General features: G+C 44.6%; 54 protein-coding genes and 1 riboswitch (1 of these 55 only partly in view). Of the genes, 43 read left to right on the top strand and 11 right to left on the bottom strand.

Annotated features, from left to right (window positions below; genetic code table 11):
- From QVP94_RS12025 to QVP94_RS11980, 11 genes are all read left to right on the top strand, one after another.
- Positions 1–223, top strand: the 3' portion of a protein-coding gene (locus QVP94_RS12025; RefSeq protein ID WP_022192685.1) for an HU family DNA-binding protein. 263 nt of this gene lie to the left of the window's left edge; only the last 223 of its 486 coding nucleotides appear in the window; its start codon lies beyond the left edge, outside the window; its stop codon occupies positions 221–223.
- A gap of 90 nt (positions 224–313) precedes the next feature.
- On the top strand, positions 314–811 hold the full coding sequence (locus QVP94_RS12020) for a L,D-transpeptidase (RefSeq protein ID WP_009275138.1): 498 nt from the start codon (positions 314–316) through the stop codon (positions 809–811).
- A gap of 20 nt (positions 812–831) precedes the next feature.
- The gene (locus QVP94_RS12015; RefSeq protein WP_005857120.1) at positions 832–1,557 is read left to right on the top strand and encodes a DUF4412 domain-containing protein; all 726 of its coding nucleotides are present in this window, start codon (positions 832–834) and stop codon (positions 1,555–1,557) included.
- A 33-nt stretch (positions 1,558–1,590) separates the two neighbouring features.
- On the top strand, positions 1,591–2,268 hold the full coding sequence (locus tag QVP94_RS12010) for a TapB family protein (protein ID WP_005857118.1): 678 nt from the start codon (positions 1,591–1,593) through the stop codon (positions 2,266–2,268).
- A gap of 21 nt (positions 2,269–2,289) precedes the next feature.
- Positions 2,290–2,640 (top strand): hypothetical protein, encoded by a 351-nt coding sequence (locus tag QVP94_RS12005; RefSeq protein ID WP_005857116.1) that lies wholly within the window; start codon positions 2,290–2,292, stop codon positions 2,638–2,640.
- 6 nt (positions 2,641–2,646) lie between these two features.
- Positions 2,647–2,943, top strand: coding sequence for a hypothetical protein (locus QVP94_RS12000; RefSeq protein WP_005857114.1), 297 nt, complete (start codon positions 2,647–2,649; stop codon positions 2,941–2,943).
- A complete protein-coding gene (locus QVP94_RS19330; RefSeq protein WP_080598096.1) occupies positions 2,846–3,121 on the top strand; it encodes a zinc-ribbon domain-containing protein in 276 nt (91 codons plus the stop codon). The genes QVP94_RS12000 and QVP94_RS19330 overlap by 98 nt, the downstream gene beginning before the upstream one ends.
- Positions 3,122–3,154: 33 nt before the next feature.
- Positions 3,155–3,670, top strand: a complete 516-nt coding sequence (locus QVP94_RS11995; RefSeq protein WP_005857112.1) for a zinc-ribbon domain-containing protein — start codon at positions 3,155–3,157, stop codon at positions 3,668–3,670.
- A 31-nt stretch (positions 3,671–3,701) separates the two neighbouring features.
- Positions 3,702–4,289 (top strand): DUF4870 domain-containing protein, encoded by a 588-nt coding sequence (locus QVP94_RS11990; protein WP_022192684.1) that lies wholly within the window; start codon positions 3,702–3,704, stop codon positions 4,287–4,289.
- Positions 4,290–4,315: 26 nt separating this feature from the next.
- The gene (locus QVP94_RS11985) at positions 4,316–5,371 is read left to right on the top strand and encodes a zinc-ribbon domain-containing protein (protein WP_005857108.1); all 1,056 of its coding nucleotides are present in this window, start codon (positions 4,316–4,318) and stop codon (positions 5,369–5,371) included.
- A 31-nt stretch (positions 5,372–5,402) separates the two neighbouring features.
- Positions 5,403–6,323, top strand: coding sequence for a T9SS type A sorting domain-containing protein (locus QVP94_RS11980; RefSeq protein ID WP_005857106.1), 921 nt, complete (start codon positions 5,403–5,405; stop codon positions 6,321–6,323).
- 69 nt (positions 6,324–6,392) lie between these two features.
- On the opposite strand, the gene QVP94_RS11975 is transcribed toward QVP94_RS11980, so the two are convergent.
- On the bottom strand, positions 6,393–8,060 hold the full coding sequence (locus QVP94_RS11975; protein ID WP_005857104.1) for a formate--tetrahydrofolate ligase: 1,668 nt from the start codon (positions 8,058–8,060) through the stop codon (positions 6,393–6,395).
- 393 nt (positions 8,061–8,453) lie between these two features.
- Here QVP94_RS11975 and QVP94_RS11970 point away from each other — a divergent pair, with 393 nt between their 5' ends.
- Positions 8,454–8,966 (top strand): hypothetical protein, encoded by a 513-nt coding sequence (locus QVP94_RS11970; RefSeq protein WP_005857102.1) that lies wholly within the window; start codon positions 8,454–8,456, stop codon positions 8,964–8,966.
- 48 nt (positions 8,967–9,014) lie between these two features.
- On the opposite strand, the gene QVP94_RS11965 is transcribed toward QVP94_RS11970, so the two are convergent.
- The gene (locus tag QVP94_RS11965) at positions 9,015–9,719 is read right to left on the bottom strand and encodes a precorrin-2 C(20)-methyltransferase (protein ID WP_005857099.1); all 705 of its coding nucleotides are present in this window, start codon (positions 9,717–9,719) and stop codon (positions 9,015–9,017) included.
- Between the two features lie 66 nt (positions 9,720–9,785).
- Positions 9,786–9,984, top strand: a riboswitch (cobalamin riboswitch).
- 63 nt (positions 9,985–10,047) lie between these two features.
- Between QVP94_RS11965 and QVP94_RS11960 the strand changes: the two genes are divergently transcribed.
- The 4 genes from QVP94_RS11960 (at position 10,048) to QVP94_RS11945 (ending at position 14,664) form a co-directional block, all read left to right on the top strand.
- Positions 10,048–11,211, top strand: a complete 1,164-nt coding sequence (locus tag QVP94_RS11960) for an ABC transporter substrate-binding protein (RefSeq protein WP_005857097.1) — start codon at positions 10,048–10,050, stop codon at positions 11,209–11,211.
- A gap of 9 nt (positions 11,212–11,220) precedes the next feature.
- Positions 11,221–12,258, top strand: a complete 1,038-nt coding sequence (locus QVP94_RS11955; protein ID WP_005857096.1) for an iron chelate uptake ABC transporter family permease subunit — start codon at positions 11,221–11,223, stop codon at positions 12,256–12,258.
- A 1-nt stretch (position 12,259) separates the two neighbouring features.
- Entirely contained in the window at positions 12,260–13,273 is a 1,014-nt protein-coding gene (locus QVP94_RS11950; RefSeq protein ID WP_005857094.1) for an ABC transporter ATP-binding protein, read from the top strand.
- A 488-nt stretch (positions 13,274–13,761) separates the two neighbouring features.
- Positions 13,762–14,664 carry a helix-turn-helix domain-containing protein gene (locus tag QVP94_RS11945; RefSeq protein ID WP_005857092.1) on the top strand — a complete coding sequence of 301 codons (903 nt, stop codon included), beginning with the start codon at positions 13,762–13,764 and terminating at the stop codon, positions 14,662–14,664.
- A 747-nt stretch (positions 14,665–15,411) separates the two neighbouring features.
- Here the strand turns inward: QVP94_RS11945 and QVP94_RS11940 are convergent.
- The 3 genes from QVP94_RS11940 to QVP94_RS11930 form a co-directional block, all read right to left on the bottom strand.
- Positions 15,412–16,380, bottom strand: coding sequence for a tyrosine-type recombinase/integrase (locus tag QVP94_RS11940; RefSeq protein WP_005857088.1), 969 nt, complete (start codon positions 16,378–16,380; stop codon positions 15,412–15,414).
- A 105-nt stretch (positions 16,381–16,485) separates the two neighbouring features.
- On the bottom strand, positions 16,486–19,722 hold the full coding sequence (locus QVP94_RS11935; protein WP_022192683.1) for an FAD-dependent oxidoreductase: 3,237 nt from the start codon (positions 19,720–19,722) through the stop codon (positions 16,486–16,488).
- Between the two features lie 102 nt (positions 19,723–19,824).
- Entirely contained in the window at positions 19,825–19,962 is a 138-nt protein-coding gene (locus QVP94_RS11930; protein WP_008772202.1) for a hypothetical protein, read from the bottom strand.
- A gap of 926 nt (positions 19,963–20,888) precedes the next feature.
- On the opposite strand from QVP94_RS11930, the gene QVP94_RS11925 reads away from it, so the two are divergent.
- A complete protein-coding gene (locus QVP94_RS11925) occupies positions 20,889–21,368 on the top strand; it encodes a DUF2975 domain-containing protein (RefSeq protein WP_057326559.1) in 480 nt (159 codons plus the stop codon).
- Between the two features lie 2 nt (positions 21,369–21,370).
- Positions 21,371–21,592: a helix-turn-helix domain-containing protein gene (locus QVP94_RS11920; RefSeq protein WP_005862373.1), complete on the top strand. Its 222-nt coding sequence runs from the start codon at positions 21,371–21,373 to the stop codon at positions 21,590–21,592.
- A gap of 356 nt (positions 21,593–21,948) precedes the next feature.
- Here the strand turns inward: QVP94_RS11920 and QVP94_RS11915 are convergent, their stop codons facing one another.
- Complete coding sequence (locus tag QVP94_RS11915; protein ID WP_008772200.1) at positions 21,949–22,299, bottom strand: DUF1622 domain-containing protein; 351 nt, start codon at positions 22,297–22,299, stop codon at positions 21,949–21,951.
- Positions 22,300–22,797: 498 nt separating this feature from the next.
- Between QVP94_RS11915 and QVP94_RS11910 the strand changes: the two genes are divergently transcribed.
- Positions 22,798–23,061 (top strand): hypothetical protein, encoded by a 264-nt coding sequence (locus QVP94_RS11910; RefSeq protein ID WP_005862371.1) that lies wholly within the window; start codon positions 22,798–22,800, stop codon positions 23,059–23,061.
- Positions 23,062–23,154: 93 nt separating this feature from the next.
- Here the strand turns inward: QVP94_RS11910 and QVP94_RS11905 are convergent, their stop codons facing one another.
- On the bottom strand, positions 23,155–23,388 hold the full coding sequence (locus tag QVP94_RS11905; RefSeq protein WP_005862370.1) for a YecH family metal-binding protein: 234 nt from the start codon (positions 23,386–23,388) through the stop codon (positions 23,155–23,157).
- Positions 23,389–23,553: 165 nt separating this feature from the next.
- Between QVP94_RS11905 and QVP94_RS11900 the strand changes: the two genes are divergently transcribed.
- Complete coding sequence (locus tag QVP94_RS11900; protein WP_008772198.1) at positions 23,554–24,435, top strand: DUF3078 domain-containing protein; 882 nt, start codon at positions 23,554–23,556, stop codon at positions 24,433–24,435.
- 68 nt (positions 24,436–24,503) lie between these two features.
- On the opposite strand, the gene QVP94_RS11895 is transcribed toward QVP94_RS11900, so the two are convergent.
- Both QVP94_RS11895 and rlmD read right to left on the bottom strand, forming a co-directional pair.
- The gene (locus QVP94_RS11895) at positions 24,504–25,889 is read right to left on the bottom strand and encodes an MltF family protein (protein ID WP_008772197.1); all 1,386 of its coding nucleotides are present in this window, start codon (positions 25,887–25,889) and stop codon (positions 24,504–24,506) included.
- Between the two features lie 12 nt (positions 25,890–25,901).
- Positions 25,902–27,314, bottom strand: coding sequence for a 23S rRNA (uracil(1939)-C(5))-methyltransferase RlmD (rlmD, locus tag QVP94_RS11890; RefSeq protein ID WP_005857064.1), 1,413 nt, complete (start codon positions 27,312–27,314; stop codon positions 25,902–25,904).
- Between the two features lie 603 nt (positions 27,315–27,917).
- Between rlmD and ppdK the strand changes: the two genes are divergently transcribed.
- The 15 genes from ppdK to QVP94_RS11815 all read left to right on the top strand — a co-directional run bounded on the left by ppdK (position 27,918) and on the right by QVP94_RS11815 (position 45,433).
- The gene (gene ppdK / locus QVP94_RS11885; RefSeq protein ID WP_022192679.1) at positions 27,918–30,638 is read left to right on the top strand and encodes a pyruvate, phosphate dikinase; all 2,721 of its coding nucleotides are present in this window, start codon (positions 27,918–27,920) and stop codon (positions 30,636–30,638) included.
- A 380-nt stretch (positions 30,639–31,018) separates the two neighbouring features.
- A complete protein-coding gene (locus QVP94_RS11880) occupies positions 31,019–32,113 on the top strand; it encodes a PAS domain-containing sensor histidine kinase (protein WP_022192678.1) in 1,095 nt (364 codons plus the stop codon).
- 58 nt (positions 32,114–32,171) lie between these two features.
- Positions 32,172–32,561 (top strand): LytTR family DNA-binding domain-containing protein, encoded by a 390-nt coding sequence (locus QVP94_RS11875; protein ID WP_005857058.1) that lies wholly within the window; start codon positions 32,172–32,174, stop codon positions 32,559–32,561.
- Positions 32,562–32,565: 4 nt separating this feature from the next.
- Positions 32,566–33,219 carry an FHA domain-containing protein gene (locus QVP94_RS11870; RefSeq protein ID WP_005857056.1) on the top strand — a complete coding sequence of 218 codons (654 nt, stop codon included), beginning with the start codon at positions 32,566–32,568 and terminating at the stop codon, positions 33,217–33,219.
- A 142-nt stretch (positions 33,220–33,361) separates the two neighbouring features.
- Positions 33,362–33,616 carry a hypothetical protein gene (locus QVP94_RS11865; RefSeq protein WP_005857054.1) on the top strand — a complete coding sequence of 85 codons (255 nt, stop codon included), beginning with the start codon at positions 33,362–33,364 and terminating at the stop codon, positions 33,614–33,616.
- Entirely contained in the window at positions 33,613–34,128 is a 516-nt protein-coding gene (locus QVP94_RS11860; RefSeq protein ID WP_009275920.1) for an FHA domain-containing protein, read from the top strand. Before QVP94_RS11865 ends, QVP94_RS11860 begins: the two co-directional genes overlap by 4 nt.
- 12 nt (positions 34,129–34,140) lie before the next feature.
- Positions 34,141–34,944 (top strand): PP2C family protein-serine/threonine phosphatase, encoded by an 804-nt coding sequence (locus QVP94_RS11855; protein WP_022192677.1) that lies wholly within the window; start codon positions 34,141–34,143, stop codon positions 34,942–34,944.
- 41 nt (positions 34,945–34,985) lie between these two features.
- The gene (locus QVP94_RS11850; protein WP_172606887.1) at positions 34,986–36,779 is read left to right on the top strand and encodes a serine/threonine-protein kinase; all 1,794 of its coding nucleotides are present in this window, start codon (positions 34,986–34,988) and stop codon (positions 36,777–36,779) included.
- 41 nt (positions 36,780–36,820) lie between these two features.
- Entirely contained in the window at positions 36,821–37,777 is a 957-nt protein-coding gene (locus QVP94_RS11845) for a hypothetical protein (RefSeq protein WP_036629346.1), read from the top strand.
- 12 nt (positions 37,778–37,789) lie between these two features.
- A complete protein-coding gene (locus QVP94_RS11840; protein ID WP_022192674.1) occupies positions 37,790–39,952 on the top strand; it encodes a Kelch repeat-containing protein in 2,163 nt (720 codons plus the stop codon).
- Between the two features lie 2 nt (positions 39,953–39,954).
- Positions 39,955–40,851 (top strand): serine O-acetyltransferase, encoded by an 897-nt coding sequence (locus QVP94_RS11835; protein ID WP_005857041.1) that lies wholly within the window; start codon positions 39,955–39,957, stop codon positions 40,849–40,851.
- 74 nt (positions 40,852–40,925) lie between these two features.
- Complete coding sequence (locus QVP94_RS11830) at positions 40,926–41,324, top strand: (2Fe-2S) ferredoxin domain-containing protein (RefSeq protein ID WP_005857039.1); 399 nt, start codon at positions 40,926–40,928, stop codon at positions 41,322–41,324.
- A 21-nt stretch (positions 41,325–41,345) separates the two neighbouring features.
- Positions 41,346–43,136 carry an NADH-ubiquinone oxidoreductase-F iron-sulfur binding region domain-containing protein gene (locus tag QVP94_RS11825; RefSeq protein ID WP_022192673.1) on the top strand — a complete coding sequence of 597 codons (1,791 nt, stop codon included), beginning with the start codon at positions 41,346–41,348 and terminating at the stop codon, positions 43,134–43,136.
- Between the two features lie 14 nt (positions 43,137–43,150).
- Positions 43,151–44,941, top strand: a complete 1,791-nt coding sequence (locus tag QVP94_RS11820) for an NADH-dependent [FeFe] hydrogenase, group A6 (protein ID WP_005857035.1) — start codon at positions 43,151–43,153, stop codon at positions 44,939–44,941.
- Positions 44,942–44,944: 3 nt separating this feature from the next.
- Entirely contained in the window at positions 44,945–45,433 is a 489-nt protein-coding gene (locus QVP94_RS11815) for an NADH-quinone oxidoreductase subunit NuoE family protein (RefSeq protein ID WP_005857033.1), read from the top strand.
- 73 nt (positions 45,434–45,506) lie between these two features.
- Here the strand turns inward: QVP94_RS11815 and QVP94_RS11810 are convergent, their stop codons facing one another.
- Both QVP94_RS11810 and QVP94_RS11805 read right to left on the bottom strand, forming a co-directional pair.
- Positions 45,507–46,478: a TPM domain-containing protein gene (locus QVP94_RS11810; protein ID WP_022192672.1), complete on the bottom strand. Its 972-nt coding sequence runs from the start codon at positions 46,476–46,478 to the stop codon at positions 45,507–45,509.
- A 14-nt stretch (positions 46,479–46,492) separates the two neighbouring features.
- Positions 46,493–47,080 (bottom strand): LemA family protein, encoded by a 588-nt coding sequence (locus QVP94_RS11805; RefSeq protein ID WP_005857030.1) that lies wholly within the window; start codon positions 47,078–47,080, stop codon positions 46,493–46,495.
- Positions 47,081–47,408: 328 nt separating this feature from the next.
- On the opposite strand from QVP94_RS11805, the gene QVP94_RS11800 reads away from it, so the two are divergent.
- From QVP94_RS11800 to QVP94_RS11765, 8 genes are all read left to right on the top strand, one after another.
- Positions 47,409–48,788: a cytochrome c peroxidase gene (locus QVP94_RS11800; RefSeq protein ID WP_009017426.1), complete on the top strand. Its 1,380-nt coding sequence runs from the start codon at positions 47,409–47,411 to the stop codon at positions 48,786–48,788.
- A gap of 18 nt (positions 48,789–48,806) precedes the next feature.
- Positions 48,807–49,268 carry a septal ring lytic transglycosylase RlpA family protein gene (locus QVP94_RS11795; protein WP_005857026.1) on the top strand — a complete coding sequence of 154 codons (462 nt, stop codon included), beginning with the start codon at positions 48,807–48,809 and terminating at the stop codon, positions 49,266–49,268.
- Positions 49,269–49,278: 10 nt separating this feature from the next.
- Positions 49,279–50,211 carry a UDP-glucuronic acid decarboxylase family protein gene (locus QVP94_RS11790; RefSeq protein WP_008779858.1) on the top strand — a complete coding sequence of 311 codons (933 nt, stop codon included), beginning with the start codon at positions 49,279–49,281 and terminating at the stop codon, positions 50,209–50,211.
- 90 nt (positions 50,212–50,301) lie between these two features.
- Positions 50,302–51,561: a TolC family protein gene (locus QVP94_RS11785; protein ID WP_009275923.1), complete on the top strand. Its 1,260-nt coding sequence runs from the start codon at positions 50,302–50,304 to the stop codon at positions 51,559–51,561.
- 16 nt (positions 51,562–51,577) lie between these two features.
- Positions 51,578–52,663 carry an efflux RND transporter periplasmic adaptor subunit gene (locus QVP94_RS11780; RefSeq protein ID WP_022192671.1) on the top strand — a complete coding sequence of 362 codons (1,086 nt, stop codon included), beginning with the start codon at positions 51,578–51,580 and terminating at the stop codon, positions 52,661–52,663.
- A 9-nt stretch (positions 52,664–52,672) separates the two neighbouring features.
- A complete protein-coding gene (locus tag QVP94_RS11775) occupies positions 52,673–55,798 on the top strand; it encodes an efflux RND transporter permease subunit (RefSeq protein WP_009017428.1) in 3,126 nt (1,041 codons plus the stop codon).
- 230 nt (positions 55,799–56,028) lie between these two features.
- A complete protein-coding gene (locus tag QVP94_RS11770; RefSeq protein ID WP_005857016.1) occupies positions 56,029–56,706 on the top strand; it encodes a response regulator transcription factor in 678 nt (225 codons plus the stop codon).
- Positions 56,703–57,671, top strand: a 969-nt coding sequence (locus QVP94_RS11765; protein WP_288213260.1) for a sensor histidine kinase, incomplete at its 3' end; no start/stop codon positions are given. The genes QVP94_RS11770 and QVP94_RS11765, both read left to right, overlap by 4 nt.

Here is a 57,671-nt window from a genome sequence, read left to right as displayed (position 1 = left end):
CGTGGAAGATATTAACAGTTTCCGGGCGAACAGCATGATCAAGAACGTCCGGATCGTATTCACTCCCTCGAAAGAATTGCGGGAGAGCGTGCTCAGCGGCCTTACGTTCGAGGACGGCGGCGTACTGGAGGACGACATCAGCTACGCTTCTATAGCCGATTACCGTTTGCCCAAAGGTGTCCCGGAGGGCGGCGGAGACTCGGAAAGCCCGGGTGAGATTTAAGGTAACCATTAAAACAGGAACAGGATGAACATTTTCTCTTGCCATATACGCCGGATCGTGTTGTTGCTATTGGCACTCCTCTGAGTGCCGATGGCGACGCTACGGGCGCAGGAAGAAAAAGCGGACGGCACGAACCGGGTGATAGTATCCAAACAGGATATGCGGATAACCGTTCTTTGTCCGCAAGGCGATACGCTCGCCGTTTTTCCCATCGCTTGCGGACGCAATTACGGCGACAAGCAGCAGGAATGGGATTTCCGGACACCGGAAGGGCATTTCGTGATAGAGTCCGTGGAAGATACCTCCCTTTGGCCGCGAGACTCGACGAGGCAAGAAACTCCCGGCGAGATATACGGCCCCCGCTTCTTCCGCTTGAAAACACCCGGCTTCACGGGCATCGGCATACACGGGACCGCCAACCCCCAAGTGATACCCGGACGGATAACGATGGGCTGCATACGCCTCAGCAATGAGGACCTGAAAGCCTTCTCCCGGCTGGTGGACGTAGATACAAGGGTGGATATCCTGCCCGACAAAGGGAGAGAACGCGGCTCGCTTTCCAAGCTAGCCCGGGACGATGATTACTAACAACACTAAAAGGAATGGACATGAAAAGGTTAATCTTATTATTGATATGCGCGCTGTACGTAACGACGGCGGCGCAGGCGCAAATTTCTTTCTATGGTGAGTGGTGCCGGAAAGGGAGTGGCGAAAAGACCATCATGATCTTCGATATGAAGGAAAAGAAAGCCTACGTGATGAACGAGGCCCGGAAGACCTGCATGGTGATGGAGGAGATCGACAAGTTATCCACCAATAAGCTGGTGGGTTACGACTGGGAAGTGTCTCACTCTACCTCCCGAGAGTTTTTGGGCATGGAGGAGATAGACGGTAAGGAGTGTGCCCACTACTATGTCAAGAGCGAATCGATCTACAAGGATGGCGGCAAGGATGGCGCCGGCTATCACGAATGGATTTACTCGCCCATGAAGGTATCGAACTACAACGGCTGCATCGCCCACGACAATACGGTGTATGTGATGGACAGGACCATCGTGCTTCGCCGCGTCAAGATGGGGCCGCAACCGGCGCACCTCTTCCAAGTGCCCGAAGGGTATCAAATGACTGTGATGCCTGCCGGCGGCCTGCTGGAGATGATGACGGGGAAATCGTGCGAGGAGAACACCCAAAAAGTGGACGAGACACGCGATGCCATCCAAAAATCCAATGAGCAGATCAAGGAGCAACTGAAAGAGGTCAACGACAAGAGCAAGAGCGACGAGGAACGGATGAAGGCCTTGCTCGAGATGCTGGGCGGACAGAAGAAGAAATAGAGAAAAATTATTCACTTTAAAATAACAACGATTATGAAAACGAACATTAGATTTCTAGTTATGATCGCCGTTTCCTTGCTGACGGTATTGGGAATGAGCGCGCAAGAACCTTTCTTCCTACATAAGGAAGGCGTGAAACTGACTTACGCCGACAAGGACAAGAAAGGAAAGATCAACAGTTACACGGAGACTACCGCTACAAAGGTGACGGGAGACGCGGACAACTGCACCGTTACCTACTCGATGATGGTGATGGACAATAAAAAGAACCCGGTGCTCAAGCAACCGATGACACAGACATTCGAGGTGAAGAATGGCACGGTGACCTACGATCCCAAGTCGTTGGTAGGACAGATCATGGAGGGCATGCAAGTAACCGTGACCGGAACACCCTTCCAACTTCCCTCCAATGTCAAGGTAGGCGATACCTTCGGCGACTATACCATCACCTTGAACTTGGCCGGCATCAAGACCAATACGGAGGTGACGGGCGTGAAGGCCGTGGCCGAGGAAACCCTCGACGTGAACGGGACGAGTATCGACTGCGTCGTGATTGAGAACACTACCGTATCGAAAGTGATCGGTATCAAGCAGACCGCTATCCAGAAGATCTGGTATGGCCACGGCATTGGCCCTGTGAAGACAAACATGTATAACAAGAAGGGAAAACTGATGACAAGCCAAGAGCTAGTTTCAATAGAAGGATTGTAAACCATTAAAAACATACGTATCATGAAACAGACATTATTTACATTCATGTTCATCATAAGCCTCGTGCTTATGACGGCATGCGGAGGTTCGCCGGTAGATAAAGCCTTGGCAAAACTGGATGATGCCATTGAAAAGCTGGAGAAAAAAGGAGATAAGATGACCAAGGACGAGATGGATGCCATCATGAAAGACTTGGAGGAACCCGTTAGCGTATTGAACAAAACGATAGAAGACAACGAGGTGGGAGGTGTCACCAAGATCAAGATAATCGCCAAGGTGACGAAACTGACGGCGCTGGCCACGAAGGTCGGGATAAAGAATCTGGATATGGGAGATTTCTCGGATAAGGCGAAAGGAACTAAGAAAGAGTAAGGTGGTATGGGAGATATTTTAACAGGAATCGTAAAAGGCTTGTCCGGATTCATGCTGCAGGATGATCCCGACGTGAAGATATTCAATGCCCAGACCGAGATGAAAGAGTTCTCGGAAAGGGAGGGAAAGATCTATGCCCGTCTCGGACGGCAAGTATATGAGACGGATGGCGGCGAGAACTATCCGGAGATAAGGGCAGAGCTAGATTTACTCGCAGCCAACAAGCAGGCGGCGGAAAGCCGCCCTCGAACGTGCCGAGGCCGAGGAACGTGCCCGCCGGGAAGCCGAGGAGCAGGAGCATAGCTGCCCCAATTGCGGGGCCTATAATCCGGAGGGAACCAACTTTTGCCAAGAGTGTGGAACCCGTTTGACGCAACCCGTGCAACAAGCGCCTGCGGCGAAACGTTTCTGCCCGAACTGCGGCACGGAAGTTATCGCCGGGCATCGTTTCTGCAGCGGTTGCGGAACAAAAATGGAATGATGTATAACAGTTACTTTAAAGAAAGGAGAAATCATGGCTTTTTGTACAAACTGCGGGACAAATGTCCCGGATGGCATAAAATTCTGTACCTCATGTGGTACGCCGATGTCGGTACAGGCACAACCGCAAGCCCCGCCACCGCCCCAGCAAACCTATGTGCAGCCGCAACCTGCGCCTCAGCCACTACCGCAGCAGGCTTATGCCCCGCCATCGCAACCGGCTTACGCACAACCTCAACCGGGATACGTGGCTCCGGCGGGCGATCCGAACGCTCCGCTTCCCCCGGGAAGCAAGTATGAACCGATCACGACGGGTGGGTATATCGGTATCTTCCTGTTGATGCTTCTTCCGTTGATCAATCTCATCCTACTCATTATCTGGGCCTGCGGAGGCTGCCAGAAGGTGAACAAGGCGAACTTCGCCCGTGCGATGCTGATCATGATGATAATCGGTTCGGTCTTGTCGTTGCTGATGTTCTTCGCCGTACGGATGCTGTTCGGTAGCGAGATAGACAGCTTGATGGAAGCTTTCGGAGATCTACTCAAATAATAACAATACTAAAATTAGGAGGAAACAAATTATGGCATTCTGTGGAAAATGTGGACAACAAGTGAATGAAGGCGTGAGATTTTGCCCGGCCTGCGGATCACCTATGCAAATAGTTGCCGCCGAACCGAACAGGCAACAGACACCTCCGCCGGTACAACCGACCGATGCGGAATCAATGGCTAAGGCTACCCCCACGGCCGATGCCTTGAGCGACAAATTAAGTGGTATGAACAAGACCGCGGACCTGACCGACCAGTTCGATAAAGCCGATGTAGAGCAAAATAAGGTAATGGCTATCCTTGCTTATTTCGGGATTCTGGTATTGATCCCGATCCTTGCGGCCAAGGACTCGAAATTCGCCCGGTTCCATGCCAACCAAGGCTTGCTTTTATGCATCGCCATGTTTGGCTGGATCATAGCGGACTCCGTTCTGACCGCCCTCTTGCGGGCGATCCTATGGAGGGGATTGGGCTTATGGAGCATCTACTCTCTTTGCGGTACGGTATTGAACCTCGTTTACATCGTGTTTACGGTACTGGCAGTCATCGGTATCATTAACGCGCTGAACGGGCGAGCTAAGGAATTACCTATCATCGGTAAATACCGTCTGTTGAAATAGCATAATAACCCATAAATGTATACTTTATGACAGCAAAAGAGATTTTCTTCAAGACCCTGCAATTCGGTTGGATAAAACTAGGATTAGGATTGCTGAATATATTGATAGCCGTGCTGCTCTTCGCTATCTTGATGGGCATATCGGTCCTGTTCAATAGCGACGGAGTGGTAGCGATCATGTTTTTCATCTGGTTGGGACTTATAGGGGTAGTGAATTTCTTCTTGAATCACTACATCGGTTATCTCGTAAAAGCCGGGCATGTGGCCGTGATCGCGATGGCGTATCAAACCGGCTATGTACCTGCCAAACCCTTCGAGATGGGAAAGACGATGGTAAAGGAACGTTTCGGTACATCCAACGTGTATTTTGCCTTGGATAAACTTGTGGCGGGTTCCATTAAACAGTTACAACGTACGTTGGGACGTGTTACGGACAGTTTGCTCGGGGCGCTCCCCGGAGCTGACGGGATAAAGAGCCTCACCAACATGTTTCTCGATATCTCGTTGGGGTATGTGGACGAGTGCTGCTTAGGTTACACCTTTTACCATCCGGCTCAAAACCCTTATAAATCGGCGGCAGATGGTGTCATTATCTATTTTCAGAACTGGAAGACGTTGCTCAAGGATGCGGCGAAGACAACGGGGATGGTCATCTTATCGTTCGTGGTGGTTACGTTGATTGCGTTTATCCTCTTCGGTGGATTGTTCCGCTTGTTCGGCTGGAGCGGTTTCATGGCTTTCATTATTTCATTGTTGTTCGCCTATACAGTAAAGTATGCCTTTATTGATAGCTGGATCTTGGTGAAAATGATGAGCAGCTATATGCAAGTAGCTCCCGCCACGCAAGTTACTTTCGATCTGTATGGTAAGTTGAGCGGCTTGTCCGGTAAGTTCAAGGAGCTTTTCAAGAAAGGTAACGAGATGCCGCAACCGAATCCCACCGCTACTTCCGCAGCACAAGATCCTTTGCGACCGCAGATACCGGGACAGGTCTCAACGCCGGAAAGCCGCTTTTGCCCTCAATGCGGAATGCAATTAGCTCCGACCGCTACATTTTGCGGGAATTGCGGAGAAAGGTTATAGTTTTTAAGTTTAATCGTAAAAAATCAAGAATATGAAACGAGTATTATTTACATTGGTAGCCTGTTTAGTAGGTATTTCTTCATTGATGGCGCAATCATTCTCTCTTCCGGGGTATTTGTTTGGAAGATGTCCGGACTATAGTATTACCTATGACAAGAACGATGCGCAGGAACAGAAAGATGTTTATATATGCGATGGTAATAAAAGCGTGGTTCGTATAGACAGTTATAAATGGAACTCAAGTTCGTCTGATTGGGTATATGATGGCAAGACCGTGATGGAGAATGATAACCAAGGACGCACTTTGGTCGCTATCTCTTATTCGGCAGCCGACGTGGCAGGCGAGAAAACAGAATACACTTATACCGGAAATGGCTATGAGAAGTTCTCCGTCACTTCCTCCAGCTTTGAGGGAGGCGCATGGAAAGCCGAGGCGAAAGTGGATATAGAAGCCACTTTCAACAAAGATAAATATCCGGTCTCGATACTCATGACAGGTACGGCTGAGGGAGAGACGTTCAAGATGAAAATGGAGTGGTCTTACGATAAGAATGTCACGAAAACCTCGTCTTCCATTGATTTCGGTGGTAGTTGGATGCTTATGTCAGAAAGCAAGACGGAGATCGTGGACGCGGGAAACCCGATGATTTCGAAAAATTATCAGAAAATGTATTTCCCCGCTGAGACAAGCTGGGAATATTCAGGAAAGACACATGACTATTTCAATGGAACAACCTCTATCGCTCCTGTAGTAGAGGAGAACGAACTGAAACTTCATATTTATGGAGATGTGTTGGAAGTACAAGGAACGGAAAGCGGGATTTCTATTTATGCGATAACTGGAGGGAAAATGGCAGAGAGTAAGTCGAATCGTATTGACATCTCTCGCTTGCCAGCAGGAATCTATTTGCTAAATACAGCTAGAGGTTCTATAAAGTTTATTCATAAATAAGCAAAAGTAAGGTGCGCCTTACTGAATGTGTGAGGCGCACCTTTTTTATTTGAATCGTTTTACTGTCTATTAACTCAATCCCTCAATCATGCCATCCACGATATCGATCTTTCGGGCTTGCGGCTCTTTCGGGAGTCCCGGCATACGCATGATCTCGCCCATGACGACAACGATCATCTCGGCTCCGTTATTGATGATTACATCTCGTACTTTTAGTTCGAAATCTTTGGCGACCCCATAAGCTTTCGGATCGGAAGAGAATGAATATTGAGTCTTGGCGATACAGATCGGATAATGGGAAATACCCAAGCTTTCGATCTGACGCAATTTTTTATCGGCCAAAGTCGTATAAACAATCGAAGAAGCTCCGTATATCTTCTGGGCCACTTTTTGTACCTTCGTACGGATCGGATCATTCAGATCATATGTATATTGTAAAGGAGCGGAAGGATGATTTTCGATCGTATCAACCACTAAGCGGGCAAGCTCCGTACCCCCTTCACCGCCTTCGGCGAAAACGTTATTCATGGCGAATCCAACCCCTTTCTCCTCGCAATGCTCAGCCACTAACGCAATCTCCTCGTCCGTATCGGTAGCGAAACGGTTGAAAGTAACGATTACTTGCTGGCCGAAGCTCTTCATATTCTCAATGTGTTTATCTAAGTTAGCGAATCCGTTCTTTAATCCTTCGATATTCGGTTCCTTGATTTCTTTCTCCGGAACGCCACCATGAAGTTTCAAGCTCTGGGCAGTCGCTACGATGACTGTCAGTTTCGGTGAAAGCCCCGCTTTTCTACATTTGATATTAAAGAATTTCTCCGCGCCCAGATCAGCGCCGAAACCAGCCTCCGTAATCACATAATCTCCATAAGTAAGAGCCATTTGGGTGGCCGATATGGAATTACATCCATGGGCGATATTAGCGAAAGGACCTCCATGTACAAATGCGGGAGTATTCTCCGTTGTTTGTACAAGGTTCGGCAGTAATGCGTCTTTTAGCAATACGGTAATAGCTCCGGCTATGCCAAGATCATTTACCGTGAAAGGCTTATCTTCGTTTGTATAACCCAATAAAATATTTCCGACACGTCGTTTCAAATCCTCTATATCCGTAGCCAAGCAAAGGATCGCCATGATCTCTGAAGCGGGAGTGATGTCAAATCCGGTCTCGGTAGGGACACCGTTCGCCGAGCCGCCTAGACCCGATACGATGTTACGTAAGCTACGGTCGTTTACGTCAAGAACCCGTTTCCATTTGATCTCCTTCAATCCCTCGCAGGTGTTGCGGGTCTGATAAATATAGTTATCCAATAAAGCGGTAATCATATTGTGGGCGGAAGTAACCGCATGAAAATCCCCTGTAAAATGCAAGTTGATGTTTTCCATGGGAAGCACTTGGGCATATCCACCTCCGGCAGCACCACCTTTCATGCCGAAACACGGGCCAAGAGACGGCTCACGTAAAGCGACCACCGCTTTCTTCCCTATTTTATTCAGCCCTAAAGCCAGACCGATCGAAACCGTAGTCTTTCCGATTCCCGCTTTAGTGGGAGTGATAGCGGTCACTAAAATTAAATTATGCTGGTCCATTTGCTTTTTATCGATCAAATGGATAGGAACCTTGGCAATATACCTGCCATAATTTTGTACTTCCTCACGAGGGATACCTAACGTTGTCGCAACTTCCTTAATTTTACGCAAGTCTGTTTCTCTTGCTATCTCAATGTCCGATTTCATGTGCTTTATGTAAGTTTATATAGTTTGAACAAAGTAAATCTAATTTATTATAATAACAAAATGATACGGAACAAGGTTTTCCCCCTTTATGGAATAATAAGATTGTGTTATTTTGATATTTTTGTGCGAAGATGGCGAGGATCTTGCTTTTTGTGATAGCTGTCAGGCTTGAAATTAAACTTTTTGTAAAGTGAGCTTTGCAAAAATCATACGTTTTGCTTGTTGTACTTTTAAAGAATTATAAAATAGTCTTTAAAATTATTCATCTGTAATAATTTGATTAATTTTGTGATGTCACAACGATAAAAAGAAACCTAAAATGGTTTGAGTGTGATAAATTGAAACAGATAAGAGACTAATAACATTAGCAATATAATATGTAAATTTAAGGTTATGTCAACAGTAAGATTTAGTCAGGTTACATTTGCTACTAAATCGTGGGTAGCAGAAGCATGGGAAAAGATGGTAGTGGAATTGTTTAGCGGTCGTGTCGTAGCGGAAGTCAAACAATTGGATGAAGTATGTGAATCAAAGTGGGAAGTAGAATTGAAGAAGCTTCAAAACGAGGTTCATTCTTTATGTCATCATGCGATCCATCAATTGCTCCCGATAGCCGGCTCTTATCAACAGGCGTTACTGGATGACGTTGCCCAAGCCTATACGGTATACGCTCCGGAAGAAGCAGAGTCTATCTTCAACCGGGGAAACCAAGCGATCGAGGATATCAAAGGACATGTATCGGGTATTCGCTACAACGCTTGTAAAATGCGTGAGGCGAACCGTAAAGTAAGCGAGTTGGAAGATATGCACGCAAAAGCGGTCATGTACCATAATTCAGTGAAACCTTATATGGATACACTTCGTTTCCATATCGATCAGCTTAAGCATATATTGCATGTAGCGTAATAAGATGGGCTGTCCGGGTTTGGTTACTCTCCGGGCAGCCTTCTTCTTTTAGCGAGGTTGGATAATCAGTAGGGAGAAATAGGGGAAATCCTTGGAATGTATAGTGGCGATATCAGTAGTATAATATTCTTTTCTTGTTCCTACATTCTCGAAATAATGAAAAACCGCCTTATCCGCATACTGCCGGATACAAGTATGAATAGCCTCTTGGCAACCCGGTAATTTCATGATGACGATGATCATTCCATTTTCTATTTTTGCCGAAAGTTCATCGAACGACGCAGTCCCGGGGATTACGTTAATTTGCTCCTCTTGTTTTACGATATGTATCCCGGCCAAGGCACCTGCCGCTATAAATGCCGGAATTCCTGCGATTCGATCTACCGGGATTCCTGTTTCCTCGAATTTATCGTATACATATTGTATAGATGAATAAAAACCAGCGTCTCCCTCGGCGACGATCACGATTTGTTTCCCTTTCAAATATTCAGCTTGGGCATCCAGAAACAATTCGTTATAAGCGTTTAACGCATCTGTCCGTTCCTTACTCATTGGCAAAATAAACGGATGGATCAAGGATTCGTCTACCTCAATAGCTTTCAATATATCCGTCGCCCGAGATATGATTCCATGCTTGCCTTGTGTAGCAGGACAATAGATAATATCAGCCTTTTGTAATGTTTTAAGCCCTTTCAGCGTAATTAATTCCGGATCACCGGGACCTAATGAGACGAAGTGAATAGGATGATTCATGTGTATCTGTTTTTATTTGAAACGCAAAAGTCCTTAAAATTGTGGATGTATACAAATATTCTTACTACTTTTGTCACTGTAACAGGCTCCGCTTATCTCTTTTTCCGGGAGGCGGATTAAAAGGGAACCGGGTGAGAATCCCGGACAGACCACGCTGCTGTGAACTTTTAAACATTCGGACAATACCTTGGCCACTGGTTTTGTAATCGGGAAGGCGTCCTGAATGGAAGTAAGTCAGAAGACCTGCCGGTTCATAAATAAATGTTGCTGTCCCGTGGAGCAGGACGAGAGTAACTGTCAATGATCAACTGTCAATTAAACAAGGATTATGAATAAGTTTATAGCGGGTGGATGCTTGCTTTTATCGGTATTGACTTTATCATGTACTTCAGGTATCCGTGAAAAAGGAGAAATAGGGAAGACGGCTTCCGTAGAGCAATCTGCGTTCTCGCAAGAGCAGGTTAAGCCTTTATACGCCCAAGGATTCAAGCTTACCTATGCGGATCAATATCTCTTGGCTGATATCCAAGATCCTCAAAATGAGGAAAGCACCACGTTTCATTATGCGTTCGTGAAAAGAGGTGCGAAACCCACGGGGATTCCCGCTGATTATACGGTGATAGAGCTTCCTATCCGAAGCGTTATCTGTATGACTTCCCTGCAATTATCGAACTTTATTAAATTGGGTGCCTTGGATAGGGTCGTTGGGATTACCAGTACACGGCATTTGTTCAATAAAGAGATGAACGAACGCCTGAAAGAAGGTAAAACCGCTAAGATCGGTATCGAGGGGAATTTCGATAACGAGGTTATCATGAGCATGAATCCTGATTTGATCCTTGTATCGCCATTCAAGCGGGGAGGCTATGAGACGCTGAAAGACGTGGGTATTCCCTTGATTCCCCATTTGGGTTATAAGGAGACTACGCCATTGGGACAGGCCGAGTGGATCAAGTTCGTAGGCTTGCTGTTGGGGATAGAGAAAGATGGCAATGAGCGTTTCGCCACCATCGAGAAGAGGTATAATGAATTAAAGGAACTTACGGCGGATGGTAAGGTTAAAAAACGTCCGATCGTTTTTAGTGGCGAGTTACGGGGTGGAAACTGGTATGCCGTAGGAGGAAAGAGCTTCTTAGCGCAACTTTTCAAGGATGCCGGCGCTGATTATTTCTTGAAAGATGATGAGCGATCCGGTGGTGTTACATTAGACTTCGAGACGGTCTATAACCAAGCGGACGACGCTGATTATTGGCGTATCGTGAATAGTTTCCCGGGAACGTTCAGCTATGAGGCATTGAAAGAGCAAGATCCTCGTTATGAGGATTTCCGTGCGTTCCGGGAGAAAGGAATTATCTATTGTAATATGAAGAACACGCCGTTTTATGAGAGTATGCCGACAGAACCGGAGATCGTCCTAGCGGATTTGCTTCATATCTTTCATCCGGATTTATTACCGGATCATGAGTCGGTCTATTATTCTCGACTTAAATAAGGAACACTGATGAGACATTCAAATACCCTATGGATGCTGGCGATTGTCACGGCTATTTTTGTTCTAATCTTTTTGAATTTGGTGTTGGGGTCAGTCTCTATTCCTCTTCAATCGGTTTGGCATATTATCTGGAATTTAGGAAATGAGCCTATTACATGGCAGAATATTATCTGGAAATCCCGACTACCACAGGCATTGACAGCGTTGGTAGCGGGAGCTGGCTTATCCATCAGCGGCTTACAGATGCAAACCGTTTTCCGTAATCCATTGGCCGGACCTTCGGTCTTAGGTATCAGTTCGGGAGCGAGCATGGGTGTCGCTTTCGTGGTGTTGTTAAGCGGTAGTTTAGGGGGCGTTGCCTTGAGTAAACTTGGTTTTATGGGGGAGATCGCCTTATCGATAGCGGCCGTGATCGGTTCCTTATCCGTGATGGCGCTGATCGTGTATGTTTCCCAAAAGGTAAAAGGAAATGTCACGTTGTTGATTATCGGTGTGATGATCGGTTACGTGGCAAACGCCGTGATCGGTGTACTTAAATTCTTTAGCGTCGAGGAGGATATCCGTGCATACGTGATTTGGGGATTGGGTAGTTTCGCCCGTGTTTCCGGTAATCAGATGACGTTGTTCGTGATTCTTATGACAATCTTGATCCCTCTCTCGTTCCTGCTTATCAAGACCATGAACTTGATGCTTCTTGGGGATAGCTACGCACGCAATTTGGGACTTAATATCAAGCGGGCCCGTTTGTTGGTTATCACCTCGGCTGGGGTCCTTACGGCGATTGTCACTGCTTATTGCGGACCTATTATCTTCTTGGGGCTAGCCGTTCCGCATTTATGCCGGGCCATATTTCAAACTTCCGACCATCGGATTTTAATGCCTGCGGTCTTATTCGCCGGTGCGGCGTTGGCGTTGATCTGTAATTTGATCGCCCGTATGCCGGGGTTCGAGGGAGCGTTACCTGTCAACTCGGTAACCGCTTTAGTAGGTGCTCCAGTAGTGGCCTCAGTATTATTTAGAAAACGTAAGAATGAATTGAACGAGTAAGATGAAACAAGATACGATTCATATTAACGGACTTTCGATCGGTTACCATTCTAAGAGTAGTACAAAGCTGGTAGCTAAAGGTATACACTCTACGATCTATAGTGGTGAATTAACCTGTTTGCTGGGTGCTAACGGGGTGGGGAAGTCTACTTTATTGCGCACGTTATCGGCTTTCCAACCTAAATTAGATGGGGAAATATTGGTCCTAGGAAAAGATATAGATACTTATTCCGATAAGGAATTGAGCACCACGATCGGTGTCGTGCTGACCGATAAATGTGAGATCCGGAATATGTTGGTACGGGAATTGGTCGGGATGGGACGTAGCCCGTATACCGGCTTCTGGGGTAAGTTGAGCAAGGATGATAAGCGGATCGTGGAAGAATCCATCGCCCTTGTCCGCATTGAGGAACTAGCATCCCGCATGGTCCATACCTTATCGGATGGAGAACGCCAGAAAGTGATGATCGCTAAGGCGCTCGCTCAGGAGACTCCGGTTATTTACTTGGATGAACCTACAGCATTCCTTGATTTCCCCAGCAAGGTAGAGATTATGCAATTACTCCATCATCTAACCCGGAAAACGAATAAGACGATATTTATGTCCACTCACGATTTGGAGCTGGCTCTTCAGATATCGGATAAGATCTGGTTAATGGACAAAGCGAATGGTATCTCTACCGGTACTCCCGAGGATTTGGCATTGAGTGGTCATCTAAGCAACTTTTTCGCCCGGAAAGGGATTGTTTTCGATAAGGATACCGGATTATTCCGTATAGATAATCAATTCTCTCGACAGATTCGCCTCGTTGGACATGGACAGAAATACGCTATGGTGCGTAAAGGGCTCCAGCGAAACGGAATTTTGGCGAATCGGGAAGTGGAATCGAATATTTGGATTGAGACTGGCGATTTAAAGACCACCCACTTTATCATCCATGAGACTTCCGGCGGTACCTATATCACCCAAACGATAGAAGAATTACTTGCCTATTTTGATACTGAAAAATCATAACTATGAAATTTTCAATTCATAACTATGTTTTTCTTCATTCATTGTTATGAATTTTTTCCATTTACATCCATTGTTTTAAAGTAAGCTAGCTTCGTCGACTTTCCTGTAATTGCTTGAAAGATACATACAACTTTAATTCCACCATTCCTGTCACTCCTACGGCTGTGTGGAGTACAGGTGTTGTATATACCAACACATCTTCTCGCTTTTCAATTTCAGTTTGATCAAATGGTCCGGGAACAGCCACCCCTAATACTTGTCTGCCTTTCGTAGGGAATGGCTACAGACAAGAAGAATAAGCTTCCCATACAGATAATTTTTCTTGTTCCCATATAATTATTATTTAAAAGTTTTTAGTTACAAAAATAGCGGTTATTTGGGGTGTAGACTGTATCAATTCCACAGATATAATAACCAATTTCATCGGACGGTGAGAAACGTATGAAAGAAAAGGTTATCTTTGCAATCGAAGCCAAATACAATTGAAGATGAATGAGATAAAGAGAATAGACACTGTGCAGCAATACAACGATTATTTCGGTATGGAAACGTTGCATCCGCTGGTTACGGTCATCGATGCGCGAGAGGCTAATCCGGTACATTTCTGTCCGAAACTCTATAATTTGTATGCTATCTTGATGAAAGACCCGGACTGTGGTACTCTCAAATATGGTCGTAGCATCTATGACTATCAGCAAGGCACGATGCTTTTTCTCGCTCCGGGGCAGGTCATGGGGTCTGACGATGACGGTCAGTTGCATCAACCCGGTGGATGGCTGCTCGCTTTTCATCCCGAACTGGTACGTAACACTCCGTTAGCCCAATTCATCAAAAACTATAGTTTCTTCTCCTATTCCGCCAATGAAGCACTCCACTTGTCTGAACAGGAAAGGCGAACCATTATTGACTGCATGTGCAAAATCAGAGAAGAATTGCTCCATCCCATAGACAAGCATACGAAATCACTGATTACAGACAATATAAAACTCCTACTTGATTATTGTGAGCGGTTCTATGACCGTCAATTCGAAACGCGGGAGAATGTGAATCTTGACATCTTAGCCCGATTTGAGCAAACGCTGGATGATTATCTTGCGTCCAATCTTCCCATAAGTAAAGGTACGCCCACCGTGCAGTATTGTGCCGACAAGCTTTGCCTGTCGGCTAACTATCTAAGCGACCTTCTGAAAAAGGAAACCGGTGTTTCTGCGTTGAAACATATCCAGCAGAAGATGCTCGATATAGCGAAAGAGCGTGTATTCGATGTCACCAAATCCATCAGCGAGATATCCTACGAATTGGGATTTCCATATCCGCAACATTTCAGCCGTTGGTTCAAGAAAATGGTTGGGGTTACACCTAATGAATATAGACAAAATCGAAACAATTAGACATTTAAACCACGGATCGTAATATTGCGATCACGGTTTAGTCAATCATAAAGGCACGGACATAACGGCAAGATGTCTGCGCCTTCGTATTTCCTAGTCCTTATCAATTCAACGTCATGTAACAATATGAAGTTTGCATGTATGGATCTTTACACGGTTCCCCCGTCGGGAATCGTGCTACCTCGTGCGTGCCGTTTCGGACAGTAAGTCCTAAATGTTAAATGAGTAGTGAGATGTAAAGAGACAAACGGTAAAATAAACGATAATGTAAAATGAATCGAAAAACAGAAGTGATTGAGAATAAAGAAGTATGGAGAAAAAAAATGTCTCTTTCTTACGCAGAAAGAGACAACTCTCAGAATGACGGATAAATAGTATAAATTCTATCTTGGGGTGACTTGGTGACCGATTACAATATCTATCAAGATTATCATTATAAGCTGACGGTGAATATCGCCGGCCCTAATAGTGCCGACCTCCGTATAACGATAACAAACGGCAATGTGGCTGCCTTTGATGATGTGGACAATGTCGAGAATACCGTTAATTTTAGTGAAGAGAAATAGTATCCATTCTAAGGGCTGTGCAGGAATGTCTTGACGAATCTACCCTTTGGCATTCCTGCATGAACTAACGAATCTACCCTTTTGCATTCCTGCATGAACTATCTTAAATAAATGAGAATAACTTAGAGGCAATCGAGGAAATGAGCTTCTTGCATTTCTTGCCGATTGTCTCTTAAAGCCATCACCTTATTTTTTTACTTCTTTGTCGGGTGGAAGAGCTGCGAACCAAATTGTTCAACATATTATCGGAGGCCCTGTCTATTTTAGATACTGATATCCGGCCAAGATAGATCTCGGTAGTCCGTAGGGACATATGTCCTAAGGATTGACTGATAATGCCGATTTCCGAATTCGCCTCCAGCATCATGGAAGCCCAGCTATGCCGCATCACATAGGTAGTGAATGGCTGTTCGAAGTGTAATTGCTCTCCCATTTTCTTTAAGTGGCGGTTCACTCTCCGAAGCGCGGACTGAGCCGTGACTTCTCCCTCTCCGCTGATTTTCTCGTGTAAGAAAGGGAATATCCACGGGTTATTGAAACGCCGATAAGAGAATATGATGTTCTTTATCTCGGGGGTGATCTTTACTTGCATCGCTACGCCAGTCTTGCTACGTACGTAGTGGATATAATCATCGTTTATATTGCTGTGTCGCAAATTAAAGACATCCACGAAGCACATACCTCTAGCGTAAAATAAGAAAAGAGCCAAGTGAAGGGCCGTACAGGCGTGTGGGTTTTTGGGCCGCTCAAGAGTCGCCAGATTTTGTAGGTCGAGGCTTGGCAAAGCCCTTTTCCGGGTGGGTGGGACCTTTATCTGCAGGCCGGAGAACGGGCTTTCTCTCGGAACATCCATTTGTTTATCTTGGGCGATCTTGTTGTACATTGTCTTTAGATTACGAATGTAGAAGTCCAAACTACCCGGTTTCAAGGGAGCCTGTTTCCCGTCTTCCCCTTGCATCAACCATAAAAGATAGTGATGAAGAAAATCGGTCGTTAAGTCGGCAAATGTAAACTCCATTACCCTCGGACCTAAAAAGGTGGATAATTTATTCCCAGCGTTTCTTCCTTTCCCCTCATCGATTTTACTATTGATCAATTCTTCTATACATTCCTGTAGCAAAGGGGAGTTGTCTGTTGTTTCTATATTCATATGATTACTATTTATGGATATAGAATAACAAAAATAGAAAAGATTGGTTTTATCAAAACCTCCCCTTACCAATTGTGGTAGAGGAGGTTTTGTTTTATTTATAGTTTATTTGAAAGCTTTCTCACTAATTCCGTCTCCATCGAGCCTCAATCGCTCCATATAATCCGGAACGGTACGGCCTAACGCTTTATCTACGTATAGTTTAGCCAAGTATTGAGCGAGCATGAAGCCGTGACCTTGCAAACCGACGAATAGTCCGTTATCCGGATCGATAATGTAGCGAGGCTCTACATAATAACCGGACCATGTGGCTTGTACGGGTACTGTGGCTAACGATGGAATCCAATCGCAGAACACCTCGGAGATGATCTCCATGAAACGACGGGTATTAAACTTCAACTCATCAAAGTTGCTGATCTCCGCTTTAGCGTCGACAGCGGGGGAGGCGCAAGCGATAATCTGTCCGGTCTCGGCGAATTGCTGACCGTAGACAGCGGAGAAGTCGTTACGTTTCCGGCGGTCTATCAACATATCGAGGATATCCCCGTTTTTACCCAGATTCGGTAGGCGATGGGTAATCAACGCTTGGTGCTTGACCGGATAGAGGCCGGTGTAAAGACCTAGCATGCGGGCGAAACGCTCGGCGCTATAACCGAGGGCGTTCACGAAATGATCGCATTCGTATTCGATGTATCGCTTATCATGCGTATATAATAAGACGTGATATTTTCCACCGTTTTTGTGTACTTCCACTAGGTGTGTGTCTTCCCAAACCTCACCTTGCCGCTCTTTGCCTTTGTTTCGTATAAAGTCTATCACACGCCCCGGGGTAGCTTGCCAACAATGCTGGGAGATTTGTGCGGCGAAATAGGTGTTTTGATTCGTGTTGAAGTAGGGGGACACCTCTTTCTGGAAGTCTTTCTTGTCGATCAAATAAGCGTTGGACCAACCGCAGGAACGTTCCAGATCATTGTAGGTAGCCTCGTCGTGGGCGAACGTGATATAGCGTATCTCACAGTAATGGATATCGTATTCTTTTTGTGTCTCCTCAAATATCGTTTGGTTATTACGGGCGATCTCCGCTAATTCGGGGATCGAGAACGCTGGACGGCCACCACCGATATTGCGCCATGATGATCCTCGATCCGCATTAATAAGCACGGTCTTTTTACCGGCTTCCGCAAAATAACGGAACAATGCGCTACCACCTATACCTCCGCCGGCGATTAAGACTTCCGTCTTACGAACCTGCTTTCCAGAATCTACTTTATAGGTATCCGCTATCTGACGCTGTGGATACATTTCCCCTAGGACGAAGCGGGTAGATAGGGGAGCACGGGGGGTAGCGTCGCCTACCAGTTCGATACCTTTTTCCCTTAGTTTCATGCGTAGGCGGGGTATGCAGCGTTTTCCACGGCATGGCCCCATTCCTAGGCGGGTGATATGTTTTACCTCGTCGACGGAGATATATTTACGATCCCCAATGGCGGAAAGTAGCTCGTCCAAAGATACGTCCTCGCAATGGCAAACATAGGTCTCCGACTCACACTCCGGTTCTTGCTTGAAGTCGATCTCCTCCGGATAGTTTTCTTTTACGATGAATCCTGTGATATTCAATAAGGCATCGTTTTCCATTCCTGCCGCTTTCACACGGGCCACGTTTGTTTTTGTCGGCATCTTTAATACTTTCTCAATGATACCTTCGCCTTGTTTCTTCCCGTTATCATCGACGAGCCACACCTCGGCACCTACTTCCACCTCGTATTCTACCGGTAAGAATAAGTTTTGCTTCCGGGTATCGTAGCCGAAAATAGCCAGCCCCGGACAATGGGATACGCATTGCATACAGCCGGTACATTTTTCGTAATTGATCTCGGGCGTTACGCTGGTGGAGCTTTTGGTGATCGCCTTTTGAGGACAAGCGAAAGAGCAAGGGTTACAAGCGAAACCGTATAGGCAATCCAAGCGAACGAAAGGGCGTTGGGCTTGACGCTCGGGAGTGGGCCTTGGGGACTCTTCCTTGATGCGGATCGGATGTTGCTGGGAGTCGATGTATTCCTTAGATATTTGTAAGTAATCGTTGTAGTTGAAACGTACGCCTAGCTCTTGGGCGATCTCATAAGCGGCTTGCTTTCCTCTTAGTACGGCGGTAGTACCTTCTCCGATTCGTACGGCATCACCTACGCCGGCACAACGTTTTCCAAATGTATATTGGCCTTTGGTTAGCAATTGGTTGTCGGGAATCAATCCTGTACATATATTAATAACATCAATACCATCAATCACTTTCTCTGTTCCCGGGATTGGCTTGAAGTTCTCGCATTCGCAGACAACCGCGCCGGTGATACCTGTCCGATCCTGGTTTGGAATGGCTTTCAAAAGCATATGAGAGGTATAAATAGGTATGCCAAGGCGGCGAATTCGATTCGCTTGTACCGGAAATCCACCTTCATGGGGCATCGCCTCTAAAATAGCCTTGACTTTCGCTCCGGCTTGCATCAATTGGTAAGACGTTAGGTAACCTATATTACCGGCGCCTACTGTCAATATGTTTTTGCCGAGTAACGTGAATTCAGCGTTCATCATTTTCTGTACGACTGCCGCTGTATAAACTCCGGGCACATCATCATTCTCGAAGGTCGGCATAAAAGGAACCGCACCAGTAGCGACTATCAAGGCTTGAGCTTCTACATAGAAATTTTTATGGTTAAGCATGTCTTTTACGGCAATACGCTTATTTTGTAGGATATCCCAGACCGTAGAATGTAAGAAAATACCAGAGTGGTCGTCTCCGGCTAAAGTTTTCGCTATATCGAAACCACGCATACCGCCAAAGCGCCGCTCTTTCTCGAAAAAGAAAAATGCATGGGTTTGCATCAAGAATTGACCGCCAATCTTATCATTGCTATCGATTACGATGCTGTTCAAGCCTAGCTCTTTTAAGGTTTCCCTACAAGCTAATCCAGCGGGGCCGGCACCAATGATGGCCACATCGGTTCGATAGATCTCTACCGGTTCTTCTCTGGGTTCTATTTGGGAATCTGTCGTATAATTCTGTACTGTTATTTCCGATACTTCCTTTACATTGTCTACTTTCGTAATACAGATACGCTTTACTTCTCCGTCTACCAGCATTTCGCAGGCGCCACATTTACCGATACCGCAATTCAACGAACGGTTGCGGCCATTTACGCTATGACTGTGTACTGGATAGCCGGCCTGATGTAAGGCGGCGGCGATGGTAAAACCCTTCATTCCCGTTACGGGTTTGCCATTGAATAAAAAAGTGTGTTCTCCCTCTTGTGGAATTGTTAAAATAGGATGATTAACGATTCTTTCCATAATTGCTATTGATTTAATTGGGCTAAAATTACGGATATAATTGGATAAATGTCCTAATTTTACTTGAAATCTATTCATAAAAAAGCGATTATCCCTAAATATTTAGGAGTAATCGCCGTGTTTTACTTGAAATTTGTCGTTTTGGGTAACCGCTCCACCAACCATAGCGTCGGAAGCGCTTTCATTTAATGTTAATCCTAGTGCGCTAACGATAGGAACCGTTAGAAAAGTGTTCCTCATCCGCTTCCGCATTCATCCGGAAGGCAAAGAGCATTATCATAAACAATAATATAGAAAGTAACTTCTTAATCATGCCTCAAACCGATCAATCATCATTTTTATCTTTGTTTGTAAAACAATTTGCAGCTTGAAATGTTTTATATTCAAACAGTCGATAAAAAGAAAAGCTCTCAGCCTAAAAGAAATTACTGGTGAACCTTTTCAAACAATCTTCTGTTATACTATAAAATGACTCAGAAGTCATCTTGATAGTAGTCATCGTATAATAATTTGTTAGTAGTATTTGTTTTTTCATATAAGTAGAGTTTGTTATTTGTTTGGTCCGCATGTAGCTGTGAAGCTGGATGCGGATTTTTATTTGTTTCCGCATGGAATCCATATGTTAATGCTAAAATATAAGATGTTGTGTGTCATGATTATCTGTAGATAGGCGAAATTCGGCATATCCGTTGTTCTATATCTATTGATTACGTTAATATGAATAGATTGTTTAATTAAAAATCTTATCCGGATTCAGCGATCCAAGAGGTATATGTTGCGGAAAAGACTGAAGGTAAACTCTTTAAAGTGATTTTGGTAATCGAAGGCAAGGAGGCTATCGCTATCTTTAATGAAAAGGGAGAAGAGATGAAGTAGTTATTAATGAATAGGATAATCCAAGATAGAAATAAACTCTATATTTGTCCCAATAACCGTATGCAATGAGCGTCTACCACTTTTCAGGTAGGCGTTCTTTTTTTCTTCTATTCCCATTCTCCCTTCCAAATGGGAGATCATTGTACTTCGACACTACACTGGCGATTCAAGTCCAGATTTTTTAATTAGCTTGAGAAAGAGACTGTTTTTTGAATTTCGCTATTCATTTATTGTTTATCAATAAATATTTATTACATTTGCAACGTCGTTTAAAATTAACATCATACGTCATGAAAAGAATTTCAACAGCATTTCTTCAAACAGTTATTGTTCTTATCGGTATTGTGGCACTTATTATTTTGATTTGGTTTCCCTTAACTGAGGGACGAGCCACACACCTAGATTTATTTAGTACTTACGCTGATCCATTTATCTTATATGGATATGGAGCGTCAATCGCTTTTTTTGTTGCGTTGTACAATGCTTTTAGGTTGCTCGGTTATATTGGGCAAAATAAAGTGTTTTCAACAAACTCTGTAAAGACTTTGAAGAACATAAAGCATTGTGCGATCTTACTAAGTATTTTAATCGTGGTGGCAGGACTATTTATAAGGTTGACCCATAATACAGAAGATGACCCCGCAGGTTTTCTTGCCATTTGTATCGTAACTACTTTTGTCGCTATCGTAGTTGCGACAGCCGTGGCTGTATTTGAAAAATTATTGCAAAATGCGATAGATATGAAATCAGAGAATGACTTAACAGTTTAATTATGCCTATTATTGTAAACTTAGATGTAATGATGGCAAAGCGGAAGATTTCTTTGAACGAACTTTCTGAAAGAGTTGGTTTGACATTATCTAACCTTTCTATCTTAAAAACGGGAAAGGCGAAAGCAATTCGTTTTAGTACCCTAGAGGCAATTTGTAGAGCATTAGACTGTCAGCCAAGCGACATTTTGGAATATGTAAATGATGAGAAAAAAACAACATAAGGAATCAACACTTTGATGCGGTTCAGTCTGCTTATTAGTATAATACAACTTTATGTAGTGCCTAACTCTTGTAAGAGTTTGTTATTTTTGATCCGCATGTAGCAGTGACGCTGGATGCGGATTTTTATTTTCTGTTTTATTTTGGCTATTGAAATTCATCAAAAGCATAAACATTATGATCTTTAATCTGGTTGTAATAATATAAGGTATTAGTTTAAGGCAATATATCCACTTCCGCTTCACCTGTGAAGGCCGAGCGGTTTGGTTTTCTAACTTTACTTCATGGCGTTTAAATTCTGTTCATGCAAGACTTAAGCGCCATTTTTCTGTACTTTCCCTTGAAAACTTTATGGGATCTACTCGGTATCTTTATTTTCAGTCTCTAGTTCCTTGATCTCTTTATTCAGAAAGACAGACAGAACTGTTCTCAGCACGACTATTCCACCTAAAATGGCCAATTCATTAAGTGTTGGTTCCAATACTGTTTTTAAGATATCTGACGCTATCAAAAATTCTAGTCCGAGAAGTAAGTATGTACCGAATGCAGCTCTTAGTTTTCTTATGTTAGTAATGGAATAATTACCAGTAAGTCGCTTAAGTTCATTTCTGAAAAATGAGATGACTCCGATTAATGCACCATAGGTGACAATCAGAAGGCTTGTCACACTTATTATAGTCGCTAAGGTATTTAAAAAACCAGTAAGCATAAATAGACCATTTTACAACCATAACATAAAAGGCCTATAGAATGTTTGTTGGAAGGCTCGCAGGTATGGTAGGTTTTCGGACTCACACTTTTACACGTATAGGATCAATCATGGATAAAAAACAATCCGGTAGTACAAAACTTGCCGGGTTGCTGTCTGTGTTATTCCAGAACGTCAAAAAATCCCCAATATTTTCACTTGCAACAAAATGCGCATCAAACATAATCTTTATTATTTGAATATCAAAACAAATCTATTAAATATTTTTCTTTTAAGCCTATTTTTATTGTTGCAGGATCATCTGATTTCTTTTTAAGGAAACTACTTCCTATCTAATGGCAATGAACTTCAATGATCTCATTTAGATTAGTGGTATATAATTTAGAGATGTGTTCATTTCCCATTTTTGCTATTTTATGTAAAAGAATTAAAGATGAAAATCTGTCTATATGATTTGTTTATTTGATTAAATATATTATATTTGTAGTAATAAAGATTATGGAAGACCTTGAATTAATATCATTGTTGAATGAGTGTAATAAGATGAGTGTTCTTGAAGTGAGTAATTATCTTTTAGGAAAAATGGATTATTTGTCACGTATAAAAAGTGATAAGTCAAATAAGATACTAAAGTATATAGAGTCTTTTGTCTGGATGATAAATCACGCAGGTAACCGTAGGCCAAGTTATGTCTCTGATAAAGATTATGAATTGATGCAAAAATCATTTGCGATTATTTATAGGAATAGTATTATCCATTGAGTAGAATCGAAAGTCTTTTTTAACTTTAGGCAAATGACTCTAGGCTAAATTCTTTTGATTTAGCCTAGAGTCATTGATAGTGTCGTAGAATCTTTAATGATTACAAACCTTTGTAATATCTACCGTGAAACCATTTTCGACAGGCATGAATTTCCCCTTTTGTTTCAGAAATACGATTAACTCATCCGCATCCATATTTTCCGCCGAACAAGTATAGAAACGCTGATCCTCACCAAAAGTCTTAACGATCGCTTCTTTTAAAGAAGCTTCTGAATAACTATTACCCTCCATCATATGAAGGACTTCGTGTGCATGTAACTGTTCCATAAATCAAATTACTTAATTATCGGATACAAAAATAAGGGGTTTATCCGTATAAAGGTGTAACAAATGTGACACCCTTTCAACTTCAGGCTTTTCTAAACAAAAATTAATCAAACCTGTTTAAATGATAGGACGTCTTATTTTTTAATAACTAAAATATATCACAATATGAAACGTATATTCTTCATGACATTGTTTGTCGCATTAACGACAATCACATATAGTCAAACGGATGATAAAGGATATGAGGAAGGCAAATGGGTACTGAAAGGTGTGACAGGTTTGAACTTGTCGCAAACGGCGATGTCGAATTGGTCGGCTGGCGGTGAGAACTCTGTTGCCGGAAATGCGTATCTGAATGGGGCATTAACACATAAAAGCGGTGACTGGTTATGGGTAACCAATCTCGCTCTCGATTACGGATTATCAAAGACTAAATCGCAGGGAATGAGGAAAAGTACCGATAATATAACCCTGTCTACCCAATTAGGATATTCCACCAATAATGTATGGTATTATACGTTGATGGGAGATTTAAACACCCAGTTTGCCAAAGGATATAATTATCCGGATAAGACACATTATATATCGAACTTCTTTGCGCCAGCGTATTCGAATATCTCCGTAGGTATGGAATATCGTCCCAAAAGCAATTATTCGGTTTATCTTTCTCCGGCTTCCACGAAGATGACTTTCGTGGAGGATGATTACCTTTCCGAGTTAGGAGCTTTCGGGGTCGATCCGGGAGATCGCTTCAGAATGGAATGGGGAGCTTACCTGAAAGCTCGTGCGGAATTAATCGTGATGGAAAACGTGAACTTGATTACTACAGCTGACTTTTTTACTCCTTATAGCGATCAATTCGGAAATATCGATGTCAATTGGGATGTATTGATAAGCATGAAGATTAATAAATTCCTGTCCGCTACACTCAATACGACGCTTAAATATGATAACGACGTGAAAACTTTTGAGGATAATGGAGAGAAACGGGGGGCGAAGGTCCAGTTCAAGGAAATATTAGGCATAGGTGTCGCCTATAATTTTTAAGTGGCATTTACTTGCAGAAAATTCATAGTTATGACTACTTTCACTCATAGCTATGAATTTTTTTATAACTATGACTTTTTCTTGTAGTAATGATAACGCTCCAACACTTCCCGCACGTAATTATATGTTTCTGAGCCACGCAAGTATCCATGCTTGCAAACAGGATCGTTATAATACTCGGGATCATTTTTCAAACGAATATATTCCGCTACATTATTATCCCATTTATTGGGATCTTTTCCATATTTTCGGGCCAATCGCTGCGCATCGTAAATATGTCCGATCCCAGCGTTGTAAGCCGCTAGGGTAAACTTGACTTTTTCTTCAGGATCCGTAATCTCAGAAAAACCTTGACGGAAGCGCCGTAAACAATCTACTCCCGTACGGATTCCCGTATCCGGATCTTTCAATTCATGCGGGGTGACACCTAATGCCTTCGCCGTATTTGGCATGATTCCCATAAGCCCCTCGGCACCGGCCCACGATACAACCGTAGGATTGAAATGAGACTCTTGATAGGAAATAGACGCCAGCAGCTGCCAATCCCATCCGATGTTTTTCGCATGTTTCTTGAATAAAGGGTCATACGGGGAAATATGTCCATTCTTTACCTCCGGAATATCTGCGGTAAAAGGTCGCTTGCTTAATTCAAAGTACCGCTTAGTAACTGCCTTGAAAGAATGTTTACCCGTTTTATCGGAAGCCCATTCATCGATGGCCTTCGCCAAGTCCGGACTACTTTTCCTTACCACCCATGAAGAGCGTTGGGGAAAACTAACCTTTAGGTCGACATTGATATTCCAATAATAAGTCTTGTTTAGGCGGGCGGTGTTATCATCGCTGATCGTATAGGGAATTTCGCCCAAGGAGACCATCTCGATAAGATCTTCGGTAGCAATGGAGTCATTTTCCACTTTTTGGATATGGATTCCTCCGCCGAGTTCCTCATCCAAGTTCTTCAGTCGTTCGGAGTATTTGGTGTTAGGCTTTACGTAAACATTCTTATCGATTAATTGAGTGACATCGGTAAGAAGCTTATCGCCTTTATTGGCCCGTTGTATCAATACTTGACTGGAGATATCCTCCCGGCCGCAATAAATGACCTCTTGTTTCAGCTTGTTATTGATTGGGATAGGGTAGGCTACAACATCGGCCTCGCCGGCTTCTAGCATCTCGATCAGGCGGGCAGGATTCTCGGCGACCTTGATGTTTAATTTCAAACCTTGGCTCTTGGCAAAATCGTTTATCAGATCGTATTCGTAACCCATGGGTTGCATCTTATATTGGAAGTAGGAGGTAGAACTGTATAAAGTCACCGCCGTGATCTCGCCTTCCGCTTTCAGTTGCGGTAAATCCACGAAAACGGAAACGTCCTCTTTCTCCTCTTGTTTGTTACCGTTGCAACCATACAAGAAGAACAAAAAGAGCAGAAAGGGGACGTATTTCCTATACATTATATTATATGTTTATTTTTTCTCAAGCAAAACCACGTTCTCCACATGATGTGTATGAGGAAACATATCGACCGGACGGACTTTCTTGACGGAGTATTTCACGCTCAACAAACTCAAATCGCGGGCTTGCGTAGCAGGATTGCAGCTAACGTAAACGATACGTTCCGGCTCGGCGAAGAGAATAGTGTTGATCACATCATCATGCATACCGGCACGTGGTGGATCGGTAATAATAACATCCGGACGTCCGTGTTGGTTTATGAAATCCTGCGTAAGGATATCTTTCATATCACCGGCATAAAAAAGCGTGTTCTCTATATGGTTCAAGGCGGAATTCACTTTTGCGTCCTCGATAGCCTCCGGTACGTATTCGATGCCGATAACCTTCTTTGCTTGACGAGAGACGAAATTTGCGATCGTACCCGTCCCGGTATATAAATCGTACACCATCTCATTTCCGGTAAGACCCGCAAATTCTCTAGCCACTTTATATAGATTATAAGCCTGTTCACTGTTTGTCTGATAGAAAGACTTAGGACCTACCTTGAATTGAAGCCCCTCCATCTCCTCGATGATATGATCTTTTCCCTTGAATACGAGAACTTCTTGGTCGGTGATCGTGTCATTACATTTGCCGTTGATGACGTACATCAAGGACGTGATTTCCGGGAATCGTTCCGCCAGATGAGATAATAACGCTTCCCTGCGCTCTACATCCTCATGGAAGAAAACCAATACGACCATCAAATCACCAGTGGATGCCGTACGGATCATCAACGTACGAACGAATCCCTCTTGGTTCCGTAAATCGAAGAAAGGATATCCCTCATGAGATAGGCAATATTCCTTGACGCAAAGACGGATCTTGTTCGATATATCATCTTGCAACCAACATTTATGGATGTCCAATACCTTATCGAACATCCCCGGTATATGAAACCCGACACCATTCATGCAATCGAAAGAAGCACCGGACTGGATCTCTTCCTCCGTAAGCCATTTCTTGTTTGAGAAAGTAAACTCAAGCTTGTTCCGGTAGAAAGTCGTGCGCTCGGAACCTAAGATCGGAAGTTTCTCTTCCATCTCGACTTTCCCGATGCGGGTAAGATTATCGTAGACCTGTTTTTGCTTATAGTAAAGTTGTTCCTCATAGGGAAGATGTTGCCACTTGCAACCTCCACAGACACCGAAGTGCTCACAAAACGGCTCCGCACGTTTGGCCGAGTACTCATGGAAATATACAGGTTTCCCCTCCGCATAACTATTCTTCTTACGGGTCAGTTGAATATCAACCACGTCTCCCGGAGCGACGAAGGGTACAAATACCACCATATCGTTCACTCTTGCGATAGCCTTGCCCTCGGCGGCTACGTCCGTAATGGTTACCTTTTCTAATATAGGCAACTGTTTCTTCTTTCTTGCCAATGTCGTTAAGTTTTAAATTCGCTTCGCGAAAATACTTACAATTCCGCTAAGAACAAAGAGCTTCGTTCTATATACTTAAATGAGTCCGGCAAACAGTTCTCGTTATTCTATCAAGATTGATGAAGATATGATTATGGACAGAAAGGGATGTATAGTATGTGTTTATAAATCAATATATTGCAGTTTCTTAAAATTTCTTATAAGGAAAACTTTTGTTTTGCTATAGAAAAACTTTAGTTCCACTAGGGAGAAACTTTAGTTTCATGCTGTAGAAACTAAAGTTTCTTCAGCAAAAAACTCCTGAGTCTTCCTATTGGAAATAAATAGACAAATAAAAGAAAAAGATCATATATTATATGTAAGGGGCAAAGAGATAGGCGGGAAATCCGATGGGAAATGGAAGCGTCAACAAACTTCCGCACGCAAATGTAAGCATTTGCTGGATATAAATGGTAAAGAATAGTTGTAAAACATGTAAAAATCTTTAACGCTATTCGTGCTTGCAAAGTAGAAATAGCATATATTTGCAGCATTGCAAAGTTGAGATAGCAATATAACAGTTGAAATCAACAAAACTAGAATCTAAATTCAATACTGTCGAATATGGAAAGAAAAAGAGTTTACACGTTCGGAAATGGAAAAGCCGAAGGTAAGGCAGATATGAGAAATCTGCTGGGTGGTAAAGGCGCTAACCTTGCCGAGATGAATCTGATTGGTGTACCGGTTCCTCCGGGATTCACGATTACAACAGAAGTTTGTATAGAGTATTACGAGTTAGGCAAAGATAAAGTCGTAGAGTTGCTGAAAGCGGATGTTGAGAAGGCGATCGCTAATATCGAAACGTTAATGAACTCTAAGTTCGGTGATGTTGCCAATCCTCTGTTAGTTTCAGTTCGCTCCGGTGCCCGTGCGTCCATGCCGGGTATGATGGATACGATATTGAACCTTGGCTTGAACGACGAGGTAGTGGAAGGATTGTCTCGTAAGACGGGCAACGCTCGTTTCGCTTGGGACTCCTACCGTCGTTTCGTTCAAATGTACGGAGATGTCGTATTAGGTATGAAACCGACAAGCAAAGAGGATATCGATCCGTTTGAGGCGATCATCGAGGAAGTAAAGAAAGCGAAAGGCGTTAAGTTAGATAACGAGCTTGACGTTGAAGATTTGAAAACATTGGTCTCTAAATTTAAGGCAGCCGTTAAGGCCCAGACCGGACAGGATTTCCCGACTTGCGCTTATGAGCAATTGTGGGGCGCTATCTGTGCCGTGTTCAATAGCTGGATGAATGAGCGTGCTATCCTGTATCGTAAGATGGAAGGTATTCCAGACGAGTGGGGAACGGCGGTTAGCGTACAAGCCATGGTATTCGGTAATATGGGCGATACTTCCGCTACAGGCGTTTGTTTCTCTCGTGACGCGGGTAATGGTGAGGACTTGTTCAATGGCGAGTACTTGATTAACGCTCAAGGTGAGGATGTTGTAGCAGGTATCCGTACCCCGCAACAGATTACGAAGATCGGTTCACAACGTTGGGCTGAACGTGCCGGAATCTCAGAAGAAGAACGTATCGCTAAATATCCGTCCATGGAAGAAGCCATGCCGGAAATCTATAAGCAATTAGACGCTATCCAAGAGAATTTGGAAGATCATTATCGGGATATGCAAGATATGGAATTTACCGTACAAGAGGGTAAACTTTGGTTCTTGCAAACCCGTAACGGTAAACGTACCGGTGCCGCTATGGTGAAAATCGCTATCGACTTATTGCATCAAGGTATGATCGATGAGAAAACAGCGTTGAACCGTATCGAGCCGAATAAATTAGATGAGTTGCTTCACCCTGTATTCGATAAAAAAGCCGAGAAACTGGCGAAAGTGTGGGTAAAAGGTTTGCCGGCTTCACCGGGTGCCGCTACCGGACAGATCGTATTCTTCGCTGATGATGCCGCTAAATGGCATGCCGATGGCAAAAAGGTTGTCATGGTCCGTATCGAGACTTCTCCGGAAGACTTGGCCGGTATGGCTGTCGCCGAAGGTATCCTTACCGCTCGTGGAGGTATGACATCTCATGCCGCTGTTGTAGCTCGTGGTATGGGGAAGTGCTGCGTATCCGGTGCTGGTGCCTTGAACATCGATTATAAGAATAAGACTGTAGACGTTGATGGCGTGACTTTGAAAGAAGGTGATTATATCTCTATCAATGGTACGACCGGAGAAGTCTATGTCGGGCAGGTTGAGACAAAAGCCGCTGAGTTATCGGGTGATTTCGAGGAGTTAATGGCTTTAGCCGATAAATATACAAAATTGCAAGTTCGTACAAACGCTGATACGCCTCACGACGCTTCGATCGCTCGTAGCTTCGGTGCCGTTGGTATTGGCCTTTGCCGTACGGAGCATATGTTCTTCGAGGGTGAGAAGATCAAAGCTATGCGTGAGATGATCTTGGCCGAGGACGCTGAAGGCCGTAAGAAAGCGTTGGCGAAGATCCTTCCTTATCAGAAAGAGGACTTTAAGGGTATCTTCAAGGCTATGGCCGGATGTCCTGTTACCGTTCGTTTGCTCGATCCTCCTTTGCATGAGTTCGTTCCTCACGATTTGAAAGGTCAAGAGGAAATGGCTGAGACTATGGGCGTGTCCGTTAAGGAGATCCAAAAACGTGTGGAATCTCTTTGCGAGCATAACCCGATGTTGGGTCACCGTGGTTGCCGTCTAGGTAATACATATCCGGAAATTACGGAAATGCAGACTCGGGCCATTTTAGGTGCCGCTTTGGATTTGAAGAAAGAAGGTATTGAGGCTAAACCGGAAATCATGGTACCATTAACAGGAATCTTATATGAATTCAAGGAACAAGAGAAGGTGATCCGTACCGCGGCCGAAGAGCTATTCAAGGAAGTTGGCGATCGTATCGAATTCAAGGTAGGTACGATGATCGAGATTCCTCGTGCGGCATTGACAGCGGATCGTATCGCTTCCAGCGCCGAATTCTTCTCATTCGGAACGAATGATTTGACTCAGATGACATTTGGTTACTCTCGTGACGATATCGCTTCCTTCTTACCGGTTTACTTAGAGAAGAAGATTTTGAAGGTCGATCCGTTCCAAGTACTAGACCAAAATGGTGTAGGACAGCTGGTTCGTATGGCAACTGAGAAAGGTCGTGCCATCCGTCCGGATTTGAAATGTGGTATTTGCGGCGAGCATGGTGGTGAGCCTTCTTCCGTTAAGTTCTGCCATAAAGTTGGCTTGAATTACGTATCATGTTCACCTTTTAGAGTGCCCATCGCTCGTATCGCGGCGGCGCAAGCGGCTCTAGAAGACTAATCAAGGGGTTGATTTTTAATAGTTTAAGCACACGATAGGCAGGAGGGTGGATTGAGTGATCAATCTACCCTCTATTTTTTTATAGTCATATGGTATAATCTTATATATCAGGATATTGAAGTGGAGGGGAAGGCAACAAAACGACTAGTTTAATCGTTCGTTTTAATTAGTCGTTTGCAAATATCGCAAAAAACATTTACTTATGAAAGTCAAAAAGACTTTAGAATATAATTTTGATGCGGTTTTTGGGGTATTTTACTAAACCTATATGTTCCCTATAAAATAATCGATATAAACGACTAATTAAAACGAACGATTAATTCATTCGTTTTTTATGGTTAAACCCTCTTTTTGCATAAATATAATGAGAACGGATATATATGAAAACGACATTAGGCATAGAGTTCGAGCCTTTTTTTCCTCAGATAAGTCATCGTGCCAAGATCGGCTGCGCAAAGTATGATTTGTCCACTGGGGAAGGAGTGGCAATGGAACAATGGTATCTGAATATGGGTGAAGTTCCGGGAACTCCATTGAGCCAGATAGTAGGCATATATTCCAATGTCAAGCCAGAAGACCGTGAATGCTTGAAAACTTCCTTGAGCCGACTTGTCCACGGAGAAACTGATCATGATCAAGGGGAAGTCCGGGTCAGGGATGGCGAGGGATGGAAATGGGTTCGTCTGGATATAATGGAGGCGGGTCTGGAGAAATCAAGCCCCATCCTATTACTGATGAATTATGATATATCTGAACTGAAAGCGATGGAAGAACGAATGCTGAAGGCCGAGAAATCAGAGCGTTTGAAATCCTCCTTTTTGGCAAACATCAGCCATGAGATCCGCATGCCATTAAACGCTATTGTCGGATTCTCTTCTCTTTTAGGGGATGAAGAGGATGGTGAGCTAAGACAAGAGTATATTAATCTTATTCAGACCAATAATGAGTTATTATTGGGTATCGTTAATGATGTATTGGATCTGGCTAAGCTCGAGTCTGGTACCATGACCTTTGATTTCATGGAATTTGATCTAAGACAACTTATTGTAGAAACGGTAGCTTCTTTCCAGATCAAAGTACCGAGAGGGGTAGCTTTGACCTATCCGGCATCTTTGGATTCCTTTTTATTACGCTCCGACCGTATCCGTTTGAAACAAGTTCTTGGCAATTTTATAACAAACGCAATTAAGTACACCTCTATAGGTAGCATCATCTTGTCATATCAAGCCATGGAGAACGAGGTTCTGTTATCCGTGACCGATACGGGGGAAGGAATGTCGGAGGAAATAAAACTTCATGTGTTCGATCGTTTTTATAAAGGACGAAACCAAAAGCAAGGCATAGGGCTTGGACTTTCTATCTGCCAAAATATAATTGAAAGGCTGGGAGGGCGTATCGGTGTCTCTTCTGAGCAGGGAAAAGGCTCTTGTTTTTGGTGCACTTTACCAATCTTTCCCCCAAAAGATACCTATTAAATAAAGAAAATACCGTATATTTGTTTTTGAAAGAGAAACGAAAAAACAATTTCTACGTATGGAGCGGTATTTAATTATAAAAACAAGGGATGAGTTGTTGCGCATTAAGATTGGTCAGATCCTTTATTTTGAAGCAGACAGGAACTATACGAAACTATTGTTGTCAAATGGCATCCAATTTACCTTCGCTATAAATATCGGAAAAATAGAAGAGATCTTAGAGAAGCAGGTCGCTGGTTGTAACAAGATATTAATGCGTGTCGGAAAAAGTCATATCATAAATAAAAATCATATCTTACAAATAAATCTCCCTAAGCAGCGTTTATTATTATTGACGGAAGAGGGTAAGCCTAAAGAGTTGGTAATATCCAAGGATCCGTTGAAAGTGCTGAAAGATAATCTTGAGAAGGAGATGGGAAAGCCTCAAGAGGAAGAGGAAAAGGAATAAGATTATGATTATAAAGATAGGAAAAGCAAAAGACAACGATTTTATTGCAAACGATCCTCATGTAAGCCGCCATCATGCCCGTCTGATACGTGAGGATGGTGGCAACTTATTATTGGAGGATACGGGATCTACTAACGGTACGTTCGTGAATGGTGCCCAGATCGTAAAGAAACGTGTTACTCCTACGGATCATATTCGCTTGGGGGATAGCTATGTATTAAATCTTTCCGAGGTGCTTAAATACAATAATGATTATAGCGATGAATTTGCCGCATTGAAAAAAGTCTACGATGATTATATTCAAGCAAAAGTTAAGATTCAATCCTCTAATCAGTTTAAGACCAGATTATTTCAATCCTTACCATTTGCTTTGCCCGGAATAGTGGGGGTCGTGATAGGCTTCTTAGGGAAAGGTAGCCCGGAGCTATTCGGCATCAGCCTCCTGATAACGATTTGTGCCCCTACGGTAGGAATCTATCTAGGAGCCAAGCAGTCGGCCAAGATTCCCCAGCAATTGCAGGATATCGCCAATCAATTTAAGATAGACTATGTTTGCCCGAAATGTGGGACATTCTTGGGTGAGATCCCTTGGGAATCATTGAAAAACCGAAAGCAATGCCCAGTTTCTTCCTGTAAGGCCAAATGGGTGAGAGAATGAGCCTTTTCTTTTCGTATAGTAAAACAGCCTCTTTTGTACATGAAACCCAAATGTTTGATTATAAGAGAGAATAACAAGTTTATTAATCCATTGCTTTTTGTACTTTTGTTTTCGGAATATTAATATATTAGGAACAAAGGTTATGCAAGAAGAGGAATATACATTCGTAACTTTAGACGGCAATGACGTCATGCCAGCGGATGCTGTCATAATAGACGTGGAAGGAGGAGGTGTCGACCTAGGCGACGCCATAGTTATAGACGATAGTAGCATCGAGTCTTTCGATCATTCAGACTTTATAACATTGGCGGACGATACGGTTATGCTTTCCGATACAGATATGATGGATCTGTACTCTACGGATATGGATGGCGCAGATATTTCGTTTATCGTATGATCGCAGTTAAATGTCCACATTGCCATGTAGGATTAAAGGTAGCCGAGGGGAAGATTCCCCTCGGCATTACCTCCTTTAAGTGTCCGAAATGCAAAGAGCCTATTCCTTTGTCCTTATTATCCGAGAAAAGTAATCATCAGGAAGTCGATTCCGATACGATTTTAGTGACACCTGTCAAGACTGGAATCGGCAGACTGACGGTTCTTCCAGACGCCGATACACCTGAACAAGCGTTTCCTCTTCACGAAGGGAAGGTTGTCATTGGCCGGAAGTCGAACGCCTCACAAGCTACGATGCCAATTATCACGTCTGATCGCACGATGAGTCGCGAGCATATTTGCATTGAGGTGAAAAAAGATTCAAAAGGTGGATATAAACATTTCCTTACTGACAATAATAGTAAAAACCATACGTTATATAATAACAGTTACCTAGAGAATGGCGAGGTGGTCGTGCTCAATGATAATGACGAGATTATTATTGGTCGCACCGTCTTACGTTTTAATGAATAAAACTCATTTGTTATGATTATAACGATCGGTAAGCCATGTGCTATTACGGAAAAAGGAGGCAGATCGAATAACGAGGATTCCATTTACCCGCTTTCCGAACAAGTGACCCTTGACCAAAAATTGTTTATGGTTTGTGATGGTGTGGGTGGAGCCGAGAAAGGGGAGGTAGCCAGCTCATTAGCTTGCGAGTCCATACAAACTTTCTTTTCTACGTTCCTAAAGGATGATCCCACGCCTGAGTTTATCCATAAAGCCGTACATTATGCGGAAGTCTGTTTCGACTCCTATGTTCAAGAGCATCCGGAAGCGATGGGTATGGCTACTACGCTCACCATGGCCTATATCGCTTCTTCCGGAATCGTATTGGCTCATATCGGAGATAGCCGGATCTATCATCTGAGGAAGGGGGAGATTTTATATCAAACAGAAGATCATTCATTGGTAAATTCGTTGGTTAAATTAGGTAAGATCACTCCGGAAGAAGCGTTAACCTACCCCCAGCGGAATGTGATTATCCGGGCTATACAAGGCACTCATACTCCAACAGAAGCGGACATTATTACCTTGAACGATATTCAACCCGACGATTTCCTCTTTCTTTGTACGGACGGGGTTCTTGAAAGACTGAAGAATGAAAAGATCGCAGAGATATTTAATAGTCGTTTATCTGTTCCGGAAATAAAGGACGCCCTCATGGAAGCCTGTGACGGCAAGACCCGGGATAACTTTTCTTTTTATATCATACCTATTCAAAAAGTGGAAGATAGCATGGGTTTTAAGCAAAATATTCTCTCTTTTCTTTATTCTTTTATATAAATAACGTACTTTTGGCAGATTAAATGGAATTATTCAAGGTTATGAATCTGCCAGACGGACATCTTCTTCAAAACGGAAAATACAGACTTACTCATGTGGTTGGTCAAGGTGGTTTTGGCATAACCTACAGAGGAGTTTGGTACACAGAGGTTAAAGGATCTTTAGGTACCGTAAAGACGGAGGTCCCTATCTGTGTCAAGGAATATTTCTTCAAGGATTATTGTTATAGAGAACCCGGTTCCCAAGCCGTAAAAGTACATTCGGAGACGGGAAAGGTCTTATTTAACAAGTTCAAGGAAAAACTGATCAAAGAGGCAAAGATCCTATCGGAAGTTCACCATCCCTATATCGTAAACGTGTTGGAGGTTTTCGAGGAAAACAATACGGCTTATATTGCCATGGAGTATATTTCCGGCTTCTCGCTAAAATATATGCTTGAGAAAAACGGGATATTGCCCGAAGCTACGGTCCTTAAATATGTACGGCAAATTGGCGAGGCGTTACAATTCGTTCATGATAAGAGTATCTTGCATCTGGATATCAAGCCTAGCAATATCTTGATCGATAAGAACGGGAACGCCCGCTTGATCGATTTCGGAGTCAGCAAACGTTACGATATCGAGCAGGAGGAGACCAGCACTACGATGTTAACCCTTTCCAAAGGATTCGCATCCATAGAGCAATACGATAACGAAGGAATACAAGTATTCTCACCCCGTCCGGATATTTATTCCTTGGGAGCCACGATGTATAATCTGTTAACGGGAACAATCCCTACAGAATCTATACTACGTGCCGCACGTCCTTTGCGAAACTCCTCTGAAATCAATGCGGCGATCAGCCCGAAAACAGAGGCTGTTATCATAAAAGCGATGCAAATCATTCCTGCGGATCGCTTTGAGACGGTGGGCGAGATGTTGGCGTCTTTGGATTTTTCTCAAGCGGAAAAGGAAGTTCAGGTTGTCCCAAGTCCATCTCCCGAGATTGTGAATGAGGAAACAACGGTGGTTTATTCATCACCTGTAGATTCTAAATTAGTAGGATCGGATGATGAAGAGACTGTTGTCAATGTGGCTAATCCACCTGCCGTGGAGCCAATAACAGAAAAGAATAATTCCAGAAAGAAAATAATTCCTATCGGAATCGCTATATTTGTCGTTGTAGGATCCGCTACGGCTCTTTTAGTGCATAGCAATAGGCCCACAAAAGAGGTTGTCGAGAGTATTGATTTACCTTCAGCTGTGGAGCCGGATAGCAATGTCTCAAAAGAAGTAGAAATGCCAGATCACCCGGTTCTACAAACGGAACCTCCTATCTCTGAGATAAAGGAAGCGGAGAAACAAGAGCCTAAAGTGGAAGAGAAACGACCTATGGAAACAGAGCATACGATAGAAGAGAATGTTCTCCCGGATCAGCCATCGGAAAATGAGATGAATGAGAAATATAACTCGTTAATCGCCTCCGGTAAGGAAAAAATGGCCAAAGCTGATTATTCGGGAGCTAAGAAAGATTTGTCGGAGGCAAAGGATACGAAACTTACGGAAGAGGTAGTCCGGTTGATCATCGCTTGCGATGAGAAAACCGAGGAGAAACGTATAGCGGACAAAAAGGCCCTGTATGAGGAGAAAATGGCTTTCGGACGATATAAGATCGTACGCAAGAAGTCAAATAACAGATACGGGGCGATCGATTCGAAAGCCGAGGAACGTATTCCTTGCAAATACCTAAGTGTCGGTATCGCGGATAACGGCCGGGCATTCGAACGGGAAGACAATTTGTTTGATATTTATAATTCTGACGGATCATTGATTAGCGAAGGCCTTACTTATTATTGATTGTAATATTATGAACAACTAAACATGTATTTACCTATTATATGAAAAGACTTTGGATATTGATGATATGTGCGGTATTTCCCCTCGGACTGCTGGCGCAACAGCGTACGGAATACAACCGTAAGGGAGATGAAGCGATGAAACGTCTTGATTATAGTGACGCTAAAATGTGGTACGAGGAAGGCGTATCGCAATGCGACGCATACAGTATTGATCAGCTGACTACGATTTGGCTTTCCAACGAGCGAATGCGGCCTTCCATGCGTAGCTTGATGAATAAATGTTTAAACTGCCTGACGGTCAAAGCTACGGAAGATGATCCGGATGCCATCTCTAAATTAATCATTTATTATTCGGAAGGTATCGGAACCCCTAAAAGTGAGGAGCTAGCAACCTATTGGAAAGAATACCAAGAGATGTTGTTAAAGCCGGCGGAACCGGAGGCCCAACCAATAGATTCCGCGGCGGTATCCCCTAAGAAACGAATGGAGTTTTTCGCGGGATACTCGTATTCGATCGAATCTCCTTATGGAATCACGGTAGGAGGTATGGGGCAACGCTTCGGTTGGTATGTCCGTTTCAAGACGAATATGTCTTTTATGAATTATACGGACGAATGTAATAACCAAGGGCAGATTATTAAGTTCTCTAATTCGGAAGGGGAATCTTATGAGCTTAATACAGGTAAATCCTCGAAGACAAATAGTATAGCCGGAACGGCCGGTTTAATCGTAAAATGCTTTCCGTGGTTATATGCCTCCGTTGGTTTGGGATATGGTGAAAGAGCTTTACTACATTCGTTCACGACCCATTCCTATGAAAACTACGACAGTACACGAGAGGTATGGTGCCGGAATATTGATTCCTCATACAAAGGGGTCGCTGCCGAGGTTGACTTGATGATGAAAATAACGAACTCTGTATTTATTAGCGTTGGATGCAACACGGTTAATTTTAAGTACTTGGATCTAAACGCTGGCTTAGGTGTATTCTTTTAATATTGATTATTTATGAAACATATATACTCACTCTTCTCTATTCTATTTGCGGCTTTATTAATGGCCGGATGCGTGAATGATCCGGATATAGATGGTGGCATTCGAAACGCTAAAAAACCGTCTGTTAAGACAGACGAGATATTGAAGTCCACGGCTAGTTCAGTGACAGTATCGGGGGAGGTCCTGCAAGAAAACGGCGCTCCCGTGACAGAGGCCGGTTTTTGTTGGAGCACGGAATCTACCTTTACTGTGATAGAGAAAAATAAAAAAGCCGTATCCAAGCGTAAGGTAAAATATGAGGCTACGATCGAGGGCTTAACCAATGATCTGGATTACTATATCCGGGCCTATGCGATCAATGCGGTAGATACCGCTTATGGAGAGATTTTACCTTTTAAGACGAAAGATGGATTAGGAAGCGTTAAGACCTTATTTCCAGTCAACGTGATGTCTACTTCCGTTCAATGCGGAGGTATGATAACCAAACAAGGAGAAGCCGAAATCGAGGAAAGGGGTATTTACTTAATGCTGAATCCGGAGCCTTCAGCATCTGACTCCACGATTCGTATAGACATGGAAGCCGATTCGTTCTATTGTACGATCTCCGATTTAAAACCGGAAACTACCTATTACGTTAGAGCTTACGCAAAAAGTAAATATGGTGAGTATAACGGGGCGAAAGTCGAGACCTTTAAGACTACGAATGGTCGTCCTGTATTAGATGATAACAAATTCAAGAAAATAGCGACAGAGTTTACCTATGCGGAGTTCTCCATGGAAATAATAAGCGAGGGAGATTCTCCGATCACGGCATGTGGTTTCTGCTTTAGTACTGATAAATCACCGACAATAGAAAATGGGGATACGATTATTTGCGGAGCGGGTATCGGAGAATTTGCCGGGAAAATCTATGATATGCAACAGCAGAAAGGGTATTACGTACGTGCTTATGCGACAAACGCTTTAGGTACTACCTATAGCGCAGGCGAAGGTATCCATACGATTCTGGAAAGTGAGTTGCCTACAGTCAATACAAAGGAGGTGTCTACTATTAAAAACGGTACCGCATGGGTAGGAGGAGAGGTCTTAGCCGAAGGTGCCTCACCGGTTACAGAGGCTGGTGTATGTTGGGGAACTAGTCCTAGTCCGGCCTTTGGTAATTGTGAAGGAGCGGTAGCTCTTTCTTCCGGTACACAAGCGTTTACGGGTACGATAAAGGAATTGAGAGGAGGCACGAGCTATTATTTAAGAGCTTACGCTAAAAATAAGAATGGTATCGCTTACGGAGAGGAAGTTCGCTTCCAAACTCCGGATATATTTGGAGTAGGGGCAAGGTTTGAGGGAGCTTTCCGGATACCGGGATCTACCTCTTTCTGTACCTTGGCTAATAGCACGGGATTCTTATTAGGCGGTGACACGGGTAGGGAATACACCGATGAGTTTTGGGGATATATGACCTCTAAGAAAGAATGGTTGCCCTTAAGGTCTCAGCCTGAGAAATTATCGGGCCAAGCATGTTTCAGTATCGGATTTGGCCTATGGACTTTTGGTGGTTTAGATAACACGGGAAAGATATGTGACAGTTTATATGTATACTCCACGTCCGATAATTCTTGGAGCGCCGTACAAACAGACCAGCAACGGCCTAAAGGTATGTATCGGGCGGCATGTTGCAGAATGGAAGATCAGGCGTTCCTCATAGGTGGACGTAGAGGTAACGAACTAATCGATGAAGTCTGGACTTATGAACCGAGCGCTTTCGTTTGGAGCAAGAAATCTAATTTCCCGATTAAACAATACGGCGGAATATCCGTTGTAATTGGTGACCGTATATATGCCGGACTGGGGATTATTAATAAAGCGGATCCTTCTTTGGAATATACGACACAGTTTTGGTCTACAGACAAGAACGCTGTAGCTTGGGAAAAGGAGGCTTCGTTCCCCGGAAGGATGCTTTTATGTGCTATCGCTTATGGTAATTACGTATATGGCGTAGACGGGGACGGTTATATTTGGCGCTATGATCCGGACTCTCAGAACTGGAGCCAGAAATCCCAGTTACCAGCGGCTAACAGGTCTGTACATTGCATGTATGTCTTGGATAATTATATCTATATCGGTTTGGGCAATGCCTCTAACTCATTAATCAGTTACGATCCTACTTGGGATAATTAAAGATGAATAGAACAGCGATTTTAGAACAGATACAGAAGAACGTAGAACGGCTGTCGGCTCCTGATCTACCGGAATACAAATATATCCCGTTGCATCAGAAGCCATCGCCTTCAGTCGCTACGTTGCATGAGATCATGCGCCTATTACGTACGGTTATCTTCCCCGGATTCTTTGGTACGGAACAAGAGGCTCAATTAGGCTCTATCCAATATTATACGGGAGTCTATTTGGAAAAGATCTATGATCTCTTGCAAGAGCAAATATATAATGGACTTTGTTTTGAGGTAGAGCGTTGTTGTGATTCCAAGGACCGGGCTTCCGAGATCTCGATCGCTTTTATTAACCGGATTCCTCATATCAAATATTTACTGTCCACCGATGTAAAGGCCATCTTGGATGGTGATCCGGCAGCCAAGAGCGTGAGTGAGATTATATTCTGTTATCCGGCGGTCTACGCGCTTTTACATCAACGGGTCGCTCATGAATTATTCGAGCTAGGCGTACCGGTACTCCCGCGTATCATTACGGAAATGGCACACTCGCAAACCGGGATCGACATTCATCCCGGGGCGCAGATCGGAGAATATTTCAGTATCGATCATGGAACGGGTATTGTCGTGGGACAAACCGCCATTATCGGAAACCATGTCCGCCTTTATCAAGGTGTGACGTTAGGAGCTAAGAGTTTTACGCTGGACGAGGAAGGACTTCCGATAGATTTACCCCGTCATCCGATCATCGAGGATTATGTGACCATTTATTCCAACGCATCCATATTAGGACGGATCACTATTGGCCGAGGATCTATTATCGGGGGTAACATCTGGCTCACCCATAGTGTACCTCCCAATTCCAAGATATCTCAATCACGTGTCGAAGAAAAATTCACGGAAATATGATATTATTTGAAAGAGATTCCGTATGTTTGTGCAAATGACATTACGGTGTTTTCCTTAAATAATAGAATATGACCATGAACAAAGTAAAGACATTAGATGATCTCAAGAAAATGCGTGAATCTCTTCGTGCGTCTTTGGATCTGCGTGAAAAAAGCAATACCCCTGATCAGCTCGTACAAATTAAGGTTTCTATGGCCACTTGCGGTATAGCTGCCGGAGCCAAGGAGATAATGAGTTATTTTATCGAGGTTTTAGACCGGCAGAAAATCGATGCGTTGGTAACTCAAACCGGATGCATGGGCTATTGTTATGCGGAACCGACTATCGAAATCAAGCTTCCGGGTCAGGAGCCGTTGGTATTCGGTTATGTTGATAAGGCAAAAGTAGAAGAGATCATAGATAAGTATATCCGTAAGGGTATCTTGGTAGACGGCATCATTCCTGTAACTTACACCACCGTAAAACCCGAATAAGAAATTTAATATCTTACATAAATGGCACAATACACGAATTATATATTGGTGTGCGGTGGCACAGGTTGCCGTGCATCACAAAGCGAGCAGATCATCGAGAATCTGAGAGCCGCCGTCGAGCAATACGGATTAGAGGATACACAAGTGATCCGTACCGGATGCTTCGGTTTCTGCGAGAAGGGTCCGGTGGTTAAGATGATCCCCGATAACACTTTTTACGTACAAGTTCAACCATCGGATGCGGACGAGATCGTACGGGAGCATTTGGTAAAAGGCCGTAAAGTGGAACGGTTACTTTATATGAATCCAGAGACCCGTGAGCTGGTTCCGGACTCCAAGCATATCAGATTCTATAAGAAACAGCTACGAATCGCCCTTCGAAATTGTGGCTTTATCAACCCTGAGAATATCGATGAGTATATCGCTCGTGACGGCTATGTAGCGTTAGGAAAAGCCCTTGTGGAAATGACTCCCGAGGAAGTAATCAAGGAAATCATGGATAGCGGTTTACGGGGTCGTGGGGGCGGTGGTTTCCCCACAGGTTTGAAATGGCAGATTACCCGTAAGGTACAAGCACCTCAAAAATACGTGGTTTGCAATGCGGACGAGGGTGACCCGGGCGCTTTTATGGATCGCTCCATATTGGAGGGCGACCCGCATTCGATTGTGGAGGCTATGGCGATTAATGGATATTGTACGGGAGCTAGCAAAGGTTTGGTATATATCCGTGCCGAATATCCGCTAGCCGTGGAACGTTTGAAAATCGCCATACGGCAAGCGAAAGAATATGGATTGCAGGGCGAGAATATATTTGGGACTGATTTCTCATTCGATATCGAGATCCGGTACGGTGCCGGAGCTTTTGTTTGTGGAGAGGAGACTGCTTTGATCCACAGTATGGAAGGTTTGCGAGGCGAGGCTACCGTAAAGCCGCCGTTCCCTAGTGAACACGGGTATAAAGGTTGTCCGACCAATGTAAATAACGTAGAGACTTACGCAAATATCCCGGTGATCTTGTTAAGAGGCGCTAAATGGTTCAGTAGTATCGGAACGGAGAAAAGCAAAGGAACAAAGGTGTTCGCCTTGGCTGGAAAGGTAAACAATGTGGGGCTGATCGAGGTTCCTATGGGTACGACTTTGCGTGAGGTTATCTTTGGAATTGGGGGAGGTATCAAGGATGGAAAGAAGTTTAAGGCTGTGCAAACTGGTGGCCCGTCAGGAGGTTGCTTGACTGAAAAGCATCTTGATCTTCCTATCGATTATGATAATTTGCTTGCCGCTGGTTCCATGATGGGTTCCGGAGGTATGATCGTCATGGACGAGGATGATTGTATGGTAGCCATGGCTAAGTTCTATCTGGACTTTACGGTCGAGGAATCTTGCGGTAAATGCGCACCGTGCCGTATCGGTAATAAACGCTTACATGAGATATTGCAGAAAATTACGAGTGGAAACGGAGCCGAAGAGGATTTGACCCGTCTAAGGAATCTGGCGATGGTGATTAAGGATACCGCTTTATGCGGCTTGGGACAGACTTCTCCGAATCCGGTTTTATCTACGATGGATAATTTCTACGATGAATATCTGGCGCATGTCCGGGAGCATCGTTGTCCGTCTCATCAATGCCGGGAACTTACTCAATATTTCATCAATCCGGAGAAATGTAAAGGATGTACGCTCTGTGCCCGTGTTTGTCCGGTGCATGCGATTACAGGTGGACGGAAAATTCCTCATATTATCGATCCGCAAGCTTGTATCCGTTGCGGTACCTGTATGGAGAAGTGTAAGTTCGGAGCGATTTATGTCCACTAAATTTATTTATAAGCATGGAAACAATTCAATTAATCATAGATAATAAAGAGGTGGAAGTGCCGAGAGGAACCACCATTTTAGATGCGGCAAAAAGTGTAGGTATCCACATCCCGACACTCTGTTATATGAAACTGGAGGACTTGCACTACGAGAATAATCCGGGAGCTTGCCGTATTTGTGTCGTAGAGATCGAGGGACGTAGAAATCTAGCCCCATCCTGTAAGATGGAATGTACGGAAGGCATGGTCGTACGGACACATACCCCCCGGGTGATGAATGCCCGTAGGACGGTGATGGAGCTGATCCTCTCGAATCATCCGGCGGAATGTCTGACATGTAGCAGCAACGGACATTGCGAGTTACAAAAGATCGCACATGACTTAGGAATCCGTGAGATCCGGTATAAGGGAGAGATGTCCACATTTACGATAGACCGTTCCCCTTCCATTGTGCGGAACATGAACAAATGTATCATGTGCCGCCGCTGTGAGACCATGTGTAATACGATACAGACAGTTGGCGCCTTGACTGCCGTGAACCGTGGATTTAACGCGGCCGTATCGACTGCTTTTGAACGGGATATGGCCGGAAGTACCTGTTCGTATTGTGGACAATGCGTATCCGTCTGTCCTGTAAACGCGCTTAGCGGACGTAATACGCAACAGCCGGTCTTGGACGCTTTGGCCGATCCTACTAAAATTGTTATCGCCCAGACAGCGCCGGCGGTTCGCACAGCGTTGGGACGTGATTTCGGGTATGAGCCGGGTACATTGGTTACAGGCAAGATGGTTTCAGCTTTGCGTCAATTGGGTTTTGATTATGTATTCGATACGGACTTTGCCGCCGACTTGACCATTATGGAAGAGGGTACGGAATTATTACATCGCCTAGGTAGTTACCTAAATGGAGACAAAGAGGTGAAAATACCGTTAATGACGAGTTGTTGTCCGGGTTGGGTTAGCTTTGTGGAACAACATTTCCCCGAGTTACGGGATAATTTATCTACAGCCAAGAGCCCGCAGCAAATGTTCGGAGCGATCGCCAAGAGTTATTTCGCCGAGAAGTTGGGAGTGGACCGTAAGGATTTGGTAGTCGTATCTATCATGCCTTGTTTGGCGAAGAAGTATGAGGCTAGCCGCCCGGAGTTTAGCGTGGAAGGTAATCCCGATGTAGATTATTCGATCTATACCCGTGAGTTAGCCCGTTTAATCCGTTATGCGAATATAGATTTCAATGAACTGCCGGATGGTGAGTTCGATAGCCCGTTGGGTGAATCTACCGGAGCGAGCGTGATCTTCGGTACTACCGGCGGTGTTATCGAGGCCGCTTGCCGTACAGCTTATGAATTATATACGAAGAAAAATCTGGATAAAGTGGACTTCGAGGAGTTACGCGGGCTGGAAGGTATTCGTAGCGCTACGATCGATTTTAATGGGACTCCGGTAAAGATCGGTATCGCTCATGGTCTGGGGAATGCCCGCAAATTGATCGAGGAGGTGAAGAACGGTACCTCTCCTTATCATGCGATCGAGGTGATGGCTTGTCCGGGAGGCTGTATCGGCGGTGGTGGACAACCGTTCCACCGAGGCCGTATGGAGGTACTTCGCCGGCGTGCTTCCGCTCTTTACCGGGAAGACGCTAACAAACCGCTTCGCAAGAGCCATGAGAATCCGTATATCCAGCAATTATACAGCGAGTATTTGGGAGAGCCTTGCGGACCGAAAGCCCATAAATTACTGCATACCCATTACATAGATCGTAAGGAAGTAATCGGTATGTATATAGAAACCGAAAAAAGTAAATAAGCCATGAATGAGATACATTTGCCTAAAACAAAAGTAGCGGAGCTACATGCGATATGCGCTGAACGCAACAACGATCCCGGGGAGTTGATCAATATCTTGCACGCCGCCCAAGGCTTGTTCGGATATTTACCACCGGAAGTCCAACAGGTTATCGCCGCCGAATTGAATATCCCGGTCTCAAGGGTATATGGCGTAGTTACTTTTTACTCATTCTTTACGATGACCCCCAAAGGGAAATACCCCATCTCTGTTTGTCTGGGAACGGCCTGTTACGTGCGTGGCGCAGAAAATGTTCTGGAAGAAATGCAACGTCAATTGGAAATAAAGGTAGGAGAGACTACACCGGACGGTTTGTTCTCCTTGGATTGCTTACGCTGTGTCGGTGCTTGCGGATTAGCTCCGGTGGTCATGATCGGCGGGAAGGTCTATGGAAGGGTTACTCCCGAGAAGGTACGGGATATACTTTCCGACTACTATCTGAAAGAGCAATAAGATACGAAAACACAAGCGGTCACATAAGGTTTTACGTGACCGCTTGTATAAAATAATGCGAATAATCGTATTTTCAGAAACGACTGATCGAACCGCCACCCCCGGAGCTTCCACCTCCCCAAGAGCCGCCACCGCCGCCTCCGCTAAAACCTCCGAAACCACCACCGCCACCCATAATAATAGGGCCACCTCCTCCTCGGTGTATGCGGTCGATGGTACGATTTTTTTTCTCTGTATACCCGCAACTCTTACAGCGGTATACATCTTCGGCCAGACCTTCCGAGAAACGAGTCGCTTCCCGGATCACCTGCTGCCCCATATACACAAAGGTTTTCTTTCCACAACGGGGACATACCTTCGGACGATACTTTAAGTATGCGATAAACGCCGAGAAACCGATCATCCCGATAATCCCCACCACGAATATCCACATAAAATCATCATCGGACGAGGAAGAAGAACGGTTGCCAGTCATGCCTGCCCGTTCATAGTCGCTGGACATTAAATACTTGGTAACCGCCATGACTCCTTTCAACATGCCGGCGCTATAATTCCCGGCCTTTAGATCGGGCATCATATACCGCTGCTGGAGCCGGTAGCAAATCGCATCGGGGAGGACACCCTCGATACCATATCCCGTCTCGAAAACGACCGAACGTTGGGAAGGTTCCGTCACCAACTGGATCAATAAACCATTATCCTTGCTCTTTTGTCCCAATCCCCAATGTTTGAATAAATCCGTAGCGAACATCCGGGCATCCTGATCCCCGATGCTATTCACGGCAACGACAGCTACCTCGATACCGAGACTATCTTCCACTACATTTAATAATTGATTGATACGTGCCGCGTCATCCGGGGTAATGATACCATCCGGATTACTGACATGGTTCAACCGGTTGGAAAGACGTACGTTCGGAATGGTCTCGATCGAATAATCCTTTGCCGCGAAAATAGAGGAGGCAAAACCAACCAGCAATAAACTGATCCATAAAAGGCTTACCGGACACTTGCGTCTAGATCTTATATTCTTTATCTCACTCATTCAGCGAATGGCTATTAGAATTCTACCTTAGGAGCCTTTTCCGCACCGGATTCAGCGGCGAAATAAGCTTTCGATTGGAAGCCGAACATTCCGGACAAAATATTGTTCGGGAATTGGCGAATATAGGTATTATAAGACTGAGCTACCTCGTTAAAACGTTTACGCTCTACCGAAATACGATTTTCGGTCCCTTCCAATTGCGCTTGAAGCTCCATAAAGTTTTGATTCGCTTTTAAGTCTGGATAACGCTCTAAAACAAGCATCAAACGGGAGAGGGCATTTCCTAACTCACCCTGTGCGGACTGGAATTTCTTCAAGGATTCCTCCGTAAGGTTAGAAGGATCAATCGTAGTCTTCGTCGCCTCGGCACGAGCGTTGACCACACCTTCTAAAGTCTCTTTCTCATGTGCGGCGTATCCTTTTACCGTATTTACGAGATTCGGGATCAAATCCATACGGCGTTGATATTGGTTCTCAACTTGACTCCATGCGGTTTTCACGCCTTCGTCTTGAGTTACCATATTATTATACACGCCTTTCACCCAAAAGAATAATATCGCTACGATAGCGATGATAATCCATACAACTTTGTTCTTAAACATCTTTGCCTTATAATTTATTGATTATACATAATGAGACAAAGCTATATAAAAAAATCGGATTATCCACATAGCGATTGGCGGCTGCTTATAACTGCGATTGTTAGCTGCTTATAATGGGCATTGTAACATCCTTATATTGCCCATTGTTAGAACCTCATACTGGGCATTATAGGAAGGAGCTTGCCGCAATGCTGCGGATGGAAGCCTACCGCATAGATTCTATTTATCTTCCCATAGATAAAACTGATCAATGAAATCCAAGGCTTTTAGGGTACATGTAAGTGAATTGTTCTATATTTGCACTTAATAAATCTAAATAAATATAGTTATGCGTAAAACAATTTATGCTAAAATGACGGCATTACCGGTAGGACTCTGCGCTTTAGCCTTTGCGGTTACCTCGTGCGGTTCTTCCGAATACAAGAAATTTGCCGACAATGAAGGTAAGCAAGTGGCCTCTATCCTGCGGGAAAACGACTGTTTGGCCTGCCACTCTGAAAATGCGCCTCTGCCATTTTACGGTAATTTACCGTTGATCGGTCCCGTAGTACAGGCAGACATGAAGGAGGCCGTTCACTATGTGGACTTGACTGCTATGGTGGAAGCCTTGGAGAACGGGCAGCCCGTTTCAGAGGTTGATTTGGCGAAGGTGGAGAATACGGCCCTAAGCGGCTCTATGCCCCCGGCTAAGTATTCCCATATGCCGATGCACTGGGGAACCAGCCTTGACGACAATGAGAAAGCGGTGATCATCTCATGGGCGAAGAATGTCCGTAAAGATCGTTTCACGACCGAAACCGTAGCGGAAGAATTTAAGAATGAGCCTCTTCAGCCTCTAATGAAGAGCTTGCCTACAGATCCGGCGAAGGTAGAGTTGGGTTTTGCCCTGTATCATGATACTCGTTTGTCTGCGGACAATACGATCTCTTGCGCTACTTGCCACGGATTGAACACAGGTGGTGTAGACCGTAAGCAATATTCGGAAGGTATTAATGGACAGTTCGGTGGTGTTAACGCTCCGACCGTATATAATGCGGCGCTTAATTTCGTTCAATTTTGGGACGGACGTGCGGCAGACCTAAAAGAGCAAGCGGCTGGTCCTCCATTGAACCCAGTGGAAATGGGTTGTACCTCATTCGACCAGATTTGCGAGGCTTTAGCGCAAGATAAGGATTTCACGAAGAAATTCACGGAAGTGTATCCGGAAGGTTATTCTCAATCTACGATCACGGACGCTATCGCTGAGTTTGAGAAGACCTTGCTTACGCCGAGTCGTTTCGACAAATACTTGATGGGAGATAAAAACGCGCTTACAGCGGAAGAATTAGAGGGTTATCAACTATTCAAGGACAATAAATGCGCTACTTGTCACGTTGGTGTAAATGTCGGTGGTCAATCTTACGAGTTCATGGGTATCAAGAACAGCTATTTCGATTACCGGAATACAGGGTTGACGGACGGTGATAACGGACGCTATGCCGTGACTAAGAAAGAATCCGATCGTCATAAGTTCAAAACCCCGACACTTCGTAACGTGATGCTGACTTATCCGTACATGCACGACGGAACGGTAGCCTCTGTAGAGGATGCGATCCGTATCATGCATGAGTTCCAGATCGGAAAGGAGATCAATGATGTAGAAGTTGAAAAAATCGTTGTTTTTCTAAGGACTTTGAACGGAGAATATAATGGAAAAATGCTTCAATAATTGATTAAAAAAAGGTACATGTCCTTCCGCTTGTTCTACATATTACTTATATTTGCCGCAGTTAAGTGTGGAGAAGGAATATGGGCACAGGAGGAAGGACTTGCTTCGTATTACCATCATCGTTTCCACGGCAGGAAATCATCCAGTGGAAGGGTTCATGATAAAGAAGAATTAGTCGCCGCGCATCGTACGTATCCTTTTGGTACTTTTTTAAGAGTCACGAACTTGGAGAATATGAAAAGTACCATTGTATGCGTAACGGATCGTGGACCTCGTTATAGAAAACGAATCATTGATGTATCAGCGAGCGCCGCCGAGATATTGGATTTTATCGATAAAGGTGTCGCTAAGGTACGGATAGAAGTCGTTCCCGGCCCCTTAGACCTCCGCTATCTGGACTTGATCTATCCTAAGATTCCTTATCTGGATATAGATTATTTACGTCCGGATCCACCTTATAGGGTGAAATTCACGAAATAAATTTAATATAATGAAGCAAATACTTATCACCGGGGGCGCCGGCTTTATCGGTTCTCATTTATGTGCCCGTCTTTTAGAAGAAGGAAATGAAGTAATTTGTCTGGATAACTATTTTACGGGAAGTAAGGAGAATGTGATTCCTCTGCTGAAAAATCCACATTTCGAGTTGATCAGGCATGATGTTTCTATACCGTTCCAAGCCGAGGTCGATGAGATTTATAATTTGGCATGTCCCGCATCTCCAGTTTATTATCAAATAGATCCGATACAGACGATCAAGACATCCGTGTTAGGAGCGGTCAATATGTTAGGTCTGGCAAAACGGGTGAACGCTAAGATATTACAAGCATCTACCAGTGAGGTGTATGGAGATCCCATGATACACCCGCAGCCGGAAAGCTATTGGGGAAATGTCAACCCGATAGGGCCTCGCTCTTGTTATGACGAGGGCAAGCGTTGCGCCGAGACCTTATTTATGGATTACCATCGCCAAAACAAGGTTCGCATTAAAATCATCCGCATCTTTAATACGTATGGGCCTAATATGAGTACGAACGATGGCCGTGTCGTCTCTAATTTCATTATACAGGCATTACAAAATAAGGACATTACGATTTATGGGGATGGAAACCAAACTCGTAGTTTCCAATATGTAGACGATTTGATCGAGGGGATGATTCGCATGATGAATACCTCGGATGATTTTACCGGCCCGGTAAATATCGGAAATCAGGGAGAGTTCTCGATGAACGAGTTGGCCAAGATCGTGATCCGTTTGACAAACTCCTCCTCTAAGATCGTATACCGCCCGTTGCCGGGAGACGATCCCAAGCAACGTAAGCCCGATATTACGTTGGCCAAAGAGAAATTAGATGGGTGGGAACCTACGGTTTGTTTGGAGGAAGGATTAAAGAAAACAATATTATACTTTAAATCTCTCTAATAAATTTCTAATTTGGCCTAAGAGTATTCTAACTAAATATTCATAAGCGATAAAAGAGTGACTTCTACCTTTGCGTAAAATTTAACGCAAATGGACAGACGAGTCACTCTTTTACTTTTTTTATCTCTTCTTTTCTCTGGGGCGAAAGCCTCTGTTGTCTCCCTCTCCTTGAAAGAGTCCGAGCAACGTTTCTCTGAACACAATCTGGAAGTGATAGCCGAACGGTATAATATCGATATAGCCGAGGCCCAAGTAGTACAGGCCAAACTTTTCGAGAATCCCGTGGTCTCTTTGGAGCAAAATGTTTATAACCGGTTGAACGGACGTTACTTTGATTTCGGGAAACAAGGGGAAACGATCGTAGAGGTGGAACAGTTGATCTATATTGCCGGTCAGCGAAACAAACGTGTCCGTTTGGAGAAAATCAATAAGGAAATGGCCCTTTACCAATTCGAAGAGGTATTGAGAACCCTCCGGAGCGAGTTGAAGGAGAAATTCATAGCGCTTTATTTCACCCAGAAATCCCAATCTATTTACGATCGTGAGATTGATTCATTGGCTCATCTGTTGGTGGTTCTCAAGGAGCAGAATGAGAAAGGGAATGTTTCTTTATTAGAGAAGTCCCGTATCGAGGCCCTATTACTCTCTTTACGGCAAGAGCGGAATGATATCGCCAACCAAGTTATCTCCCTTCAAGGAGACATGCGGCTTTTACTAGGAATATCCGGCAATGATACCTTCGAGCCGATATTCGATGAGTCTGTGTTGAACCAGATCGATATGGACTCCGTTCCTTTCTCTGAATTGACCTCTTTATTATACGAACGTCCGGATCTTAAGTTGGCGCAAGCAAGCGTCAAGGCTTCGGAGGCGGACGTGAGATTACAACGTTCCCTCGCTTTCCCGGAAGTGAGCGTAAAGGGTACGTATGATAAGGCGGGTAACTTTATCAATGATTATTGGGCGATCGGCTTGAGCGTCTCTCTCCCTATATTTAACCGGAATCAAGGGAATATCAGGGCGGCGAAAATATCCGTCGCTCAAAAGGCCCATAAGGAAGAATACGCCCGTCGACAAGCCGAGAATGAATTATTCACCAGCTATGCCCGGTTGGAAAAGGCGATTCAGCTCTATCGTTCCTCGAACTATGGATTGGAGAAGGATTTCGCCTTGATTATCGAAGGCGTGAACTTGAATTTCCAAAAACGGAATATCAGTCTCCTTGAGTTTATCGATTATTATGAGACCTACAAAACAACCTGCCTGCGACTTTACCAAACTCAAAAAGAAGTGTTACTGGCCTTGGAGGAGGTAAATACCGTAACGGGTAGCCATGTATTCAACTATTAAAAGCAAATCAAATGATATGAATAAGCATCTAATCACATGCATCCTTTTAGTACCCTTGGTATGTTCCTGCGGGAAACAGGCGACCACCTCGGTCGATACCCGGGAACCTTTACTATTAAATGACAGTTTACAGGAGATTATAACACTGGATACGGTTCGTGACACACCATTAACCAACGAGTTGTTGCTCAATGGCCGTGTCAGTTTCAATCCGGAGCGAGTGGCCCATGTGTATCCGATGTTTGGTGGAAATGTCACCTCCGTTCATGCGGAAGTTGGCGATTACGTAGGGAAAGGAGATGTCCTAGCAGTGATCCGGAGCGGCGAGATCGCTGATATCGACAAGCAGCGAAAGGAGGCCGAGCATCAACTGGCTATCGCTAACCGTAACTTGGAGGCTACCCAAGATATGGCCCGGAGCGGTATGGCTTCCGACCGGGACTTCCTGCAAGCCCAGCAAGAGCAAGCCGATGCCGATGCCGAGACCAAACGTATTCAAGAAATGTATTCCATTTATAACATAACAGACCCATCTACCTATGTGGTGAAAGCGCCGGTCTCCGGCTTTATCATCGATAAGAATATAAACAGGGATATGCAGATCCGTTCTGATCAAGGGGAGGAGATGTTTACCATTTCCGGTCTCGACGATGTCTGGGTGATGGCCGATGTCTATGAGGGAGATATCAGCAAGGTAAAAGAGGGGGCAACCGTTCGTATCACCACTTTGGCCTATAAGGATATGGAGTTTACGGGAACGATCGATAAGGTCTATCATATGCTAGACCGAGAAAGTAAGACCATGAGCGTAAGAGTCAAATTAAGGAACGAGAAGTATATGCTTAAACCCGGAATGTTTACGAACGTATATGTACAGAGCGCGGTAAAAGGAGAAAGTATGCCTTGCGTAAACGCCCATGCCGTGATTTTCGAGGATGGTAAAGAATACGTTGTCTATGTCTCGAAGGAGGAATATTTGCAAATGCGTGAGATCTCGGTGTATAAGCAAACCGAGAAGTTCTGTTACCTGCGATCCGGCTTGAAGGATGGGGATCGGATCGTAGATCGGAACGCTCTCTTGGTGTATAACGAATTAAAGTAACCAGACGATATGCACACATTCATAGATAATATCATAACGTTCTCCCTCCGGAACAAATTCTTTATCTTCTTCTGTACCACGATCGCCGTAATCGCCGGTATCACCAGCTTTATCCATACGCCGATCGACGCGTTTCCGGATGTGACGAATACGAAAGTGACGATTATCACCCAATGGCCGGGCAGGAGCGCCGAGGAGATCGAGAAGTTTATCACGATCCCGATCGAGATCGCCATGAACCCAGTACAGAAAAAGACGGATATCCGGAGCACGACCCTTTTCGGTCTTTCCGTCATCAACGTGATGTTCGAAGATAAGGTGGATGATTTCTTCGCCCGCCAGCAAGTTTATAATCTCTTGAACGACGCCGACCTGCCGGAAGGGGTCACGCCGGAAGTGCAGCCCTTATATGGTCCGACCGGCGAGATCTTCCGCTATACATTACGTAGCGATAAGCGTTCCGTCCGGGAATTGAAGACCTTGCAGGATTGGGTGATCGAGCGGAAGTTGCGGGCTGTACCCGGTGTAGCGGATATCGTCAGCTTCGGAGGAGAGGTAAAAACTTTCGAGGTTAGCGTCAACCCGAATCAACTGATCAGTTACGGGGTAACGACCTTGGAACTTTATGACGCTATCGCAAAAAGTAATATCAACGTAGGCGGCGACGTGATCACGAAAAGCTCGCAAGCCTATGTCGTGCGGGGTATCGGCTTGATTAACGATGTAAAAGAGATCGAGAACATCGTCGTAAAAAATATCAATGGCACGCCAATCCTTGTCAAGCACTTGGCTACCGTACACGAATCCAGTCTTCCCCGCCTAGGGCAAGTGGGCCGCATGGAGGAAGATGATGTCGTACAAGGCATCGTTGTCATGCGAAAAGGGGAGAACCCCGGCGAGGTAATCGCCGCCTTGAAGGATAAGATCAAGGATATCCAACAAAACGCCTTGCCGGAAGACGTGCGAATCGTATCGTTCTACGATCGTGAGAATCTGGTAGATCTGGCGGTCAAGACCGTAACACATAATCTGGCGGAAGGTATTCTGCTGGTAACTTTCATCGTATTAATCTTCATGGCGGACTGGCGTACGACGGTGATCGTGTCGATCATTATCCCGTTGGCACTCCTCTTCGCCTTTATTTGTCTCCGGGCGATGGGGATGAGCGCCAACCTCTTATCTATGGGAGCGATCGACTTCGGTATTATTATCGATGGCGCCGTCGTGATGGTGGAGGGGCTTTTCGTGGCATTGGACCGGAAAGCCCGTGAAGTAGGCATGCCCGCTTTTAATTTGATGAGTAAGATGGGTATTATCCGTCATACGGCGAAGGACCGTGCGAAAGCGGTTTTCTTCTCTAAGCTGATTATCATCACAGCCTTGGTCCCGATCTTCTCTTTCCAGAAGGTGGAAGGAAAGATGTTCAGCCCGCTCGCTTATACCTTGGGGTTCGCCTTGTTGGGAGCATTGATCTTTACGTTGACATTGGTACCCGTCCTATCTTCCATGCTATTAAAGAAAGAGGTGCGTGAGAAACATAATCCGTTCCTCGCATGGATCAATCGGAAGTCGATCGGTATTTTCGACTGGTGCCACGCCCGTAAGAAGCGAACGATCACGTTCGCCACGTTGGTAGCCGCCGTAGGTATCTGGTGCTTCACCTTGTTGGGCAGCGAGTTTCTCCCGCAACTGAACGAGGGCTCTATTTATATCCGTGCGACCTTACCGCAAAGTATATCTTTGGATGAATCCGTTACGTTGGCCAACCAGATGCGCCGGAAGCTGGCGGCTTATCCGGAGGTTCGTCAGGTCTTATCGCAAACCGGCCGGCCGAACGATGGCACGGACGCGACAGGTTTCTACAACATCGAGTTTCATGTGGATATATATCCCGAGAAAGAGTGGGAAAGCGAACGCTCGAAAGCGGGCCTGATCGAGAAGATGCAAGAGGATCTGGCGATCTATCCGGGCGTGGATTTTAACTTCTCGCAGCCTATCTCGGACAATGTAGAGGAAGCGGCCAGCGGCGTGAAAGGTTCCATCGCCGTGAAAGTCTTCGGTAAAGATCTATACGAGTCGGAGAAAAAGGCGGTAGAGGTTTTCAAGGTCTTGGAGACCGTAGACGGTATCGAGGATCTGGGCGTTATCCGGAATATCGGCCAGCCGGAGCTACGGATCGAGTTGAACGAGTCTCGTTTAGCCCGCTACGGCGTGGCCAAGGAGGATGTACAATCCATTATCGAGATGGCGATAGGAGGTAAGAGCGCCTCCCTGCTTTATGAGGACGAGCGTAAGTTCAATATCATGGTCCGCTACGAATCTGCTTTCCGCCGTAGCGAGAATGAGATAGGCAAGATACTGGTTCCGGCAAAGGATGGTTCCATGATTCCTATCCGCGAGCTGGCGGATATCCATACGATTACCGGCCCGTTGATTATCTACCGGGATAACCACGCTCGTTTCTGCGCCGTGAAATTCTCGGTCCGGGGCCGCGACATGGGTAGCGCCGTGGCTGAAGCCCAGCGGAAAGTGGAGAGGCAGGTAAAGCTCCCCGAAGGCTATACCTTGAAATGGACCGGAGATTTCGAGAACCAACAACGGGCTACCAAACGCTTGGCCCAAGTCGTCCCCGTAAGTATAGCGATCATCTTCGTGATCCTATTCGTCCTTTTCGGCAACGCCCGGGATGCCGGACTGGTCTTATTGAACGTGCCTTACGCCGCTGTCGGAGGTATCTTGGCCCTATTAATCACGAATTTCAACTTCTCGATCTCCGCCGGTATCGGCTTTATCGCCCTCTTCGGTATCTGTATACAGAATGGCGTGATCATGATATCGGACATCAAGAATAACCTGCGGGAGAGGCATCCTCTGGAAGATTCGATCAAGATGAGCGTGAAATCAAGGGTACGTTCCGTATTAATGACCGCCTCCATGGCCGCTATCGGCCTGCTTCCGGCCGCCTTGAGCCACGGTATCGGATCGGAAAGCCAGCGTCCTTTGGCGATCGTGATCATTGGCGGATTAATAGGAGCTACGTTCTTCACCCTCTTTGTCTTTCCGTTGATGGTGGAGGCTTTTTATCGACGAATGCTTTATGATAAGAACGGTAAATTAGTGCAACGTAGGTTGTAATTGCTATATTTGTAGCAAGAAAGTCCGGAACTATTAGGGAGGGCGACTGGAGTTATTATGCGAAAGGATTATACTTACTGATCTTTTCACGGCTGTGAAAAGATCATATCACAGAGGTGAAACGATCGTATCACAACCGTGAAAAGAACGTTTCACCTCTGTGATACGATTAGCATCACCCTAAGTACGCATTATTAATGATGGACATTCTTATTAATACATACGATACAATGGCGAAGATATTATTAGTAGAAGACGAGGTAAACATCGCCTCTTTTATAGAAAGAGGCTTGCGGGAGTTCGGACATGAGGTATATGTCGCTTATGACGGTGCCGCTGGTTGGGAACTGACACAGAAGAACGATTTCCAATTGCTGATTCTGGATATTATAATGCCGAAGATGAACGGCCTGCAACTTTGCAAACAGTACCGGCAACGGTTCGGTTACCATGCTCCCGTGATCATGCTGACCGCCTTGGGAACCACCGAGGATATCGTTAGCGGGCTGGATGCCGGGGCGGATGATTATCTGGTAAAACCTTTCAGCTTCCAAGAGCTCGAGGCCCGCATAAAGGCGTTATTACGTCGATCGGGAAACGAATCCGTCCATATGGCTCTTCGGTGCGGGGATCTGGTCTTAGATCCTCCAAGCCATCGGGCTATACGGAATGGGCAGGTCATCGATTTGACCGTAAAGGAATATAGGCTCTTGGAATATTTCATACAGAACCAAGGAACGGCCTTGAGCCGGATGAACTTGCTAAAGAATGTCTGGGACAAGGATTTCGATACCAATACGAACGTGGTTGATGTCTACGTGAATTATTTGCGCACGAAGATAGACAAAGACTTCGAACCTAAGCTAATCCATACCGTGGTGGGTGTGGGCTATATGATGGAAGCATGAAGACAGGAAACAAGATCGCTCTCTTTTACTCGGCCATTACCATAGGCGTGATAGCCGTCGTGACGCTTGTCTTCTATTTGGTTTCCACGAGCTATATCTCTCGCCTGTACTATTCTTACCTGACGGAAAAAGCCTATGCCACGGCACAGAAGCATTGGGAGAAGGACGAGACCGACGACGAGAGCTATGCCCGTATCCAACAGCGTTACGAGGAAACCCTTCCCGTCGCTACCGAGATATTGCTGAACGCCGATAGCTTGGAGACCCGGCAAGTACTGTCCCGTTATCTGGACGCCACGCAGGTGAGATCTCTATACCAAGAGGATATCGTTCACTTCAAGCACGATACGCAAATGGGAGCGGCTTTGTATTATCCGGACAACGAGGGGAATTTCATCGTGATTGTCCTTTCCGGGAATCAGTATGGGATGGATATCCAGCATCGGATCGGCTGGCTGTTGCTGGGATTGATATTGGTTAGCTCGGTATTGATCTATTTTGTCGGCAGACTATACGCGACCCGGATGGTAGACCGGATCGACGCTGCTTACCAAAGCGAGAAAGCGTTTATCAGCAACGCCTCGCATGAGTTGAACAATCCACTGACAGCCATTCAAGGCGAATGCGAGATCAGCCTGCTGAAAGAGCGCTCCCCGGAGGAATACCAAGCGGCATTAAGACGTATCGCCACGGAGACGAGCCGTATCATACAATTGATCAAACACTTGCTGTTCCTGTCGCACGGGGATAAGGAGATCCAGAAAAGCGCGATGGAGACGATCTTCCTAGCGGACTTCTTGATGCAGTTCTCCTCGGCCCGGATCTCATTCTCCCCGGATAATTTCTCTTATATGATCCGTGCCAATCCCTATTTATTGAAGATAGCGATCAAGAATATCTTGAGCAACGCCTGTAAGTATTCGGACGATAAACCGGTAGAGATGCGGCTTCGAGGCAGTGTCTTG

Source organism: Parabacteroides sp. CAG:2 (genome assembly GCF_000436315.1).
Lineage (GTDB): Bacteria > Bacteroidota > Bacteroidia > Bacteroidales > Tannerellaceae > Parabacteroides > Parabacteroides distasonis.
The sequence above is the reverse complement of the archived record's forward strand: the minus strand, read 5'-3'. Positions and strand labels throughout refer to the sequence as shown.

Coding starts and splice junctions, on each gene's coding strand:
- QVP94_RS12020 (WP_009275138.1), top strand. CDS start 314: ATGGCGACGCTACGGGCGCAGGAAGAAAAAGCGGACGGCACGAACCGG.
- QVP94_RS12015 (WP_005857120.1), top strand. CDS start 832: ATGAAAAGGTTAATCTTATTATTGATATGCGCGCTGTACGTAACGACG.
- QVP94_RS12010 (WP_005857118.1), top strand. CDS start 1,591: ATGAAAACGAACATTAGATTTCTAGTTATGATCGCCGTTTCCTTGCTG.
- QVP94_RS12005 (WP_005857116.1), top strand. CDS start 2,290: ATGAAACAGACATTATTTACATTCATGTTCATCATAAGCCTCGTGCTT.
- QVP94_RS12000 (WP_005857114.1), top strand. CDS start 2,647: ATGGGAGATATTTTAACAGGAATCGTAAAAGGCTTGTCCGGATTCATG.
- QVP94_RS11995 (WP_005857112.1), top strand. CDS start 3,155: ATGGCTTTTTGTACAAACTGCGGGACAAATGTCCCGGATGGCATAAAA.
- QVP94_RS11990 (WP_022192684.1), top strand. CDS start 3,702: ATGGCATTCTGTGGAAAATGTGGACAACAAGTGAATGAAGGCGTGAGA.
- QVP94_RS11985 (WP_005857108.1), top strand. CDS start 4,316: ATGACAGCAAAAGAGATTTTCTTCAAGACCCTGCAATTCGGTTGGATA.
- QVP94_RS11980 (WP_005857106.1), top strand. CDS start 5,403: ATGAAACGAGTATTATTTACATTGGTAGCCTGTTTAGTAGGTATTTCT.
- QVP94_RS11975 (WP_005857104.1), bottom strand. CDS start 8,060: ATGAAATCGGACATTGAGATAGCAAGAGAAACAGACTTGCGTAAAATT.
- QVP94_RS11970 (WP_005857102.1), top strand. CDS start 8,454: ATGTCAACAGTAAGATTTAGTCAGGTTACATTTGCTACTAAATCGTGG.
- QVP94_RS11965 (WP_005857099.1), bottom strand. CDS start 9,719: ATGAATCATCCTATTCACTTCGTCTCATTAGGTCCCGGTGATCCGGAA.
- QVP94_RS11960 (WP_005857097.1), top strand. CDS start 10,048: ATGAATAAGTTTATAGCGGGTGGATGCTTGCTTTTATCGGTATTGACT.
- QVP94_RS11955 (WP_005857096.1), top strand. CDS start 11,221: ATGAGACATTCAAATACCCTATGGATGCTGGCGATTGTCACGGCTATT.
- QVP94_RS11950 (WP_005857094.1), top strand. CDS start 12,260: ATGAAACAAGATACGATTCATATTAACGGACTTTCGATCGGTTACCAT.
- QVP94_RS11945 (WP_005857092.1), top strand. CDS start 13,762: ATGAATGAGATAAAGAGAATAGACACTGTGCAGCAATACAACGATTAT.
- QVP94_RS11940 (WP_005857088.1), bottom strand. CDS start 16,380: ATGAATATAGAAACAACAGACAACTCCCCTTTGCTACAGGAATGTATA.
- QVP94_RS11935 (WP_022192683.1), bottom strand. CDS start 19,722: ATGGAAAGAATCGTTAATCATCCTATTTTAACAATTCCACAAGAGGGA.
- QVP94_RS11930 (WP_008772202.1), bottom strand. CDS start 19,962: ATGAGGAACACTTTTCTAACGGTTCCTATCGTTAGCGCACTAGGATTA.
- QVP94_RS11925 (WP_057326559.1), top strand. CDS start 20,889: ATGAAAAGAATTTCAACAGCATTTCTTCAAACAGTTATTGTTCTTATC.
- QVP94_RS11920 (WP_005862373.1), top strand. CDS start 21,371: ATGCCTATTATTGTAAACTTAGATGTAATGATGGCAAAGCGGAAGATT.
- QVP94_RS11915 (WP_008772200.1), bottom strand. CDS start 22,299: ATGCTTACTGGTTTTTTAAATACCTTAGCGACTATAATAAGTGTGACA.
- QVP94_RS11910 (WP_005862371.1), top strand. CDS start 22,798: ATGGAAGACCTTGAATTAATATCATTGTTGAATGAGTGTAATAAGATG.
- QVP94_RS11905 (WP_005862370.1), bottom strand. CDS start 23,388: ATGGAACAGTTACATGCACACGAAGTCCTTCATATGATGGAGGGTAAT.
- QVP94_RS11900 (WP_008772198.1), top strand. CDS start 23,554: ATGAAACGTATATTCTTCATGACATTGTTTGTCGCATTAACGACAATC.
- QVP94_RS11895 (WP_008772197.1), bottom strand. CDS start 25,889: ATGTATAGGAAATACGTCCCCTTTCTGCTCTTTTTGTTCTTCTTGTAT.
- ppdK (WP_022192679.1), top strand. CDS start 27,918: ATGGAAAGAAAAAGAGTTTACACGTTCGGAAATGGAAAAGCCGAAGGT.
- QVP94_RS11880 (WP_022192678.1), top strand. CDS start 31,019: ATGAAAACGACATTAGGCATAGAGTTCGAGCCTTTTTTTCCTCAGATA.
- QVP94_RS11875 (WP_005857058.1), top strand. CDS start 32,172: ATGGAGCGGTATTTAATTATAAAAACAAGGGATGAGTTGTTGCGCATT.
- QVP94_RS11870 (WP_005857056.1), top strand. CDS start 32,566: ATGATTATAAAGATAGGAAAAGCAAAAGACAACGATTTTATTGCAAAC.
- QVP94_RS11865 (WP_005857054.1), top strand. CDS start 33,362: ATGCAAGAAGAGGAATATACATTCGTAACTTTAGACGGCAATGACGTC.
- QVP94_RS11860 (WP_009275920.1), top strand. CDS start 33,613: ATGATCGCAGTTAAATGTCCACATTGCCATGTAGGATTAAAGGTAGCC.
- QVP94_RS11855 (WP_022192677.1), top strand. CDS start 34,141: ATGATTATAACGATCGGTAAGCCATGTGCTATTACGGAAAAAGGAGGC.
- QVP94_RS11850 (WP_172606887.1), top strand. CDS start 34,986: ATGAATCTGCCAGACGGACATCTTCTTCAAAACGGAAAATACAGACTT.
- QVP94_RS11845 (WP_036629346.1), top strand. CDS start 36,821: ATGAAAAGACTTTGGATATTGATGATATGTGCGGTATTTCCCCTCGGA.
- QVP94_RS11840 (WP_022192674.1), top strand. CDS start 37,790: ATGAAACATATATACTCACTCTTCTCTATTCTATTTGCGGCTTTATTA.
- QVP94_RS11835 (WP_005857041.1), top strand. CDS start 39,955: ATGAATAGAACAGCGATTTTAGAACAGATACAGAAGAACGTAGAACGG.
- QVP94_RS11830 (WP_005857039.1), top strand. CDS start 40,926: ATGAACAAAGTAAAGACATTAGATGATCTCAAGAAAATGCGTGAATCT.
- QVP94_RS11825 (WP_022192673.1), top strand. CDS start 41,346: ATGGCACAATACACGAATTATATATTGGTGTGCGGTGGCACAGGTTGC.
- QVP94_RS11820 (WP_005857035.1), top strand. CDS start 43,151: ATGGAAACAATTCAATTAATCATAGATAATAAAGAGGTGGAAGTGCCG.
- QVP94_RS11815 (WP_005857033.1), top strand. CDS start 44,945: ATGAATGAGATACATTTGCCTAAAACAAAAGTAGCGGAGCTACATGCG.
- QVP94_RS11810 (WP_022192672.1), bottom strand. CDS start 46,478: ATGAGTGAGATAAAGAATATAAGATCTAGACGCAAGTGTCCGGTAAGC.
- QVP94_RS11805 (WP_005857030.1), bottom strand. CDS start 47,080: ATGTTTAAGAACAAAGTTGTATGGATTATCATCGCTATCGTAGCGATA.
- QVP94_RS11800 (WP_009017426.1), top strand. CDS start 47,409: ATGCGTAAAACAATTTATGCTAAAATGACGGCATTACCGGTAGGACTC.
- QVP94_RS11795 (WP_005857026.1), top strand. CDS start 48,807: ATGTCCTTCCGCTTGTTCTACATATTACTTATATTTGCCGCAGTTAAG.
- QVP94_RS11790 (WP_008779858.1), top strand. CDS start 49,279: ATGAAGCAAATACTTATCACCGGGGGCGCCGGCTTTATCGGTTCTCAT.
- QVP94_RS11785 (WP_009275923.1), top strand. CDS start 50,302: ATGGACAGACGAGTCACTCTTTTACTTTTTTTATCTCTTCTTTTCTCT.
- QVP94_RS11780 (WP_022192671.1), top strand. CDS start 51,578: ATGAATAAGCATCTAATCACATGCATCCTTTTAGTACCCTTGGTATGT.
- QVP94_RS11775 (WP_009017428.1), top strand. CDS start 52,673: ATGCACACATTCATAGATAATATCATAACGTTCTCCCTCCGGAACAAA.
- QVP94_RS11770 (WP_005857016.1), top strand. CDS start 56,029: ATGGCGAAGATATTATTAGTAGAAGACGAGGTAAACATCGCCTCTTTT.